Here is a 55,583-nt window from a genome sequence, read left to right on the forward strand (position 1 = left end):
GGCGGTTCAGGGAGAATCCGGCGTGGGGACCCAAGCTACTTCTCGGTCGCAAGACCTGGATCCACACGGTCGCCCACGCCGGGCTCTCGGCACCCAAGGTGCCAGATTGGCAAGAGATAAGATCCACGCCATGCGTGGATGACCTCCCTTCAACGCGCCTGCTCGAAGAACATCAGGTAGACCAGCCGCCCATTCTCCGGCCGGTCGCCGAAGGCCGGGCCGGCGGTATGCCAGAACCACGGGCGCAGCAGCACCAGGCGGTTGAAGCGCATCGGGATGCGCATGGTCATTTCCCACTGGCTGTCGTCGACGCTGTCGCGCTCGATGATGTCCCGATGCATGTCGCCGCCGTTGGCGTAGCCCAGCGCAGCCAGATCGTGGGCGTTCAACGCCATGCGCTCGGTGTTGGTGCGGCGATGGCGGAAGAACTCGGTACCCCCTTCGCAGTGCTCCGGGGCGCTGAGGTAGAGGATGCCGGACCAGTGCGAATGGTCGGTGTGCACCTTGGCGCGACCCACATCGCTGGCCAGGGTCAGCCGGAACTTGCCGTGCGACTGCAACGGATTGACCGGCCGCAGCGGCTCGTTGACCAACCGCGACGCGGCCTCGGACAGGCCGTCCAGCTCCAGCCGTTCGAGCGAATTACGCCCGGGGAATGCTCCCTCCTGCGCCGGGTAGGTCAGGCCCAACCCGGCCTGGCGCAGGCCGTGTGCATCGGCTGGAGAGAGGAAGTCGTCGACGACGATGAACGAGGTAGGCATGGTCTGCGAGCGTAGCGACGCGGCGCCATGGCGGCAACCGGACAACAAAAAAACCCCGCCTCGCGGCGGGGTTTTTCCGTGCATCGGGGAGACGCGCCGGCCAGGGCCGGCAACGTCCGACGCGGGCGTGCACCTTAGAAGTCCATGCCGCCCATGCCACCCATGCCGCCCATGCCACCGGCGCCGCCCATGGCCGGCTCGTCCTTCTTCGGAGCTTCGGCAACCATGGCTTCGGTGGTGATCATCAGGCCAGCGATCGAGGCCGCGTTCTGCAGCGCCGAACGGGTCACCTTGGTCGGGTCCAGGATGCCGAACTGCAGCATGTCGCCGAACTCGCCGGTAGCGGCGTTGTAGCCGAAGCTGCCGGTGCCTTCCTTGACCTTGTTGATGATGACCGACGGCTCGTCACCGGCGTTGGCAACGATCTCGCGCAGCGGGGCTTCCATCGCACGCAGGGCGATCTGGATGCCGTGGTTCTGGTCTTCGTTGGCGCCCTTCAGGCCGGCCAGCGCGGTGATCGCGCGGACCAGGGCGACGCCGCCGCCCGGAACCACGCCTTCTTCAACGGCCGCACGGGTGGCGTGCAGGGCGTCGTCGACGCGATCCTTCTTTTCCTTCATTTCGATTTCGGTCGAGGCGCCGACCTTGATCACGGCAACACCGCCGGCCAGCTTGGCCACGCGTTCCTGCAGCTTCTCGCGGTCGTAATCCGAGGAGGTGTCCTGGATCTGGGTCTTGATCTGCGCCACGCGTGCATCAACGTTGGCCTTGTCGCCGACGCCGTCGATGATGGTGGTGTTCTCCTTGGAGACCTGCACCTTCTTGGCGCGACCCAGGTCCTTGATGGTGGCCTTCTCCAGCGACAGGCCGACTTCTTCGGAGATCACGGTGCCGCCGGTCAGCACGGCCATGTCTTCCAGCATCGCCTTGCGACGGTCGCCGAAGCCCGGGGCCTTGACGGCCACGACCTTGACGATGCCACGGATGGTGTTGACGACCAGGGTGGCCAGCGCTTCGCCTTCAACTTCCTCGGCCACGATCAGCAGCGGCTTGCCGGCCTTGGCGACGCCTTCCAGCACCGGCAGCAGGTCACGGACGTTGGAGATCTTCTTGTCGTGCAGCAGGATGAACGGGTCATCCAGGTCAGCGGTCTGCGACTGCTGGTTGTTGATGAAGTACGGCGACAGGTAGCCGCGGTCGAACTGCATGCCCTTGACCACGTCCAGCTCGTTGTCCAGGCCCGAGCCTTCTTCAACGGTGATGACGCCTTCCTTGCCGACTTCCTTCATCGCGTCAGCGATGATCTGGCCGATCGACTCGTCCGAGTTGGCCGAGATGGTACCGACCTGGGCGATCGCCTTGTCGTCGGCGGTCGGCTTGGAGATGTTCTTCAGCTCGGCGACGGCGGCCGAAACGGCCTTGTCGATACCGCGCTTGAGGTCCATCGGGTTCATGCCGGCGGCAACGGCCTTGGCGCCTTCGCGGATCAGGGCCTGGGCCAGCACGGTGGCGGTGGTGGTGCCGTCGCCGGCATCGTCGTTGGTGCGCGAAGCAACTTCCTTCACCATCTGCGCGCCCATGTTCTCGAACTTGTCAGCCAGTTCGATTTCCTTGGCGACGGAGACGCCGTCCTTGGTGATGGTCGGGGCGCCGAAGCTCTTTTCCAGCACGACGTTGCGGCCCTTCGGGCCCAGGGTGGCCTTGACGGCATTGGCGAGAACGTTGACGCCGCGCACCATGCGCGAACGGGCGTCTTCACCGAAACGAATATCCTTGGCAGCCATTGCATTTACCTCATTGGTAGCGCCGGACGATGCCCGGCGGCTGGGAGTTTGGGATCAGGTTGAAACAGGTCGCGCCGAGGCTCAGCCGATGACGGCGAGCACGTCGTCTTCGCGCAGGACCTTGTATTCGACGCCTTCGCTCTTGTACGAGCTGCCGGCGTACTGGCCATAGATGACCTTGTCGCCGACCTTCAGCGACGGCGCGCGCACGTTGCCGTTGTCCAGCGGCTTGCCCGGGCCGACGGCCACGACCTCACCCTTGGTGGACTTTTCCTTGGCCGAGTCGGGGATGACGATGCCACCGGCGGAGATTTCGTCGGCTTCGATCGGCTTGACCACAACGCGGTCGTGCAGCGGCTTGATGCTCATAGGAGACCTCTTAAGTGATTGATTGGTCTAAAAAAGTCCGGCGATGTTAGCACTCACCCCAGGCGAGTGCCAGAACCGCACGTGAAGAAACCCGACAACGTCGGGAGCAGGGCAGAGATGGAGCCCCGCCGCCCCCTTTCAAGGGCGGAATGAAAAAATTTTTTCCACCCGCGCGCCTCGGCCAAGGCGTCGGTCCTGGACAATTTCGGTGACAAGCGTCGCACTGTCAGATATCTGACGTTCATTTACGACAAAGTGTCACTGGATCGGCCTTAGGCTCGGTCACGCATTCCCAATCACAAGGAGTAGTCGATGCGATTGCTGTCCCCGCTTGCCGCCGCCTGCCTGCTGGCACTGGCCGCGGCGCCGGCCCAGGCCGAGGTCTTCATCAACGAACTGCACTACGACGACAGCACCGCCGCCGGTGACGTCGGCGAAGCCATCGAAGTGGTCGCTACCGCAGGTGAAGACCTGTCCGGCTACCGCCTCTACCTCTACAACGGCAGCAATCCTTCGGCCGCCACGGTCTACGCCAACAACCCGGTCCCGGCCGGCACCGCCGCCGGTTGCGGCAGCGCCAGCATCGCCGTGGTCAACTACCCGACCAACGGCATCCAGAACGGCCCGAACGACGGCATCGCCCTGGTCGACGCCAGCGGCAAGGTGGTCCAGTTCCTCAGCTACGAGGGCGCCATCACCGCCTCCGGTGGCCCTGCCGCCGGCATGACCAGCCAGAACATTCCGGTGGCCGAGACCAACAGCACGGCCCCCGGCACCTCGTTGCAGCTGACCGGCAGCGGCAGCCAGTACGCCCACTTCACCTGGGCCGAGTCGGCCAGGCAGACCTTCGGCAGCTGCAACAACGGCCAGACCTTCAGTGGCGGCGGCACCCCGGGCCCGAACACGCCGCCGTCGGTGTCCACCACCACCCCGGCGCAGGGCAGCAGCACCTTCCCGGCCGCCGCCGATCTGGAAGTGGTGTTCAGCGAAACCGTGAACCTCGCCAGCGGCGCCTTCGCGCTGAGCTGCGGTACCTCCGGCAGCGTGCCGCTGACCTTCCCGGCCAGCGGGCGCAGCGTGAAGCTGTCCACCAACACCGCGCTGGTGGCCGGTGAAGCCTGCCGCTTCGACATCCGCGCCGCGCGCATCACCGACCTGCAGGGCGCACACCCGGCGGCCGACAGCCGCATCGCCTTCACCGTGGCCAGCACCGGCGGCAATCCGGACCCGGGCAACCCGGGTGTGCCGGCCGGCTACTACTCCAAGGTCAACACCTCCAGCCCGAGCCAGCTGCGCTGCTCGCTGCACGCGACAATCAAGGGCCACACCGCCTACCCGTACAGCGGCTCGGGCACCAGTACCTGGACCATCCTGGAGATCGCGGACGAGGACCCGAACAACCCGAACCGCATCCTCGACGCGTATCGCAACCGCAGCTACGCCAAGGTGACCGATCGCGCCGGCAGCGGCAGTGGCCTGAAGTACAACCGCGAGCACACCTGGCCGAACTCGCTGGGTTTTGCCACCACCACGGGTGACAAGGGCCTGCCGTACGCGCCGTATACCGACACCCACATGCTGTACCTGACCGATGCACAGTGGAACGCCGACCGTGGCAACAAGCCGTTCGGCAAGTGCGACGCCAGCTGCGGCGAGCGCGCCACCGAGGCCAACAACGGCCAGGGTGGCGGCAGTGGTGGCTATCCGGGCAACTCCAACTGGGTGCGCACGCCGGACGGCAACACCGGCACGTTCGAGGTGTGGGGCAAGCGCAAGGGCGACATGGCGCGTGCGGTGATGTACATGGCGATCCGCTACGAGGGCGGCAAGGATGCAGCCACTGGCCAGTCCGAGCCGGACCTGGAGCTGACCGACGACCGCAGCAGGATCGTCAAGACCAGCAGCTCACCGGCCTACATGGGCCTACTGTCGACGCTGATCGACTGGCACCTGTCCGATCCGCCGGATGATGCCGAGCGTGCGCGCAATGACGTGATCTACAGCTTCCAGGGCAACCGCAACCCGTTCATCGACCACCCCGAGTGGGCGACCCCTGGCCTGTTCACCTCGGCCAAGCCGGCCACCTGCCAGCTGGCCAACTGACCGCGCAACGCAGCGGTCCACGGCCGCCGCCGGGTCCTGACCCGGCGGCGGCCCTATACTCGACGGTCATGTCGACCGTCGATCCCGTCCTGCTGCTGTTGACCACCTGCCCGGACCGGGCCAGCGCCGAGCGCATCGCGCACACGCTGGTTGGCGAGCGCCTGGCCGCGTGCGTGACCCGCCTCGATGGCGCGCAGTCGACCTACCGCTGGCAGGGCGAGGTGACCACCGACGCCGAGCTGCAGCTGCTGGTGAAGACCACCGCGAGTCGCGTCGATGACGCAATCGCCCGGATCGTCGAACTGCATCCGTATGAACTCCCGGAGTGCATCGCGGTCGAAACCCGGGCCGGCCTGCCGGCGTATCTGGACTGGATCCGGGCACAGACCCGGGAGGACACTGATTGAAGACTCTGTTTGCGCGTGGCGCCGCCCTGTGCGCCCTGTTGTGGCTCTCGCTGCCGGCGTTCGCCCTGGATGAGAAAGACCTGCTGCCGGTGGACCAGGCGTTCGCGCTGACCGCCACCGCCCCCGAACGTGGCCAGGTGCAACTGCAGTTCAAGATCGCGCCCGGCTATTACCTGTATCGCCACCGCACCAGCGTCAAGGCCGACCCGGCCTTCAATGCCGGCGCGCTGCAGATGCCCAAGGGCGACAAGCACCACGACGATTTCTTCGGCGAGGTCGAAACCTATCGCGAGCGCCTGCAGGCCACCCTGCCCGGCACGCCGACCGAGGCCGCCGGCACCATCAGTCTGGAAGTGCGTTACCAGGGCTGCGCAGATGCCGGTGTCTGCTACCCGCCGCAGAAGCGCGTGGTGCAGGTCACCCTGCCTGGCAGCGGTGCACAGGCGGCGGCCCCGGCCGGCCGCGCCGGTGCGGCCAGTCCGTTCAACAACCCACTGGCCGGTGCCGGCAACAGCGGCGGCCTGCGCCTGCCGGGTGCCGCCAGCAACAGCCAGGCGCTGCCGCTGCCGTCGGAACAGGCGTTCGGCTTCGATGCCATCGCCAGCGACGGCAACACCCTGCTGCTGCGCTTCAGCCCGGCACCGGGCTACTACCTGTATCGCGACCGCACCTCGCTGAAGCTGGAAGGCAGCACCGGCGTGCAGGCCGGCACGCCGCGTTGGCCAGCCGCGCAGTCGCATCGCGACGAGCACTTCGGCGATGTCTCGGTGTACTTCAACCAGGTGGAAGTGCCGCTGCCGTTGCGGCGCACGGTTGCCGACGCGGTTGACGGCACCCTCGTGGTGACCTTCCAGGGCTGCCAGACCGATGGCATCTGCTACCCGCCAATGACCCGCCGGGTGAAGCTGTCGATCCCGGCCGGCAAGGTCAGCGCCAGCGCCGACCAGGCACCGCCGCGCAACGAGGTAATCAGCCCGTTGGCTGTGGCGCCACGCGAAGGCGCCAACGGCGCCCCCCTGCGCCTGCTGCCGACGGTGCCCAATACGGACGCCGCCCCCCCGGCCGTCGCAGGCACCGTGGACGGCAATGAATTCGCCGCCGATGCGCGCGGTGACAACGCGCTGCGTACGCGCCCGCCGGCGACCACACCGAACCCGGACCGTTCGTTCGTCTGGGTGCTGCTGCTGGCGCTGGCCGGCGGCCTGGTGCTGAACCTGATGCCCTGCGTGCTGCCGATCCTGTCGCTGAAGGTCCTGAGCCTGGCGCAGAGTGGCGAAAGCCCGCAGCGCGCACGCAGCCACGCGCTCTGGTATACCTTGGGCGTGCTGGTCGCATTCGCGGTGATCGGTGCGTTGATGGTGGGCCTGCGCGCAATCGGCAACGCCGTCGGCATCGGCTTCCAGCTGCAGCACCCGGGCGTGGTGGCGGCGCTGGCCTACATCATGTTCGCGGTAGGCCTGAGCCTGTCCGGCGTGTTCACCCTGGGCGGCGGCATCGGCAACCTGGGCCAGTCGCTGGCCAGCCGCAGCGGCCCGGCCGGTGACTTCTTCACCGGTGCGCTGGCCTGCGTGGTCGGCAGTGCCTGCGTCGGCCCGTTCATGGGTGGCGCGATTGCCTACGCGTTCATTGCCCCGCCGCTGAAGGCGATGACCGTGTTCCTGTTCCTCGGCCTGGGCCTGGCGCTGCCGTTCCTGCTGATCGGCTTCGTGCCGGCGCTGGCGCGCCGCCTGCCCAAGCCCGGCCCGTGGATGGAAACGCTCAAGCACGTGCTGGCCTTCCCGATGTACGCCACCGCGCTGTGGCTGCTGTGGGTGCTGGGCAAGCAACGCGGCGTGGACGGCATGGCGCTGGTGCTGGGTGGCCTGTTGCTGTTCGCCTTCGGCCTGTGGCTGTTCGAGCGCAACCGCTGGACCGGCTCGCGTGCGGTGACCCTGCTCGGCGTGCTGCTGGCGATCGGCGCATTGGTACCGGCCTGGGGCGTGACCCAGCTGGCAGCGCCGGCACGCGCCGCACAGGCCGCCAGCGACAACGTGGTGGAGTATTCGCCGCAGTTGCTGGACCGCCTGCGCGCCGACAACCGCGTGGTGTTCGTCAACATGACCGCCGACTGGTGCGTGAGCTGCAAGGCCAACGAGCGCGCCGTGCTGTCGCGGCCGGAGTTCAAGGACCTGCTCAAGCGCACCAACGCGGTGTACATGCGCGGTGACTACACCAACGTCGATCCGCAGATCACCACGTTCCTGGAAGAGCACAAGGCCGTCGGCGTGCCGCTGTACGTGGTGTACGGCCCCGGCGCACCGCCGACCGTGCTGCCGACCCTGCTGACCCAGGCGGTAGTCGAAGAAGCGCTGCTGCGCACCGCGCGATGAAGTGGCAACGGCCAGCGCTGCTGTGGACAGCGGTGCTGGCCGCCGGCCTCGGCCTGTGGGCCGGGCATCGATTGGCTCCTGCGCCGGTTGCGCCTGAGGCCATGCCAGCGGCGCCTGCTGTGGCGGCTGCGGCACCTGCCCTGCAGGTCGGCGACAGCCTGCCCGCGCTGTCGCTGCCCGATCTTGAAGGCCGGCCGCTGGACCTGCGCCAGCACGCTGGCGGTCGCCCGCTGTTGATCAATGTCTGGGCCAGCTGGTGCGCGCCCTGCGTTGAAGAAATGCCCGAACTGGCGCGTTTCGCACATATCCAGGGCGAGCACGGTGTGCAGGTGCTGGGACTGGCGCTGGATACGCCGGAGGACGTGCGCGGTTTCCTGCAGCGGGTACCGGTGGATTATCCGATCGTGATCGAGACCCCGGGGCCGCGCGATGCCAGCGTGCAGCTGGGCAATACACAGGGCCTGCTGCCCTACAGCGTGCTGTTCGATGCGCAGGGGCGGCTGGTGAAGGCCAAGCTGGGACCGTTCGCCCACGGCGAGATCGACAGCTGGGTGAAGTGAGGGTGTTTTTTGCAGGGCTTGCAGCCCTGCACCCTGCTCAATGCAACGGCAACAGCCAAAGCCAAAGCGGGCATTCCGTGGGATGGCGGGGCGGTGTCGGAGTGCGGGGACGCTGCAAGTACGTCCCTGTAAGCTTGGCAGCAGCATCCATGCGGCTGACACCCCGCACTCCGACACCGCCCCGCCTCTGACAGATCTTCGCGGCTGTTGGTAGGTGTCGACCTTGGTCGACACATCTGTCAGATATCGATATTCAGAACGGAATCAGACCCCGTGCCGACCAAAGCAGAACGCCGTTCCGACAGATCGCAGGAAACTGTCGAAGGCGGGGTGGGTCCGGTTGCGGGGGTGTCCGCGGCATGGATGCCGCGGCCAAGGCTACAGGGACGTACTTGCGCCGTCCCCCGCAACCGGACCCGCCCCGCCTCCTCACAGGAAACCTGCTGTTGCTTCGGCTGTTGCTTCTGAGGTTGCCGGCCAGCGGCCGGCACTACCGCGGGTGCCGGGCGCCGCCCGGCCGATACCCCCAGCTTGACCGCAGCCGGGGCGCCACGGAGAATTCCGCGACTAATTCTCATTTGCTGTTGCGCAGGATGCGGGCGGCAGCCTTCCAGGCCCTCCTCCTTCCATGTTCAAGAACGTCCTGTTCCAACTGCACTGGCTGCTGGGCATCACCGCCGGTGCCGTATTGGCCGTGATGGGCCTCAGCGGCGCCGTGCTGTCCTTCGAGGACGAACTGCTGCGCGCGGCCAACCCCGGCTTCGCCGAAATCGCCGAGCACCATGCCGACGGCCAGCTTCCGCTTCAACTCAGCGAACTGGTGCCGCTGCTGCAGGCCGGCAGTGATCGCCCCCTGCAGCGCCTGCGCGTGGACGCCACCGGGCAGCGGCCTTCGGTGGCACGCTTCGCTGGTGGCAAGGAACACTGGGTCTACTTCGACCCGTACAGCGGCGAGCGCTTCAGTGCCTTGCGTGGGCAGGCGTTCTTCGACTTCGTCGAGGACCTGCACCGCCACCTCGCCGCGGGCGAGCGCGGCAAGTGGATCACCGGCAGCTGTGCGATCGCGCTGCTGTTCTTCACCCTGTCCGGTCTTTACCTGCGCTGGCCGCGGCGCTGGTGGCGCTGGCGCAGCTGGCTGGCGGTGGAATGGAAACGCAGCGGCCGCGGCTTCCTGTGGAGCCTGCACTCGGTGGTCGGCACCTGGATGCTGCTGATCTACCTGATGAGTGCGCTGACCGGCCTGTGGTGGTCCTTCGACTGGTATCGCAGTGCCGCCAATACGCTGCTGGGCGTCGCACCGGCCGCCAAGCACAAGGTCGCCACCGGCGCCGCCCTGAACCTGGAGCACATCGAAGCCACGCTGTATGCCCTGCCCGGCGTGCACACCGGCTACATCGACCTGCGCCTGCCGGAAAAGCCTGGCCAGGCGCTCAACGTGCGGGTGATGGCTGGCGATCCGTCACAGCGCGGTGGCCACCATGACCGTGCACATGATCTGCTGCAGCTGGATCCGGCCAGCGGGGCAATCCTCGATTCGCGCCCCTACGCGCGCCAGCGCGCCGGCGCGCAGCTGGCCACCAGCGTGTTCGCATTGCACTCGGGCAGCTACTTCGGCATGCCCGGGCGTGTCGTGGTAATGCTCAGCAGTCTGGCCATGAGCCTGTTCTTCATCACCGGCTGGATGCTGTACCTGGACCGCCGCCGCAGCCAGCGTGCCGCGCGCGGGCTGCGCCGGTCGCTGCCGGTTGCCAGCGATGATGGCCGCGCACCTTGGCTGGTCGTGCATGCCAGCCAGAGCGGGCTGGGCGAGCAGCTGGCCTGGCGTGCCGCCGCGCAGCTGCAGGCCGCTGGCCATGGCGTGCAGGTACTGCCATTGGCCCGGGTCGATGCCACGCAGCTCGCGCGCACTGCACAGGCATTGTTCGTGCTGAGCACCTTCGGCGATGGCGAGCCGCCGGATGCGGCACGGGGCGCTGCGCGGCGGCTGCTGGCACAAGCGCCCGATCTGTCGGGCCTGCAGTTCGGCCTGCTCGCCCTGGGTGACCGCCAGTACCCGCATTACTGCGGCTTTGGCCGCCAATTCGATGGCTGGCTGCTGGGCAACGGCGCACGTGCGCTGTTCGAGCGCATCGATGTCGATGCCGCCGCGATACCGGCGCTGCGCCAGTGGCAGCAACATCTCGGCGCGCTGACCGGCATCGCCACCGATGACAGCGTGTTGCCGGCCGCGACGCAGATGCACGAGTGGCGCCTGCTCGGCCGTGACCGCCTCAATCCAGGCAGCGTGGGCGGCGCCATCTGGCGCATCCGTCTTGCGCCACCGGCCGATGTGCAGTGGCAGGCGGGCGACATCCTGCACATCGCGCCCCGCCACAACGCGCGGCACGCCGCTGCGGTGCTGAAGGCACATGGGCTGGATCCCCAGCAGCCGCTGCTGATTGACGGCCAGCCGCGCACGCTGTTGGCGCTGGCCAGCGAGCGCGAGCTGCCCGATGCCGATGCTGCGCTGGCGGTGCAGGATGCGTGCCTCTGGCTGGCAGGGCTGCCACTGCTGCCGGGGCGCGAGTACTCCATCGCATCCTGTACGGATGACGGTGCGGTCGAACTGGTGGTGCGGCTGGTCCATGACGAAACCGGACGCACCGGCCTGGGTTCGGGCTGGCTGTCGCTGCATGCGCCGGTCGGTGCCAGCATCGTGGCCCGCGTGCACCGCAACCCCGGTTTCCATCGCGTTGGCGGTGCGCCGATGGTGCTGATCGGCAATGGCACCGGCATCGCGGGCCTGCGCAGCCTGCTGCGCGAAGCCGCGCATGCAGGTGAGCACGGGCACTGGCTGCTGTTCGGCGAACGCCAGCGCGCGCACGACTTCCTGTTCGCCGATGAGATCGAAGCGTGGCAGGCCGATGGCCATCTCGCGCGGGTGGACCTGGCGTTCTCGCGCGATGGTGAGGGCGGCTATGTGCAGGATCGCCTGCGTGCAGCAGCCGATGCCCTGCGCGACTGGATGCAGCGTGGTGCGGTCATCCACGTCTGCGGTTCGCTGCTGGGCATGGCCGGAGGCGTGGACCAGGTGCTGCGCGAAGCGCTGGGTGATGAAGAAGTGGAAACGCTGCTGGAGACCGGGCGCTACCGTCGCGACGTGTATTGAGCCACAAGGGTAGTACCGGCCGCCGGCCGGCATGATCAGGGGCGTGCCGGCCAGCGGCCGGCACTACCGGAGCACGATCAGGCCGCAGCGCGCGCCTGTGGCATCGACTGCAACTGGAACGCGCCCACCGCTTCGGTCAGCGCGTGTACCTGCGCCTGCATCTGCGCGGTGGAGGCACCAGCCTCTTCCACCAGGCTGGCGTTGCGCTGGGTGCTGGCTTCCATCTGCACGATGGTCTGCTTCACCTGCGCGATGCCGGCATGCTGGTCCTGCGACGCACTGCGGATACCGGCCAGCAGCTCGGCCAGCTGCTGCACGCTGCCAACGATCTCGCCCATCGTGATGCCCGCCTGCTCGGCCTGCTGGTTGCCCTGGCCAACACGCGCCACCGAATCCTCGATCAGTCCTTTGATCTGCTTGGCCGCTTCGGCACTGCGCTGGGCCAGCAGGCGCACTTCCGCAGCCACCACGGCGAAGCTGCGGCCCTGCTCACCTGCACGCGCGGCTTCCACCGCGGCATTCAGCGCGAGGATGTTGGTCTGGAAAGCGATGCCATCGATCAGCTGGGTGATGTCGCCGATCCGCCGCGAGGCCTCGCTGATGCCATGCATGGTCGCGACCACCTGGCCGACGGCCTCGCCACCGCGCTGGGCCACCGCGGCCGCCCCCTGCACCAGGGCATCGGCGCGGCCCGCGGCATCGGCATTGCGGCCAACGGTGTCGGTCAACTCGTGCATCGACGCTGCCGTCTCTTCCAGGTTGGCCGCCTGCTGTTCGGTACGCTGCGACAGATCATGGTGCCCGGCAACGATCTCACCAACGCCGGTGTCGAGGCTGGACGTCGCCTGCTGGATGCGGGTGACGATGCGGCCCAGTTGCGCGACCGTGGCGTTGGCATCGTCGCGCATGCGTGCGAACACGCCCTGCAGCTCACCTTCCATGCGCACGCTGAGGTCACCACGGGCCAGCGCCGCCAGAAGCGCCTGCAGATCGCCGAGGTTGGTCTCGAAGGTCGCAAGCAGGCGGTTGATGCTGGTCGACAACGTGCGCACGAAGCCCTGTTTTCCCTCCAGCGCGATGCGGCCGTGCAGGTCGCCATGTGCGGCGGCATCGACCAGTGCTGCCACTTCGGTTTCCAGCAGCGTTTCCAGCGCGCGGCTGCGCCACTCCACTGCCACGCCGAGGAAATGCCCTTCGTCGGTGATGGCATTGGCGATCAACTGGTAGCGGACGCCGGCATGACCGATCTCGCGCTCCTCGCGCTGGCGCACGCCAGCCAGGCTGGCCAGTGCCGGATGCAGGCGTACCGCATCGCTCCCCACCAGATCTTCAAGCCGGAGTGCAAGCTGCTCCAGCAGCGCCGGATTGGCGTACGCCACCAGGCCTTCGGCATCGATCACCATCAAGCCGGCCTGTGCGCTGTCCAATGCCTGGCGCACGCGGGTGTTGCCGCGGGCCACCGCACGCTCGGTCTCGATGCGCGCGCGCAGGCGCTGCTGCATGTCGACCAGGCGCTGGGCCAGCTGGCCGATTTCATCGTTGGCGTTGTAGACGCGCAGGGTGGTGTCGAGGCGGTCGTCGGCGATGTCGCTGGCGAAACGCAGGGTGTCCTGGATCGGCTGCCGCACCGCACGCAGCACCAGCACCAGGCTGGTGATCAGCACGCCGGCCACCAGCAGCAGGGTCAGTGCGAACAGCACGCTCATGGTGCGCGCGCCGGCCTGCTGGCGTGCCTGCGCCCCGGCCAGCGCCGCCACCTGTGCCTGCTGGAATGCGGCCAACGCCGGCGCTACGCCCGTGGCGGTATCCAGCAGCGACTGCGCTTCCACATCCAGGCCGACGCGGGCAGCGGTATACCCCAGCAGTGCGGCCTGATACGCCTCCATCCCGGTGCGCAGGGTGTCCTGCACATCCGCAGGCAGGCCCGCCAGCGCGAGGTCGAACGGCAGCTTCTCCTCGCTGGCGCGGTCGGCGTGGGTGGAATCACCGTCGAGCAGCAGCAGTGCCTCCTGCCTTCGCATCGTCTGCAGGGACAGCGCCAGCGCGGGCCGCTGCTGCACATCCACCTGCGCCTGCAGGGTGTCGGCGGCCTGCTGCAGCTGCGCAGCGAGGCCGGCATCACCACGGCCCATCTCGTCGACCCGTTCGAACAGGGCGGCCACACCCTGCGAGAACGCGTCGGCGGCTTCGGTCAGCGCCTGCAGGGCCTTGCGCCGGCCAGCATCCATCGGCATCGCGCGCAGCGCCTGCAGATCGGTCTGCAACGCCTTCTGCGTGGCCAACAGCTGCGCGCGGTCGGCATCATCGAAACTGCGTGCATACTGGGTCTGCAGGCGACGCGCTTCGGCCACCCGCGTGGACAGGCTGGCAGCCAGATCGCTGCCGCGCTGGTAGCTGGCCTGGCTGCGCGCAGCCAGTGCGTTGGCACGGCCAGTCCAGGCGTAGACAGCAGCGATCGCCACCAGGCCCAGGCCGCAGATCCACAGTGTGGCCTTGAGCTTGTTGGCCACGCTGAGCCGATGTGGCTGCAGCCAGCGCAGCAGCCCGGGGGACGCCGAGTGCAACGCAGCAAGGCGCGTGCGCAGGGACCGGAGGTGGGGGACAACGGCCGACATGACAGACTCCAGGCGAAAAGACGCACCTGTATCGGCCTGACTCAGGACAACTTTAGCGCCTTCTTCGTCTGCGTCCCCCCATCGCTGGTGGACGCGGCCTTTGTACCGGGTGCAGGCGACGGAGGCATGACACGGCCGCCGCGCTTGACCTCAACCCCGGTTGGGGGAGCACAGTGGACATCCCTCCCCCGCCCGGTGCCTCCATGACGACGCTCGATGTCCCCCGCTACCTGCAGCGCCTGCAGCTGGATGCGCCGCCACCGCGGACTCTGGCCGGCCTGACCCTGCTGCAGCAGCGCCACAACGCACTGCTGCCCTTCGAGACCCTCAGCTGCCTGCTGCGCGATGCGGTGCCGATCGACCTGGACAGCGTGCAGCGCAAGCTGCTCGACGAGCGCCGCGGTGGTTACTGCTTCGAACTCAATGGCGGGTTGCTGGCGCTGCTGCAGGCATTGGGCTTCGATGCGCAGCCATTGAGCGCGCGGGTACTGCTGGCCGCCCAGGACGGCGAACTGACCGCGCGTACCCACCTGCTGCTGCGCGTGAACGTAGACAGCGGCGACTGGCTGGTGGATGCCGGTTTCGGCAGCCTGACCCCGACCGTGCCGCTGCGCCTGCATGATCCGCAGCCGCAGGCCACGCCGCACGAACGCTATCTGCTGCAGCGCCTGCCCGACGACGGTGATTTCGTGCTGTCGGCCGAGTCCAACGATGGTTGGCGGGCGATGTATCGGTTCGACCTGCAGGCGCCGGCACCGATCGACAACGTGGTGGGCAACTGGTACGTATGCACCCATCCCGATTCCAGTTTCCCCGGGCAGCTGCGCGCGTCGCTGACCGGGCCGGACTGGCGCCGCACCATCGGCAGCGGCAACTACACCGAGTATCGTCCCGGGCAGGCACCGGACAAGCGCCCGCTGCATGATGTGGGTGATGTGCGTGCCGTGCTGCAACAGCGCTTCGGCATGCAGCTACCGGACGACCCGCGACTGGACCCGGCCATCAATGACTGGCTGCAGCGCTCGCGCGCCGCGACCTTGTAGGGCCGAGCCCATGCTCGGCTGAGCTGGAGCGGCTGGGCCAACAGCAGCCGAGCGTGGTCCCGGCTCTACAGAGCTGCGCGCGCCTGCAGCGCAATGCGGTTGCCTTCGCTGTCGCGGATCTCGGCCACGCGCCAGTCGCCCGCATCGGCGGGTCCGAAGCACAGCTCGGCGCCCGCTTGCAGTGCTCGCTCCAGGCTCGCATCCAGGTCATCGACGCCGATGTAGACGCGCGCCCCCTGTTCGGAAGGCCGGTAGTCCGCGCCGAGCACCAGCGCAATGCTGGCACCGGCGGCCTCATCGGAGAACGGCAGGTAGGCCATCCGGCAGTCGTGCAGCACCACAGGTTCGTCCACCGCGACCTGCAGCCACCGCTGGTAGAACGTGATGGCACGGTCCAGGTCACTGGCCGGGATTTCCACATGCAGGATCGGGTTCACTGGCACTCCTTGCTCGGTCCACTCAGATGATGCGCAGGGTAATCGCCTTCAGCACCGCACGGGTGCGATCGCGGGTGCCCAGCTTGTCGAGTATGGCGGACACGTAGTTCTTCACCGTGCCCTCGGCCAGGAACAGGCTGCGCGCGATCTCCTTGTTGCTGTAGCCACCGGCCAGCAAGCGCAGGATCGCCACCTCGCGTTCCCCGAAGGTATCGGTGGGCGGTGCTTCATCGTGGAAGCGGTAGCGGGCGCGTACCGGCTCGGTGCTGACCGGCAGCAGCAGGGTTTCACCTGCGGCGACGCGCTCGATCGCCTCGCGCAGGTCTGCGGGTGCGGCGTCCTTGAGCAGGAAGCCCTGTGCGCCGGCCTCGCTGGCACGCAGCAGCAGATCACTTTCATCAAAGGTCGTCAGCAGCAGCCACGGCGTGGCATCGCCGCGCGCGCGCAGCTGGCGCACTGCTTCGATGCCGTCCATCCCGGGCATGCGGATGTCACTGAGCACAACATCCACGCGCTGGGTGGACAGCGCGTCCAGCAACGCCTGGCCCTCCTCGGCCTCCAGCGCCACGTCCACGCCCAACCCCTGCAACAACGCACGCAGCCCGGCGCGGACCAGCGCCTGGTCGTCGGCCAGGGCAACACGGATCGCGCTGCCGTTCATGCCGGCACCCAGGCGGTCAGGTGCATGCCGCCCTGTGCGGTGCGGGCCAGTTCCAACTGGCCACGCACTGCGGCCAGGCGCTCACGCATGCCGGCGATGCCGTTGCCCTCGCGGATACGCTCGGCGCGCTGGCCGTCGTCACGGATGTCGATACGCAACCGGGAATCCTCCTCGTTGATCGTCAGCCATACGGTGTCTGCGTTGCCATGCCGGGCGGCATTGGTCAGCGCTTCCTGTACCAGGCGCAGCACGGTCTCGGCCATCAGCGGGTCAACCACGCGCACGCACTCGCCGATCTGCAGCTGCAGCTTCGGGCGCGGGAACGGCGCGGCCAGCGCGTGCAATGCGGTGGCCAGATCGAGGCCGCGATCATCGCGCATCGATTGCACCACCTGGCGGATGTCGGCCAGCAACTCGCCGGACAGCTGCTCGGCCAGCACCAATCCTTCGCGCTTGGCCAGCACAGGGTCGGCCGCAAGGGCACGCAGGTTCAAGCGCATCGCGGTGAGCTTGTGCCCGGCCACATCGTGCAGTTCGCGGGCCAGGCGCAGGCGCTCGGCGTCGCGTGCACTGTCGGCCAGCAGCGCGCGGGTAGCCAGCAGGTCGGCATTGACGCGGGCCAGGTCATCGCGGGCCAGCGCCGTGCTGCGGGCATAGTGTGCGGTCAGTGCGGCGAAGGCCTGGAAGCCGCCATAGAGCAGCACCACCAGCAGCGGCTGGCTGAAGCCGCTGTGGCGCAGCACGAGATACATGGCGAGGTTGGCCAGCAGTGCAACAGCCAGCACGAAGCGCGGTGGCCAATGCTCGGCCAGCTGCGCCACCAGCACCACCAGCAGTACCGGTGCGGTGCCGGTACGCGGCTGCAGCGCAACCAGCACGAGCGCCAGCAACGCCTGCAACACCGCCGCGACAGCGCGCACGCGGGATGGCACCGACGCCCAGCCGTGCACCACGAACAGCAGCAAGAACACGGCAAGCAGCAGCAGGCTCAGCCCGGCACCGTTGCGCTGCACCGCGAATGACAGGCCCACCACCAGCACGGTGGCCAGGCCGGCGAGGCTGAGGGGACGCAACAGATGGCGGAACAGGCTGGGCATGGCCAGATGCTGACCGCCGCACACGCCGGCGGCAATGGGTCTGGCGCCGAAAGTGACTTCTGGCACGTCGAATCGATGACCACTGGCCCTGAACCCGGTGCAGCGCCGCACGCAGACTGGCGCCACACCGCCACACACTTCCGGAGCCACTGCCATGATCCGCACCGCCCTGCTCAGCACCGCCCTGACTGCCCTGGCCCTGGCCGGCAGTGCCCACGCCGCCGACCTGGCCGTGACCGTGCACGACGTCCGTGTGCAGACCGGCACCCTGCGCGTTGCGCTGGTCGACAGCGCCGCCGCCTGGGACGGCAAGGCCAGGCCCGTGCAGGCCCAGCAGGCGGCGCCCAGCGGCGACAGCGCCCACTTCACGTTCAAGGGCGTTCCGGCCGGCAGCTATGCCGTGCTGCTCACCCACGACGAGAACGACAACGGCAAGCTCGACACCAACCTGGTCGGGATGCCGGTGGAGGGCTACGGCTTCAGCAACAATCCGCAGGTGATGCGCAAGCCGACCTTCGACGAGGCGCGCGTCGACCTGCCGGCCGCCGGCATCGCCATCGACATCACCCTGCGCTGATTCCTGCATCCAGACCCGAGGCCACCATGGACCGTCGCCGCTTCCTTCGTACCCTGCTCAGCAGCAGTGCCTGTCTGGCCCTGGGCACCACCGCGCTGCGCAGCGCTCCCGCCTTCGCCGGCGACCCGGCGCGGTTCGCGCAGGGCATGCAGGAACACCCGTGGCTGCTCGGCTGGCGCAGCGTCGGCAGCGAAAGCCTCGGCCCGGCCACCGTGCAGTTGCAGGGAAAGCTGCCGTCAGGCCTGGCTGGCACGCTGTACCGCAACGGTCCGGCGTGGACCGAGCGCGATGGCTTCCGCTACGACCACTGGTTCGACGGCGACGGCATGGTGCATGGCTGGCGCTTCAATGGTGATGGCAGCCTGACCCATCACGGGCGCATGGTCGCCACGCCGAAATTCACCCGTGAACAGAAGGCCGGCCGCTTCCAGTATCCGGCCGCCGGCACCAGCGTTCCCGGTGCGCTGGCGGTACGCAACAACGATGATGCCAACGTGGCCAACACCTCGGTGACGATGATCAATGGCCGCCTGTTCGCCCTGTGCGAATCCGGTTCGGCGTTCGAAGTGGACCCGGATTCGCTGCAGACGCTTGGCCCTGTCACCTGGCGTCCGGACCTGGCGGCGCTGCCGTTCTCGGCGCACCCGCTGGCCGACCGCGACGGCAGCCTCTGGAACTTCGGCTCGATCAGCCTGATGGGGGGCCATGGCCTGCTGGTCTGGCACATCGGTGCGGACGGCCAGCTGCGCAGCGCCAATGTGATCGAAACACCCGAGCATGGCTACCTGCATGCCTTCGCGATGACCGACCAGCACCTGGTGTTCGTGATGATGCCGTTCGATTTCACCGGCGCAGGTGGCAGCTTCTTCGAGCGCATGCAGTTCGCACCGCAGCGTCCGGTGCGCATCGCGGTGGTCGCCAAGTATGCCCCGGACAAGGCGCAATGGTTCGAGGCCCCGTTCGCGGCGATCTACCACTTCGGCGACGCGTTCACCCGCGATGGCGGCATCGTGCTGCGCGCAGTGCGCCACGACGACATCAACGAGGCGCGCTCGCCGATGAAGGAAGCGATGGCCGGTGATGGCGCACACGCGGCCAACAGTGGCGCCAGCCTGGTCGAGCTGCATCTGGACCTGCGTCGTGGACAGGCCCGCTGGCAGACGTTGGGCATCAGCGCCGTGGAGTTCCCGTTGTTCGACCCGCGCTCGGCGAACACACGTGGCGCACGGCTGTATGCGCCGACCATCGACGGCACGGCCACTGCGCCGTACTTCAACGCGGTGGCCGCGTTCGAGATCGAGCACGGACGCCGCCAGCTCTGGAACTACGGGGCGGACATCATGGCCGAAGAGCATGTGTTCGTACCGCGCCCGGGCAGCCGCAACGCCGATGACGGCTGGCTGATCGGCACCCTGCTCGATCCGGTGAACCAGCGCAGCGGTCTGGCCGTGCTGGATGCGCGCCATGTGGATGACGGTCCGCTGGCCCAGGCGTGGCTGCCGTATGCGGTGCCACTGGGCTTCCACGGCACCTTCGCCGCGCGCGGCTGAGTCCACGCCACGCGGACAGCGTTGTTGGCATGCTGGGTCTCCCCTGCCCCGTGGAGTCCTGCATGTCCCTGGCCGACCACCGACGTACGCTGGCACCGCACGGTTTCCTGCGCGTGGCGATCAACCTGGGCAACCCGGTGCTGGCACAGGGCGATGCGCGCTCACCGCGCGGCCCCTCGCTGGAACTGGCTACCGCGTTGGCGCAACGGATGGGGGTGCAGGCACGCTTCACCTGCCACGGTGCCGCAGCCTCGGTGGTCGCCGCAGCGGGCGAAGACGGCTGGGATCTGGCCTTCCTGGCGATCGATCCGGCGCGTGCCGACCGCATCGCCTTCAGCGCTCCGTATGTGGAGATCGAAGGCACTTACCTGGTGCGCGAAGACAGCCCGGCGCAGCAAGTGGCCGACCTCGACCGCGACGGACTGCGCATCGCGGTGGGGCGTGGCGCGGCCTATGACCTGTTCCTGAGCCGGGAACTGCGCCATGCCACGATCGAGCGGGCGGACACCTCGGCAGCGGCCATCGCCCTGTTCGACCAGCACGGCCTGGATGCCGCCGCCGGTGTACGCCAGCCGCTGGCGGCCTGGGCGAAGGCACATCCCGGCCATCGGGTGCTGGCCGATCGCTTCACCGCGATCCAGCAGGCAGTGGCGGCACCGGCCTCACGCCCCGCCGATGCGCTGCGGGCGCTGTTTGAGGAAGTGGAAGCGATCAAGGCGGGCCCGTTGCTGGAGGAAGCGTTCGCGCGTGCCGGGCAGGCGGTCACCCTGGTGCAGTGACTGTAGAGTCGAGATCGAGCACCGCGCGGCGTTACAGATGCGCGTCCGCCATGTGCTGCACATGCTCGGCGGCCTGCGCATGCAGCCAGTCGCGGAACGCGAGGAAGCCGCGATGGCTGGCCGAGCGCTGCGGGTACACCAGCCAATGCGGCCACGCCGTCTTCAGGCGCTGGCTGGACAGCGCGACCAGCTGGCCGGATTCCAGCAGCAGACGTGCCCGGGTAACCCGGCCAAGGGCCACGCCTACGCCATCCAGTGCGGCGCGATGGTGCGCCTCCGAATCATCCAGCACCGCCACGAAGCGCGATGGCGGGCTCTGCCCGCTCAACGCGAACCAGGCGCCCCACGCGCCGTCGGGATCACCGAGCAGCGGCCACTGGGTCAGCGGTACACGGTCGATGCCCCCAATGCGCTCGATCAGCGCGGGGCTCGCCATCGGCACCAGCCACTCGTCGAACAGCGGTTCCACCACCAGGCCCGGCCATTGCCCGCTGCCCAGCCGCAGCGCGGCGTCGAACTGGCGCTGCCGCTCGAAATCAATCAGGCGCTCACTCGACTGCAGGTTGATCTCGATCTGCGGGTGCTCAGCCACGAAGTGACCCAGGCGCGGCACCAGCCAGGCCGATGCCATCGATGGCACCGCACTGATCGTCAGCACGTGCTCGGCACGCGCGGCATAGGGCTGGAAGGCTTCGTTTATCGCATCCAGATGCGGCCCCACCTGCTCGAGCAGGCGCTGCCCCTCAAGGGTAAGGGTGATACCACGCGGCTGGCGGATCAGCAGCGGCTGCCCGAGCCGTTCTTCCAGCTGCCTCATCTGGTGGCTGAGCGCGCTGACGGTCAGGTTCATCGACGCCGCCGCGCGCGACAGGTTGCCAAGCCGGGCGGCAGCCACGAAGCCTTGGAGGGCATGGAGCGGAGGGCGGGACATAAGGCTTGAAATTCTCTCAAGTCATGCTTGCGGAAATGTCGCTTTTTGCCCGTCCATGCTGCTCGTATCGTGCAATCCACTCAAGTGGAGGCACGCTCATGAACATCTTCGGCGGCTTGTTGTTCCTGCAGGGCCACGTGGCCAGCGCCGAGCTGGCACGCCAGCTGGCCAGCCCGTCCACACCTGCCCCGCAGTGCGCGCGGCAACCGGCCGTGCCGGTTCAGCCGCCGCGAACCCGTTGAACGCTCCTCAACCTGCATACCAGCGTTGGACGTGCTCAGGCAGCCATGGGATCGGATCGATGTCCAATGCCCGACAACCGTCGAGGGTGTCACGCAGCGCGCCCTCGCCGGGGCCACCGGGAATCCGCAGGCCTTCCTCTTCGGGAAGCTGCACCGCAGCCCAGTCGTGCAGCCGGTCCATGCGCAGGCGAAGGGCGGCTCGCAGCCACCCCTTCAGTGGATAGCAGCGATAGCCCTGTTCGCCCAGGCCGGCAACCGCAAGCGACAAAGCGTGGTTGGCACCACGTACCCATTCGGTGCGGCCTCCAGCCTTGTCCTGGACCGTCATCGGCGCCGGCGCGCGGTGCGCCTTGAACGGCGAACGCAGCTGCAGCTCCAGATCCCGCGCATCGCGCTCGCTTTCCGCTTCCACCAGCGCACCGGCGTCGAGATCGAAGAACTCGAACCAACGCCGGTGCAATGCGCTGATGCGCCCAAGCGGATCACGTGAGAAACCAATCTTCGCGTAGTCTTCCCACGCACAGGGGAAGACGCAGGCGAAGACACGACCGTCGATGCGGATATCCGACTGCATGTGCGCAGGCTGCCTCGACAACAGCCCGCGTGCAAACGGGCGTTACCGTGGACGCTGCAGCGCTTCCTGCACTGCGGCAGCCACGTCGGTATTGTCGATGTAGCTGCCGTCGTTCCAGCGCACGTGCTGACGGTAGCCGGCATCGACGCCCCGCACGCGCTTGCCCAGCAGCTCCGCGCCGGCGCCCCTGGCCCACAGCGGCACCAGCGCGTTGGAGTGGTTGCCGGTGGGGCGGAAGCTGATTCCGGGCATGCGGCCGCGACCGTTGTTGCGTACCGGCGCGAAAGCCACGTTCTGTGCATCCGGGCCCATCGGCATGCTGTTGTCGTGGTCGGTGGTGACGATCAACAGGTTGCGCTCCCAGCCACCGTTGCGCTCGATCCAGTCGACCACCGCCGCCACCGCGTCATTGAACTCCACGGTTTCTTCGATCAGCCGGCCATGCTGCGGCTGATCGCTGCACTGGCCGTAATGCCATTCGGTGCCGCACGCGCTGGTATGTGCGGCCCAGTCGGTGGCGCCGCCTTCCACCATCAGGAACAGCCCCTTGGACGAGCGCTGCTGCAGGAACTGCAGTGCGCCACGCGTCATGGTCGCCAGATCAGGCACGCTGTCGATCTTCCTCACTCCCGAGGGCGTGCCTGCATCCTTGCCCAGCACCTGCAGCTGGCGCGCCTGCTGCAGTGTGTTGGCCACGCGCGGTACACCGATCAGCGGCCGGTCGGCCGGCAACCGTCCCTGCGCCAGTGCGGCGAACGCTTCCTTGCTGCGGATCAGGCGCCACGGTCCCGCCGGATTGCCGCCGATGGTGCTGCCCGCTTCCAGCTGCTGCCAATCCTGCTGCGACACCCACTCCCATGGATTCACACAGCCCTCCGCCTTCGCCGCGTCCGTACCTTCATGGCAGGCGCGGCCGTCGACGCTGTAGCCCGGGCCACCCGTGCCCATCACCAGGTCCATGTGGCCCTGCGCCAGCATCTGGTGTGCGATGGCGTGATAGTTGCTGCGCGATTCGTTCTGCGCCGCGAACGCGGCCGGCGTGGCATGCGCGAACGGCACCGAGGTGACCACGCCGGTGGCCATGCCCAGGCGCTTGGCGCGCAGCGTATTGAACTCGACCGGCTGGCCATCGTTGTTGAAGTTGATGGCGTTGTTGTAGGTCTTGATCCCCGAGGACAGCGCAGTGCCCGCCGCCGCACTGTCGGTAGCCACCGCGGCCAGGTACTGGTAGCCCGCAAAGGGCAGGTCCTGCGCAGGAACCGGCGCGTCATCCCAGGCCTTGCCCGGGTCGTAGCCAAGCGTCTGCGCGTTGTCACCGGTCGGCTGGCTGCTCGCGTTCAACGGAAAGGTGGTCACCGCCAGGCGCAGTGGGAAATCCGCATAGGGTGCGCCTTCACGGCTGCCGTACTGCCAGTAGGCGGCGGCGTCCCAGGTACCCCAGCCGGCACCGTCGTTGATCATCACGATCACATTGAGCGGACCGGCTTCGGCGGTGGAAACAGCCTCGGCGCGCAGGTTGGGCCGGCAGCCGCCAAGTGCGGCCAGCGCGAGCAGCAACGAAGAATGAAGCCAGCGGCGTGGAATGCGTGCAGTCATCGGATGTCCCGTCGGGCCATCGGCGGCCCACAATGGCGATACGTTATATCGTTTCAATATTTCAGCTTCGTGCAGCCGCCGCACACTATCCTCCAGGGTCCCCGCTACCATCGTCGCTTCCATGCCGTCTCCTGCTCCTGCGCGTGCACCGCTGTCGTCCATCACCCTCGATGCGGCAACTTTCGCGGTGATTCACCAGCACAACGCGGATATCGCCAGGCAGCCGGCCTCGCTGACCAAGCTGATGACCGCCTACGCGGCTTACGAATGTGTCGAGGAGCGCGGGCGCTCGTGGGGCGACGAAGTCACCATCGCCGCCGACGACGTGCATGCGGTCGCCGACGATGAAACGCGCATGGGCCTGGTACCCGGCGAAACGGTCACGCTCGCGCGCCTGCTGGAAGGGTTGATGATCGTCTCCGGCAATGACGCGGCGCTGGCCATCGCGCGCCACCTGGACGGATCGCAGCCTGCGTTCCTGGAGCGCATGAACCGGCACGCACGCCAGCTCGGCCTGCGCAGCAGCTGGTTCGCCAGCGTCTCCGGCATCACCACGCCGCACCATGCATCCAGCGCGCGCGACATGGCGGTGCTGGCCGCCTGCCTGCTGAATGACCATCCGCAGATACTGGCAATCACCGAGCAGCGCGCGTTCGTGCATGGCAGCTTCAGCCGCAACAACCAGAATGCGCTGCTTGGCGATGACGGCGTGGATGGATTGAAGACCGGCTACACCCAGGCAGCAGGCTTCTGCCTGGCCGCCACGGCATGCCGGGCAGTGCCCGGGCGGGATCAGCCGGTACGCCTGATCACCGTGGTATTGGGTTCTGAAAGCCGCGACGCGCGCGACGCACTGGTACGCGATCAGCTGGCGGCAGGATTCGCCACGCTGGCCAGCAGCACCGCCGGGGCCTGACTCCCGAAGCCGCTCAGCGCCGCTTGACCGTCGCCACGATCAGCCGCTGCAGCTCGGCCTCGGCGTTGGTCTTGTCCAGCGCGCCTGCCGCCACGGCTTCGGACAGGGCTTCTGCCGCACCGAGAATCGCCCAGCGCCCAGCAAGGGGCACCGTGCCATCGGCGGCAAACGGACCCAGCCATACGTCGCAGTTGTCGATGAAGTCCTGCTGGTAACGCCGCCGCACCTCGTGCAGTTCCGGCGCTCCTACCAGCGCGGCGAGGATGCCCTGCACTTCACTGCCCTGGCTGAGGATGCAGTCGATGTAGCCGGAGGCGATGGCCGCCGCACGGTCGGCCAGCTGCGCGCGGGCGCGGCCGATGCGCTCGTGGAATACCACCGTCTGGCGCCCGTCATAGTCATCGTAGAGCGCGGCCAGCAGGCCGTTGCGGGTCACGAAGTGATCGTAGGCCACCGGCTTGGTCACGCCCGCCGCCTCGGCCAGCCGACCCAGCGTCAACGCGTCGGTGCCTTCTTCGCCAACCAGCGCCCAGGCCACGTCCAGCAACTGGCGGGCGCGTTGCTCGCGGGTCAATCGGCGGCGCGTGGGAGCGGCGTTGGCAGGCATCGGCGGAACACGGCGATCAGCGCATCGGGGTGCCTATTTTACGGCCGATCGCCAGCGCGGTCTGCAGATGCGTTCCGGCCGCACCGGTATCGGCATCCAGCAGCAGGTCGGACGTCAGCACGCGCGCGCCGCAGTAGTCGAAGATGCCCATGTCGATCTGCGTCTTCATCGCCGCATCGTAGCCACGACGTTCAACCATCGCTGCATCGGCGCCGCCCAGCCCCACCAGATGCACGTTCAGGCGCTGCAGCTTCTTCACCAGCTTGCCCTGCGCATCCTGTGCGTAGGCCCATTCGTTGGTGAAGACCCGGTCGATCCAGCCCTTCAGCAGTGCCGGGAACGACCACCAGTACAACGGGAACACCAGCACCAGTGCATCGGTCGCCTCCAGCCGTGCGTGCTCGGCGGCGATGTCGGCCGGTACCGCGCCAGTGCTGCGGAACAAGGCCTGGTCCTGGGCGTTGAAGCGTGGATCGAAGCCTTCGGCCATCAGATCGGCGTAGGCCACGGTGTTGCCGGCGTCGGCAGCAGTGATGGCGTCGCCGATGCGATGCGCCATCGCATGGGTCAGCGAACCGGGTTCAGGGTGGGCGATGACAATGAGGCTGTGCATGGGGGGTCTCCAGAAATCACTACCTACCGATAGTAAGTAGTGATTTTCGGGATACCAGCGCCATCGATGGGACGCTGTTTTCGCATCCACCGTATAGTGCGGCGGTGCCCTGTGAGACACCCGCCGATGCGCCGATACCTGCTTGTTCCCCTGTTGCTCCTGCTGCTGGCCGCGATGGCCCCGGCGGCGCGGGCCGGCGTACTCAGCGCCGACGAGTCGGCGGCCCTGCGCCAGGACGTGCAGGCGATGATGGGCGCATTCGCCCGCGGCGATGCCGAGCTGATCATCGCCCGCACCCATCCCAGCCTGAAGCGCCTGGCCGGGGGCGATGAGGCCTATGCGCGGATGACCCGCGACACCCTGAAAGAGCTGCGCAAGGCCGGGGTCACCATCATCAGCGACGAGGCCGGTGTGCCGGGCCGCACCTATGCAGCCGGTGATGAAGAAGTCTGCTTCGTGCCACGCCAATCGCTGCTGCGCGTGCGCGAGGCGCCGATGCGCAGCACCTCGTTCATGCTCGCCGTGCGCCGCGTCGGCACAACCCGATGGAGTTTCATTGACGGCGCTGCACTGCTGGACAACCCCGCGCTGCTGCGGCAACTGCTGCCGGCGCTGGAGCCTGGCGTGACGCTGCCCAAGGGCGGGATGCAGGCGCTGTAATCGCAGGCGCATCCATCCACGCATGGCGTGGATCTACTGCCGTCTGCTGGCCTGGGCCAGTGCCGGGGTTTCCGTCAGCGGAACAGGGCGTTCAAGGCCGTGCCCGACGCCGCCTGCTGCAGCCCATCGAAGCGTCCGTCCTGCACGATCGGCTGGGTCGCCTGCATCAGCCCGCCCCACGCGGCACGGGCGAGTGCGCCGCCCAGACTCACCCGGCGAATGCCGAGCGCGGCAATGTCCTGCAGGCGCAGCGGTGTCGGTCCACCGACCAGCAGGTTCACCGGCTTCGACCCGGCAGCGGCGACCACCGCGCTGATCTGCTCGCGCGTGCTGATGCCAGGTGCATACAGCACGTCGGCACCGGCCTCTGCGTAGGCACGCAGGCGCTGCAGGGTGTCCTGCAGATCCGGCACGCCAACGAAGAAGTTCTCGGCGCGGCCGACCAGCAGCACGTCGCCACCCGCGCGGTCGATGGCTGCACGGGCAGCGCGCAGGCGCTCGACCGCCTGGTCGATCGGACGCAGCGGTGCATCGGCCACGCCGCTGGCATCCTCGATCGACAATGCCGCAATGCCGGTGTCGATCGCCGCGGCCACCGCCTCCTGCACCGCCTGCGGCGTGGCGCCGAAGCCATCACCGAAGTCGGCATTCAACGGCAATGGGGTCGCTGCCGCCATCACGCGCAGATGCGCCAGCGTGGCCTGCAGCGAAACCGCTCCGTCCGGACGTCCTTCGCTCCAGGCGCAGCCGGCACTGGTGGTGGCCAGTGCCTGGAAGCCCTGCCGCTGCAGGTAGCGGGCACTACCCACATCCCACGGGTTGGGCAGCACGAAGCAACCCTGCGCGTGCAGCTGGCGGAAGAACGCGCGCTTTTGCTGTGTGTCGGCATCGGGCGAGATCATGGAAGGGCTCCGGGCGGCAGACCTGCACCCTAGCCCGCCCAGCGGCCACGCTCAACGACAACGGGGCGCACCTGCATGAGGTGATGCCCCCTGCTTATTGGACGCTGTGGATGCGGGTGCCCGAGCGTGCTTGCCTGCCCACACGATGCCGCCACGGAGCCCTTCATGCACCCGGACCCGCAGACCCTCACCGACGCCGGCGATGATGACGCCCACTGGGCCGACCTGCTGTCGCCGGCGCGGCGCCGCCTGATCGCTTCGGCGGGTCTGGCCGCTGGCGGCCTGGCCAGTGCATCGACGGCCGCCGCAGCACCGCGCGGCAACGACGCGGTGAACACCACCGAGCCTGGCCGCCCCGGCTTCCGTGCCATCGTGCCGCCAGCACCAGAAGGGCGCAGCCCCTGGGGCCAGGCCACGGCCAGCGAACCGACCCCGCGCCCGGCCAGCGTGCGTCCCGGCGAGGCCACCCTGCCCGTGACCCCACGCGCCTACACCGACATCAAGAGCTATCACGCGCACATCTACTTCGACGAGGACAGCTTCGAGAAGGCTGCGCTGCTGCGGCGCTGGGCGGCCGAGCGCTTCCCGGTGGAGCTGGGCAACTGGAACCTGGAACCACGCGGGCCGCACGTCACCCCGTCGTTCTACTTCGGCTTCACCAACGACCTGCTGCCGGTGCTGGTGCCCTGGCTGCAGCTCAACAGCCTGGGCCTGACCATCCTGATCCACCCCAATACCGGTGATGGCCGCGCCGACCACCTGTATTACGCGTTGTGGGTAAACCGCGCGCAGCCGGTGAATGCCTACAACTGGCCGGCACCGAAGCCTGGAGAACGGGAACCGCTGGAAGAGGTGTTTCCGAATGTGGTGCCGACGGTGCCGCTGGAGACGTGAGCGGGGGCGTGGCGGGGGGCAGTAGGTGTGCGGCGCACCTTGGGCTGCCCCTCGGTGGGTGCGTAGCGTGCTACGTACCGAACGTCCTTCATCCACCCATGGCGTGGATCTACCGACCGGAGGCCCATCATCCACCCGTGGCGTGGATCTACTGACCGGTAGCCTCATCCGCGCGTGGCGTGGATCTACCGCAGCACCGCCCATGGCAGCATCAGCCTGCCCATGCCTGCCGCCATCGTCGGCCTACGTGCAAGCATCCCCGCCCTGCGAGCCATTCAGCGCGCCTTGATCCAGGGCCCGCCATACGGCCACAAGCGCTCCGGCAGATTTCAAACGTTCGATTGAAACGCTGCAAACTTCGCCGAACTGGACAGCATCCGCCGGTTCCGCCAGACTGCCGCCCTTTCCCGTCTTCCGGATCCCATGGCGAAGCTGCTGGTCCTGCACGGCCCCAACCTCAACCTGCTCGGCACACGCGAGCCGGAGGTCTACGGCCACACCACGCTGGCCGACATCGACCAGGCCCTGGCCAGCCAGGCATCGGCCGCCGGACATGCGGTGGAGAGCCTGCAGTCCAATGCCGAGCACGTGCTGGTGGACCGCGTGCAGGCCGCACGCGACGACGGAACCGCTTTCATCCTGATCAACCCCGCCGCCTTCACCCACACCTCGGTTGCCCTGCGCGATGCGCTGGCCGCGGTGGCGGTGCCGTTCATCGAGATCCACCTGTCCAACCCGCATACCCGCGAACCGTTCCGCCAGCACAGCTACTTCAGTGACAAGGCGGTGGGCGTGGTGTGCGGCTTCGGTGCCGACAGCTACCGCTACGCGATGGACGCGGCGCTGCTGCGGGTATCCGCCACCTGATTGTCGACCCGGGCGCCCACGGCGCTCTCCTCACCTAGATAGAAACCAAAGAGGCCCTCATGGATCTGCGCAAAATCAAGAAGCTGATCGACCTGCTGGAAGAGTCGAACCTGGCTGAAATCGAAATCAAGGAAGGCGAAGAGTCGGTGCGCCTGTCGCGTGCCCCGGTGGCCGGCTATGCCGCCCCGGTCGCCGCCCCGGTGTACGCCGCTCCGGCCGCCCCGGCACCGCAGGCAATGCCGATGCAGTCGCCGACCGAAGCCTCCACCGGCGGTACCGCCAAGCCGGGCCCGGCACTGCCGGAAGGCCACGTGCTGCGCTCGCCGATGGTCGGCACCTTCTACGCGTCGTCCGCCCCGGACAAGCCGGCCTTCGTCACCGTTGGGCAGCAGGTCAAGGAAGGCGAGACCCTGGCCATCATCGAAGCAATGAAGATGTTCAACCCGATCGAAGCCGACAAGTCCGGCACCATCGTCGCCATCCTCGGCGAGAACGGCCAGCCGGTGGAATTCGACCAGCCGCTGTTCGTGATCGGCTGAGGGGCACGCCATGCTCGACAAAGTCGTCATCGCCAACCGAGGGGAGATCGCGCTGCGCATCCTGCGCGCGTGCCACACCCTTGGCATCCGCACGGTGGCCGTGCATTCCACGGTCGACCGCAACCTCAAGCATGTGGCCATGGCCGACGAGTCGGTCTGCATCGGCCCGGCGCCGTCGCCGCAGAGCTACCTCAACATTCCGGCGCTGATTGCCGCCGCTGAAGTCACCGACGCGCAGGCGATCCATCCCGGTTACGGCTTCCTGTCGGAGAACGCCGACTTCGCCGAGCGCGTGGAAGAATCCGGCTTCATCTTCATCGGCCCCAAGGCTGACACCATCCGCATGATGGGCGACAAGGTCGAAGCCATCCGCGCGATGAAGTCGGCCGGCGTGCCGTGTGTGCCCGGTTCGGGCGGCCCGCTGGGCGATGACATCGTCGCCAACACCAAGATCGCCCGTGAGATCGGCTACCCGGTCATCATCAAGGCGGCCGGTGGCGGTGGCGGTCGCGGCATGCGCGTGGTGCATGCCGAGGCCTCGTTGAAGACCTCGATCGAAACCACCAAGAGCGAGGCCAAGGCCGCGTTCGGCAATGGCGAGGTCTACATGGAGAAGTTCCTGGAGAACCCGCGCCACGTGGAAATCCAGGTGCTGGCCGACGGCCAGGGCAACGCCATCCACCTGGGTGAGCGCGACTGCTCGATGCAGCGCCGCCACCAGAAGGTGGTGGAAGAAGCGCCGGCACCGGGCATCACCGCCGAACAGCGCGAGCAGATCGGCAAGGTCTGCACCGAAGCCTGCATCCGCATCGGCTACCGTGGCGCGGGCACGTTCGAGTTCCTGTACGAGGACGGCCGCTTCTACTTCATCGAAATGAACACCCGCATCCAGGTGGAACATCCGGTCACCGAAATGGTCACCGGCATCGACCTGGTGGCCGAGCAGCTGAAGATCGCCGCTGGCCAGAAGCTGTCGATCAAGCAGAGCGACGTGGTACTGACCGGCCACGCGATCGAGTGCCGCATCAACGCCGAAGATGCTGAGACCTTCGTGCCGAGCCCGGGCACCATCACCGGCTTCCATCCGCCGGGCGGCCCCGGCGTGCGCGTGGATACCCACATCTACAGTGGTTACCGCGTGCCGTCGAATTACGACTCGATGATCGGCAAGCTGATCGTGCACGGCCCGGACCGCGAAACTGCCATCGCCCGCATGCGGGTGGCGCTGAGCGAGATGGTGGTCGACGGCATCAAGACCAACATCGCCCTGCAGCAGCGGATCATGCGCGACAAGGGCTTCCAGGCCGGTGGCCAGAACATTCACTACCTGGAAAAGCGTCTTGCCGAGCGCAAGAACAAGCCGATCGCACTGACCTGATCGGCAGCAGGTACTGGACATGAAAAGGGCGGGGATATCCCCGCCCTTTTTCTATTGCCGTAGAGCCGAGCGTGGGCTCGGCTCTGTAGCAGGTGCATCAGCGCTTGTCGGCAGCTTCGGCCGGGATCTGCGAATTCGCCAGCGGGCGAACACCATTGGGCGAGCTCGGGTCGACGATCACCATCGTCTCGGTGGACCCATCGGGCCACACCACCTGAAAGGTACTGCCTGCCGGCAACGAAGCAAACGGCATGCCGCTCTGCGCGCGATAGACCGCAGCGACCTGGCTGGCACCCACGCGGCGCACATCTTCCTGCGCCTTCACCGTGGTCAGTTCCACTTTCGACAGATGCCGGTAACGATCTTCATAGGTGTCGATCATCAACAGCCCGACCGCGCCGGCCGAATAGGCCACGAACAGTGCCACCCAGAACCAGAACTTGGCCCCATGCAGGAATCGACGGTAGTTCATTGCCCGCCCCTCTTTCCAACCAATCGCTTGATCCACTGCTTCATTTTCCCCGCACCTTGCCGCGAAACCGCAGCGTCATACACGAAATCCCGGAAATCCTGCGTCCCATCCTGCGAACAGATCCCTCCATTCGCGCAAAAACTGTTGACCAGCACGCTGTCGGCACCACACGGTAGACCGAGCTCGCAGGCCGCAACCCGCCACGCCAGTTCACTGAGCTGTTCACCCGCCACCAGGCCAGTGAGCGCCTGGTCGCCCGCCGCGCGCACGCCCATGCCCGGTGCAATGGCCATGAAGGCCTCCGGATCGCGCGATGTGCGCACCCGCTCGACCAGGTTACGGCGGTACTCGGGGCTGTCATTCAGCGGCTCGCCTTCGGCAAACAGCGATGCTTCCGCTGCGAGGTTGCCCTGCGTGGCCGCCTTGCGGCGCTCGGCCAGCACCAGCGCGGACCCCAGCTTGTCGCCCGGCACGAAGCCGCCACAGCGCTGCGCCACGCGCTCGCGTGCCTGCACCATCGCCGGTGCAGCGGTCAGGCCCAGCCCGGCCAGCACATTGTTGTCCAACCGATAACCGCCCGGATCGATGGCGTACTGCGCGCAGTAGTCGTAGACCCGGCTGAGCATCCAGCGCGCCTCGTGATTGCCGTCGTCGGCCTGCACGCGCAGGCGCTGCGCGTAGGCGTACAGATCGGTGGCATCCTCGATGTCCGCGCGCAGGTCCAGCGGCAGGCCCGAAGGCAGCGCGTTGCCGCGCTCGAACGCCGCCAGGCGACGCGCCAACGCTTCCGGCACGACCGGCAGGGGCGCCGCATCGTCCGCCGCAACCTGCGCCGTCGGCAGTTCGCCTGCGGTCACCGGTACCGACCCGGCATGGCCGCTGGCCCGATACCCGGCCACGCCCAGCACGGCCACCGCCGGCAGCACGAGCAACCAGGTTTTCAGGGTCGGAGCAAAGGCCATTGGCGGCAGTGAGCGTTCATGGCGCACAGGAAAGCACCAAGTTTAGCAAGGCCCGCCAGGCCTGTCTGAATCGGTTCCGTTCATCTCCGAGCGGCATCTCAGGCAATACGGAGACGCTCCGATGGTCTAGCATGGCCCCCTTTCCCGCGATTGCCCCCACCGCCATGCCGTTCCTGGAACTGACCCTGCGTTGCACCGAAGCTACCCAGCCCCGCTATGAGAATGCGCTGGAGGATGTCGGCGCACTGGCCGTCACGCTGCTTGATGCCGAGGCCGATACCAGCAACGAACAGGCCATTCTCGAGCCGGGCGTGGGCGAGACCCCGCTATGGGACACCCTGGTGCTGAGCGCGCTGTTTCCCGCCGACAGCAACGCATTGCTGCTGCTGGCCGCGCTGGAGGCGTTCGACCCGGAACTTGACTGGAGCAGCGGCAGTTTCCGCGCGGTCGAGGACGAGGACTGGGAACGCGCCTGGCTGGACCAGTTCCAGCCGATGGCTTTCGGCAGCCGCACCTGGATCGTGCCGTGGAACCATGAACTGCCGGAGGCCGCACAGGCGGCCGACGCCGCCGTGGTGCGGCTGGACCCGGGCCTGGCGTTCGGCTCGGGCACCCACCCGACCACCGCGCTCTGCCTGCGCTGGCTGGACCAGCTGGCCGTGGATGGCCTGCTGCAGGGCCAGCGCGTGCTCGACTTCGGCTGCGGCTCCGGCATCCTTGCGCTTGCCGCGCTGAAGCTGGGCGCCGCTGAGGCCATCGGCGTGGACAACGATCCGCAGGCCCTGGTCGCCACCGCCGACAATGCCGAGCGCAACGGCGAACTGGCGCGCATGCACGTGTACCTGCCGCCGGACGAACCGGTCGCCACCTACCCGATCGTGGTCGCCAACATCCTCGCCTCGGCACTGGACGCGTTGGCCGAGCTGCTGGCCGCGCGCGTGGCTGCCGGCGGCCGCATCGCCCTGTCCGGCATCCTGCACGGCCAGGAAGGTGAACTGCTGCAGCGCTATGCCGAATGGTTCGACGACCTGCAGGCGACGCAGGATGGCGACTGGATGCGCATCACCGGCGTGCGCCGCGCCTGATCGTGGTTGAATGACTGCTGGACCCGAGCCCGCACCCTGAGCATGTCCGAGCCGAACCCACCGCGACGCCCTCTGGCAACCTTCCTGCGCACCGCCCCGGAAGGTTCGCCCGTGCCTGCGACCGATGCGCGCACGCAGGAACCGGAAGAACACGCGTCGCCTGCCATGCAGGTGCCAGCCGGGCCCGCCGAAGCGGCGCATGTGGCGGCGGAGATGCAGCACGACGATGCGCCTGTCATCGTTGATGACATTGCGGCCATCGCGTCGGCACCGGTTGCAGTGCCGGCGACGACGGCCGCCGTTGACGCGCCGAGTTTCCTTGGCAGTGCGCGCCCCCGCAGCCTGCCGGCACCGCGCTGGCACTGGCTGCTGGTTGCAGGGCTGGCGCTGCTGCTGGTGCTGCAGAGCGTGCTGGCCGACCGTGCGCGGCTGGCCGCCGACGCCGGCAACCGTGCTTGGCTGGGCACGCTCTGCGGCCTCCTGCGCTGCAGCCTGCCGGCCTGGCATGAACCGACCGCCTTCACCATGACCAGCCGCGAGATCCGGCCGCTGCCCGGGCAGGCCGGCGTGCTGCAAGTGCAGGCCAGCATCCGCAACGACGCACGCTGGGCACAGGCCTGGCCGGACCTGCGTCTGTCACTGTCCGACGCTGATGGCCGGGTGATCGGCAGCGGCGTGTTCACGCCTGCGCAGTACCTGGGCGAGAACCCCGGCGCCGCCCTGCTGGAACCGGGCCAGAGCGCGCGCGTCGCCTTCCGTGTGCAGGAGCCCGCCGCATCCACCGTCGCATTCACCTTCGACTTCCTCTGAACGTGAAAAGGCGACCGGCCGTGGCAGGCCGGGCACGCTCGCGCTAGACTGGCCGCCACCACCTCGTCCGGCCGCGCGCACCGCGCGCACGGGCCCACCGAATCGGGAACCCCCTTGAACGCTGTCCTCTCTCGTCCTGACAACAGTCGTGGCGCTCCCCGGCCACCGCTGCGTGAACATGTCGCCCAATCCGTGCGCCGTTACCTGCGTGACCTCGATGGCTGCGACGCGGACGATGTCTACGAGATCGTGCTGCGCGAGATGGAGATCCCGCTGTTCGTGGAAGTGCTCAACCACTGCGAAGGCAACCAGAGCCGCGCCGCCGCGATGCTGGGCATCCACCGTGCCACCCTGCGCAAGAAGCTGAAGGAATACGGCATCAGCGCGTAAGCGCGCGCGGGTAGTGCCGGGCGCTGGCCGGCAACCCCATGAACGATGGCAGGATGTTGCAGTTGCCGGCCAGCGGCCGCCACTACCAGTAGAACCGCGCCATGCGTGGATGGAAGCCGGCAGAATCAACCGCCGCCGCCCGCCTTCCAGTAATACCGCACCACGTGGAAGAACACCGGCGCGGCGAAGCACACCGAATCCAGCCGGTCGAGCATGCCGCCATGGCCCTCAATCATGTGGCCCCAGTCCTTGATGCCCCGGTCACGCTTGATCGCCGACATCACCAGGCCGCCCCAGAACCCCATCAGGTTGATCAGCAGCGACAGGCCGAACGCCTGCAGCGGCGTGAACGGGGTGATCCACCACAGCGCCGCGCCCAGTGCGCTGGCACTCAGCACGCCGCCGACGAAGCCCTCCACCGTCTTCGACGGCGACAGCTTCGGCGCGATCAGGTGCTTGCCCAACAACTTGCCCCAGATGTACTGCAGCACGTCCGAGGACTGCACCACGATCACCAGGAAAGCAAACAGCAGCACGTTGCGCGAGGGGTCATGGCCCGGCACGTGCAGGTTCAGCAGCAGCGGCACGTGCGAGATGCAGAACACGCAGATCATCAGCCCCCACTGCACCTTCGCCGTGCGCTCCAGGTAGTGCGTGGTATCGCCGCCGATGGTCGACAGGATCGGCAGGAACAGGAACGCGTAGACCGGAATCAGCAGCGTGTACATGCCGTACCAGTCGATCCACACCAGGTAGTACTGCCACGGCAGCACGATGTAGAACGCGGCCAGCAGCGCGTAGTAATCGCCTGAGCGGGTCGGCGCCAGGGTGATGAACTCGCGCAGTGCGAACAGCGAGATGATCGCGAACAGCACGATCACCCCGGCGCGGCCGAAGAACAGCGCCAGCCCGACCACGATCGCCATTACCCACCACGCGCGGATGCGCGACACCAGGTTGGCGATGACCGCGCTGGGCCGGCCGCGCTGGCGCCATCGCAGCGTTTCGGCCACCAGCGTGGCCAGTACCAGCACCGCACCGACGCCAGCGAACAGCAGGCCGGTCTGCTGGCCCACGCTCTGCGCTGCCAGGTCGCCGGACACATCGATCAGGAAACTCATGCGCGCCCCCCGTTCGGCGCCAGGTCCAGCAGCGCCTGCCGGCTGCGGGCCAGGAAGGCCGCCTTGTCCTCGTCGGCCTGCAGCCGCAGCGGCGTACCGAAGGTGGCCGTGCACAGCAGCGGCAGCGGCAGGAACCGGCCCTTGGGCATCACCCGCTTCAGGTTGTCGATCCACACCGGCACGAATTCCAGCTCCGGCCGTTGCCGTGCCAGGTGATAGATGCCGCTCTTGAACGGCAGCAGCGGCTCATCGCCCACGTTGCGGGTACCTTCCGGAAACAGGATCAGCGAGCAGTCTTCGTCCACCGCGTCACGCAGGGCCTGCAGCGGATCCTGCTGGCGATGGCCGGCCTCGCGCTCGACCAGCACGCCGTTGAACACCGCATCGATCAGGTAGCGACGCAGGCCGTCGCGCTGCCAGTATTCGGCCGCGGCAACTGGCCGCACCTGGCGCCGCAACGCAGGCGGCATCGACGACCAGATCAGCACGAAGTCGCCATGGCTGGCGTGGTTGCCGTAGTACACACGGCGCTCGCTGGACGGCGCGCAACCGATCCACAGCGCGCGGGCACCGGTCACTACATGGATCGCACCACTGCAGGCGCGGGCAATCAGTTCGGCGAACATTGGTCCCTCCCGTTCACGTCTGCGGCCACAACACGGCCAGCACCAGCAGTGCGAACTGCACCGCTGTCAGCAGGTACTGGCGCAGCAGCAGGCGACGCATGCCGGCCCAGCGCGCGTCCCAGCCCCGCAGGGGCGCATCGGGCGACGCGCGGCGCAGGCCACTGTCGTGCAGCAGCTGATCAGTGCGGCGCGCGGCGGCATCGCCGTCCAGGCGCTCATCGCGCAGCAGCTGCAGCAGGCTGGCGTCCAGCGCAACCCGCCACGCGTGGTACGTCTGGGCCACCCCTGCAGACATGCTGGCCAGCAGCAACCCAGCAGCGATCATCGCCAGGCCCGGCTCGGTGCCGAGCAGCAGCAATGCCACCAGCAGCAGCCCCAGCGACAGGCATGCCGGCCAACGCCCCTGCCGCAGCAGCAGCTGCATGGTCGCCAGATCGGGAACCGTGCTCATGCGCGCACTCCTGCCGCGTCGGTGATGGCACGCAGATGGGCCGTACCCAGCACGATGCCAGGGCGCGCAGCACGCACGATCGCCACCGCCGCGTCCGCATCGGCCGCACGACCACTGCGCAGCAGCCAGGTGGCCACGCTGGCGGCGCTGCGCGAATAGCCCAGCGCACAGCACACCAGCAACGGTCCGTGCGCATGCAGGCGCTCGATGGCCTCGGCCGCTTCGCGCAGCTGTTCCGGTGCAGGGACCACCAGGTCCAGCATCGGCACGCTGGCATACGCGGCGCCCTGCGCGCGACAGGACAGCTCGGCGCAGGCATCCACCACGCCCCCCAGTGGCGACGGCAACGCGCTGTTGGGAATGCGGCCCAGCCACACGCCGTCCAGCACCGGCACCGGCTGCGGCGCACGCCGCGTCCACAGCCGCGAGTTGATCCAGGCAGCGCCCAGGTACGGTGCCAGCAGCCATCGCGCGGCCATCGTCAGGCGGCCATCGGCGCGCTTCTGGAACACCGCTGTACCCAGCCCGGCATAGGCCAGCGCCACCAGCAGCAACGACGCCACCGGCCACAGCAGCCACAATGCGGCGCCACGCAGAAGCACCACCGGCACCAGCAATACAGCGGCCCCCAGCAGGTACAACGCTGCCAATCGCCAACGCCTCGCATCACGCGCGGTGTGCCAGGCCCGCAACGGTGGCGTGCCCTGCTCCGGCCACAGCCAGACGCACAGCCAACCGGCCAGCAGGCCGGTCGGGATATCGATGAAATGGTGCTGGAACGTGGTCAGCACCGAGACGCCGATCAGCAGTGCCCACACATGCAGTAGCCCGCGCCACGCGCCATGCAGGTACTGCGCGAACTTCACCCACAGCACGATCAACAGCACGATGTGCAGCGACGGCGCCTGGTTGAACGGCTTGTCGAAGCCCAGCAGCACATCGAACAGCCAGCCGAACACGCCGCCGATCTCCGGCCGTTCGAAGCTGAAGCGCAGCGGCCACAGCAGAAAACAGGTGACCGCGATGACCTGCGCACTGAACAGTCGCAGCGCATGCCGGTCCAGTTCCAAGCGATGCCGGCACAGGAAGAACGAGATTGCGTAGAACAGATCGATCGACCAGTACGGCACGATCGTCCACGGCACGAACGGGATGCGTGTCTCCCACGCGAACGCCATCACCGGCAGGGTGGCGTGGCGGCCGGCCATCCAGTTGGCGAAGCCGTAGCTTGCGAAGAAGAACGGACCCAGCAGGGCCAGCCACAGCAGGGCGCACCGCCAGGGGCGCCCTTCCGCGGCCAGCGGGGTTGCGGCGAGCGTCGCCATCACGCGGTCCGGCGCGCCAGCGACACGGTGAAGATGCCGAAGTCGTCGATGCGCTGCGCCACCTTCTCGAAACCGGCCAGGCGCACCAGCTCATCCATCTCCTGCTGGGTACGGCGACGCATCACCCACGCCGCGCCACCGCGATGGCTGGTCAAGGCGCGCGCGATGAATTCCAGCTGCGGGTGCCAGGGTTGGCCGGTGTAGGCCAGGTAGCCGCCCACCGGCACCGTTGCGGCAATGCCCTGCAGCGAGCGCAGCACGGCGTCGTTGTCGGGGAACAGTTCGTACAGGCCCGAGACCACCGCCAGTGTCGGTACTGGATCGACCTTGGCCAGTTGCGCCGGATCGAACGCATCGCCCTGCTCGAAGCGGGCGATGTCGGCCGCACCCAGGCGCTCGATCAACGCTTGGCCCTGGGTCACGTTCAGAGCGCTGAAATCACGCAGCACGATACGGTCGGCGCACTGTTCGCCCTGGCCCAGCGCTTCCAGCACATACCGGCCATGGCCGGCGGCCACGTCCAGCACACGCACCGGCGTGCCCTGCCCGCGCAGGCGCTGGGCAGCGTCGCGCAGCAGTTCCTGCAGGTGCTGGCCGCGCACGCGGATGCCACGCCAGCCGATCGCGTCCAGATAATTGCGGTCGACCATGCGGCCGAGCGGGCCCTTGCCGCGCGCTTGGTCGCGATAGATGTAGTCGAGCGTGCTGCCGGAATCGAAACCGGTCCGCAGGCCCAGCGCGATGCCTTCGGACAGCGTGCCGCCGAAGCGCAGGCCGCCACGCACCACGCGCCAGCGCAGGTCGGCCAGGCTGTTGCGCTCCGGTGGCCAGGCCAGGATCTCGGATTCTTCGAAGGTTGGCCCGTGACGGTGCGCGTCGCGCCGTGACAGCTCGCGCAGCGGCTCGGCAAAACGCGCCTGGATGAAGCTGCGGATGCGCGCCAGTGCTGGTGCACGATCGCGCTCACCCAGCGTGTCGTGGAAGAAGCCCGGCAGATGCACACGCTCCTTGATCGGGCTGGACAGGCGCTCGTAGAAGCGGTCCTGCGGGCCACGGTGCACGACGAAATCCGAGCCGGACACCAGCAGCTGCACCGGTACGCTGATCGCCTGCGCATCGGCCACGATGCGGTCGGCCGCCTCGTACAGGCCCAGCAGCACGCGCACCGAAATCGGCCGGGTGATCAGCGGGTCGGTGCGATAGCTTTCCACCCGCGCCGGGTCATGGGTCAGCCACTGCGGCTTGACGTAGCTGTTGACGAAGAAATTGCCGCGCAGCTTCTGCATCAGCGCCAGGCCCGGGCGTGCGAACGGCACGTACAGCTTCACCTTGAACGCCGGCGAAGCCATCACCAGCGCGCGCAGGCGTGGTGCGTAGTCGTGCACCCAGGTCGCGGCGACCACCGCCCCTACGCTCTGCGCGATCACCACGATGTCTTCCACCGCAATGCCGTGCTCGGCGCCGATGTGGGCGATGAAACTGTCCAGATCACGCACCAGCGCCGGGAAGCCCGGCGCATCGCCCCGTGCGCCCGGCGAACGGCCATTGCCGCGCGCGTCCCAGGCGAAGAAGGCGGTGTCGGGCAGGTCCAGCTCATCGACCAGGTGGGTGACCCGGCCGGAGTGCTCATGGCCGCGGTGCAGCAGCACGATGGCCTTGGTGGCCGGCGTTGCGGTGGTGCCCGCCCAGTACCGGTAGAACAGCGGTACCTGGTCGAAGCTGTGGAATTCCCGTTCCTGCGCCTGACGCATGCAATCTCCTGATTGTCTTCTTGTATCTGCTTGATTAATTCGACGAAACCGCTGCTTCCCGCAGTCCCCGACGGACGCGGTTGACCATCGTCAGCACGCACAGCACCGCCATGACCGCGGCCACGCCAGTGACCGTCATCGCGCCAACCCACTCGAACGCCAGCAGCAGGCCCAGCGCACCGATCACGAACGCGCGGTCGCTCTTGCCCATCGGGCCGTCATAGCGGCGGCTGGCCCCGACCATCAGCCCCAGCACCCCGGCGTACTCGCTCAGGGCCGCGGTCCAGGCCAGCAGCCACAGCGCTTCCGGGCGCACGCCCGGCACGCTGAGCAGGCTCAGGTACAGCGCCGCATCGGCAACCACATCGCACAGCTCGTTCAGATAGGCGCCCAGCCGCGACTGCTGGCCGAACTCGCGGGCCAGCATGCCGTCCACGGCGTTGAGCGCCATGCGCAGCAGCATCCACAGTGGCAGCAGCAGGTACAGCAGGGGCTGCGCCGGCGCGCAGCACCACACGGCCGCAGCCACCAGCAGCGAGACCACGGCAGCGGCCATGGTCACCGTGTTGGCGGTGATCCCCCTGCGGTACAGGCCGCGTACGGCCGGACGCAACAGGTCCTGGAAACGTCCCTTCAATGCATAGATCGACATGATCCGTACCCGCTGATCCTTGGCAGTGCGGGCACAGCCTACCCCATCGTTGGCAGATTCCGGCAACCCTGCTCTGGTCCGCAGGCCAGCCCCCGGATCGGGCCGGATCGGTGTGCCCGACCCGGCCTTGCGTCGATCGCCACGGCAAATTACCCCTTCCAGCGCCCGCCACCGGCCCCCACCGCCTACAATATCGGCCCCGCTCCGCTGCCGATTCTGTCCCATGACTGCTGATCTGTTGCCCGTCCGCCGGGCCCTCCTCTCCGTTTCCGACAAGACCGGTCTGGTCGAGCTGGCCACTGCGCTGGCGGCACGCGGCGTGGAGCTGCTGTCCACCGGCGGCACCGCCAAGGCGATCCGCGATGCGGGCCTGGCCGTGAAGGACGTGGCCGACGTCACCGGCTTCCCCGAAATGATGGACGGCCGGGTCAAGACCCTGCACCCGATGGTGCACGGCGGCCTGCTGGGCCGTTCGGGCCTGGATGATGCGGTGATGGCTGAGCACGGCATCGGTGCCATCGACCTGCTGGTGCTGAACCTGTACCCGTTCGAATCGGTCACCGCCAAGGCCGACTGCACGCTGGCCGACGCGGTCGAGAACATCGACATCGGCGGCCCGGCCATGCTGCGTTCGGCGGCCAAGAACTTCGCCCGCGTGGCAGTGGCCACCGACCCGTCGCAGTACGCCGAACTGCTGGCCTCGCTGGCGGCCAACAACGGCCAGCTGACGGCCGCCACCCGCTTCGCGTTCTCGGTGGCCGCGTTCAACCGCGTCGCCCAATACGACGCGGCGATCAGCAACTACCTGTCGGCGGTCACCGCCACCGACGCCGCCGTGCCGGTGCGTGCCGAGTACCCGGCACAGATGAACTCCACCTTCGTGAAGATGATGGACCTGCGCTACGGCGAGAACCCGCACCAGAGCGGCGCCTTCTACCGCGACCTGCACCCGGTGCCGGGCACGCTGGCCACGTTCCAGCAGCTGCAGGGCAAGGAACTGAGCTACAACAACCTGGCCGATGCCGACGCGGCGTGGGAATGCGTGCGCCAGTTCGATGCACCGGCCTGCGTGATCGTCAAGCACGCCAATCCGTGCGGCGTGGCGGTGGGTGCCGGCAACGGCGATGCCTACGAGCTGGCCTACGCCACCGACCCGACCAGCGCCTTCGGCGGCATCATCGCCTTCAACAAGCCGCTCGACGCTGCCACTGCCAAGGTGATCCTGGACCGCCAGTTCGTGGAAGTGCTGATTGCCCCGGACTACGAGCCGGCCGCGCTGGAATACGCGCAGAAGAAGGCCAACGTGCGCGTGCTGCGCATCCCGCATGGTGATGGCCTGAACAACTTCGACAGCAAGCGCGTCGGCTCGGGCCTGCTGCTGCAGTCCTCGGACAACCGCGGCATGACCCGCGACGAGCTGAAGGTGGTCAGCAAGCTGGCGCCGACCGACAAGCAGTTCACCGACCTGCTGTTCGCCTGGAAGGTGGCCAAGTTCGTGAAGTCCAACGCGATTGTGTACGCCAAGGACAACCGTACGATTGGCGTGGGCGCCGGCCAGATGAGCCGCGTGTACTCGGCCCGCATCGCCGGCATCAAGGCCGCCGATGCGAACCTGGTGGTCGAGGGTTCGGTGATGGCTTCCGATGCGTTCTTCCCGTTCCGCGACGGCATCGACGCCGCTGCTGCCGCCGGCATCAAGGCGGTCATCCAGCCGGGCGGTTCGATGCGCGATGCCGAAGTGATCGCCGCCGCCGACGAACATGGCCTGGCGATGGTGTTCACCGGCGTGCGCCACTTCCGCCACTGATCCGCATCACGAAGCCGGGCCCTGCCCGGCTTTTCTCTTCCGTACCCGAGAACCCTGTCCCATGAAGATCCTCGTCATCGGCTCTGGCGGCCGCGAACACGCCCTGGCATGGAAGCTGGCCCAGTCCTCCCGTGTCACCGAAGTGATCGTGGCACCCGGCAACGCCGGCACCGCCAGCGAAGACAAGTGCCGCAACGTGGCGGTGAAAGTCACCGATATCGACGGTCTGCTGGCGCTGGCCCAGGCTGAAGGCGTGGCACTGACCGTGGTCGGCCCTGAAGTACCGCTGGTGGCTGGCGTGGTCGACCGCTTCCGCGCCGCCGGCCTGCGCATCTTCGGGCCGACCGCCGCCGCCGCGCAGCTGGAAGGCAGCAAGGCCTACGCCAAGGACTTCCTGGCCCGCCACAACATCCCCACCGCGTTCTACGCCGTGCACACCGACGTGGACGCCGCCCTGGCCTACATCCGCGAGAAAGGCGCGCCGATCGTGGTCAAGGCCGATGGCCTGGCCGCCGGCAAGGGCGTGATCGTGGCGATGACCCTGGCCGAAGCCGAGGACGCGGTACGTGACATGCTCTCGGGCAACGCGTTCGGCGATGCCGGTGCGCGCGTGGTCATCGAGGAGTTCCTCGACGGCGAGGAAGCCAGCTTCATTTCGATGGTGGACGGCGTGCATGCGCTGCCGATGGCCACCTCGCAGGACCACAAGCGCGTCGGCGACGGCGATACCGGCCCGAACACCGGCGGCATGGGCGCCTATTCGCCAGCCCCGGTGGTGACGCCGGAGGTGCATGCGCGGGTGATGCGCGAGGTGGTGAACCCCACCGTGCAGGGCATGATCGCCGACGGCATCCCGTTCACCGGCTTCCTCTACGCGGGCCTGATGATCGACGCCAGCGGCGCGCCGAAGGTGATCGAATTCAACGTGCGCTTTGGCGACCCGGAAACGCAGCCGGTGATGCTGCGCCTGCAGTCGGACCTGGTCGAGCTGGTGGAAGCCGCCATCGATGGCCGCCTGGACCAGGTCGAAGCGCAGTGGGATGCGCGCCCGTCGCTGGGCGTGGTGCTGGCGGCCAGGCCGTACCCGGAAGCGCCGATCACCGGTGACGTGATTTCCGGCCTGGACGACGTGCCGGCCAGTGCCAAGGTGTTCCATGCCGGTACGGCATTGGATGCGCAGGGCCACGTGGTCAGTGCCGGCGGTCGCGTGCTGTGCGTGGCCGCACTGGGCGACAGCGTGCGCGACGCGCAGGCCAATGCCTATGCCGGCGTGGCAAAGGTGACCTGGGCCAACGAGTTCCACCGCAACGACATCGGCTGGCGCGCGATCGCACGCGAGGGGTGAGGCCCCCCCCCGCTTCCATGCATGGCGCGGATTGAATACCACGGTAAAGCAAAGGCCCGGCATTGCCGGGCCTTTGCTTTACAGGACTGCTTCGAGACCCTTCCGATCAATCAGGTTCAAAAGCTTCAGCGACGGCCCGCTCGGCTTCTTCTCGCCCTGTTCCCAGCTACGGACCGTCGAAACGCTGGTGTTGAGCACACCTGCGAACACCGGCTGGCTAAGTTCCAGCGACGTGCGAAGTGCACGGATCTGGGCGCTGCTGTATTCGGGCACAGGCTCCAGACAAAGCGCCTCATACATGCTCATGCGCCGCTTGTCGATGAAGCCGCTGGCGTAAAGGCCCGCCGCGCCTTCATGCACCGCATCGAGGATCGCACTCTTTGCACGTCTATGTTCAACCGTCTTTGTCATGGCAAATCTCCTGCAGTTCTCCGCAGATAACTGCCCTGTCCAACTGTGCAGGGCTCATTCCCAAGAACTCAGACGCATACAGCTGAAGGGCATCCCGTTCCGCACTATTGATGGTCGCGCGCGCGCTCTTCTCGTAGCAGAAGAGAAAGAACCAGTAGCGCCCCACCTTGGTTGCGACAATAACGCGGGCGCTACCGCGCTTTCCGTGGCCCGGCAGCGCAACTCGCTTTTTGAGAAGGCCGCCCCCTATGTCTGCATCAATCAGTCCTTGACGCATTTCCACCACCGCGCGGCACAAGGCTCTATCGGTCAGTGAAGAACGTCGTGTACTGCGGTTGAAGCTTCGAGTGCGGAAGACACGTGACATGATCATACCGTGCCACCGAGTGGTACGGCGTGAAAATCAGCGTCCAGCGCATGCTCCGGTCGGCGCAGCTGCCGCCCTGGCGTCAGGATTGATCCACGCCATGCGTGGATGCGCTCCAAAAACAAAAAGGCCCGGCATCACCGCCGGGCCTTTCTTCATTCCAACGCCTTCCCGCTTACGCGGTGAACAGCGCCTTCATCTTCTTCAGCGCGTTCGCCTCAACCTGGCGGATGCGCTCGGCCGACACGCCGTACTCGTCGGCCAGCTCCTGCAGCGTCACCTTGCTGTCGGCGTCCAGCCAGCGACGGCGGATGATGTCGCGCGAGCGGGCATCCAGTTCGGCCAGGCCTTCGCGCAGCAGCTGCATCTGGTTGTCTTCGCTGTCCTCGCGCTCGTAGGCCATCGACGGGTCTTCGTCATCGGCAACCAGGAACGCAGCCGGCGACGGCGGTGCGTGTTCGTTGTCCTCGTCGGTCGGCGCGTCGAAACCGATATCGCGGCCGGACAGGCGCGACTCCATTTCCATGACTTCGCGCTCGGACACGTTCAGGTCCTTGGCCACCGCGCTCACTTCCGCCGCGTTCATCCAGCCCAGACGCGTCTTCGACTTGCGCAGGTTGAAGAACAGCTTGCGCTGCGCCTTGGTGGTGGCGACCTTGACGATGCGCCAGTTCTTCAGGATGAACTCGTGCATCTCTGCACGGATCCAGTGCACGGCGAAGGAGACCAGGCGCACGCCCATGTCCGGGTCGAAACGCTTGACCGCCTTCATCAGGCCGATGTTGCCTTCCTGGATCAGATCGCCCAGGGCAAGGCCGTAGCCGTTGTAACCGCGGGCCACGTGCACCACGAAGCGCAGGTGCGAATGCACCAGCTCGCGGGCGGCGTCCAGATCGTTGCCGTCGCGGAAGCGACGGGCCAGGTCCTGTTCGTCATCGACCGACAGCACCGGGATCTGGTGCACGGCACCGATGTAGGCGTCCAGCGAACCGAGCGCACTGGGAATCGGGAGATTGTTTGCCACAAGGGCAGTAGAGGTGTTCTGGCTCATAGGCACCCATCTTAGCAGTCCGGGATTTGGACTGCTAAAGGAGGAAAAAGTTCCAGCATCCTATTGATGCAACACTGGTCCCAAACAGAGCCCTACCGTAGCGCGATTTGATGACAGTGGCGAGCGCGCTTTTCGGGATTCACAATCCCTTGGAATTCAAGCAATTACCTGCCGGAAGCCGGCCGATTCCGGTCAAGCGGAGCTGAACGGGCCGTTCTGGAGGCCCATTCAGGCCAGGGAACGTTGTCCGGCGTTCAGGCCCGGCCGCCAGCCGGCGCTCAGAGCACCGAGCGCGGCGGCAGCGACCAGTCGATCGGGGCCTGGCCGCGACGCTGCAGGTACTCGTTGGCCATCGAGAAATGGCGGCAGCCGAGGAAGCCACGATGGGCCGACAGCGGCGACGGATGCGGGGCCTTCAGAACGCGATGGCGACGGGTATCAATGACCTTGCCCTTCTGCTGCGCGTAGGCACCCCAGAGCATGAACACCAAGCCTTCGCGTTCGCGGTTGAGCACGTCCACCACGTGATCGGTGAAACCTTCCCAGCCACGGCCCTGGTGTGCGCCGGCCTTGCCCTCCTCCACCGTCAGCACGGCATTGAGCAGCAGCACGCCGCGTTGCGCCCACGGGATCAGGCAGCCGTGTTCCGGGCGCGGGATACCGAGATCGCTTTCGATCTCCTTGTAGATGTTCAGCAGCGACGGCGGCACCGGCACGCCCGGCGGCACCGAGAAACTCAGGCCATGCGCCTGGCCACGGCCGTGGTACGGGTCCTGGCCGAGGATCACCACCTTCACCTGCTCAAATGGCGTGGCGTCGAATGCGGCGAAGATCTGCGGGCCGGGCGGGAATACCGCTGCGCCACTGGCCTTGCGCTGGCGCAGGAAGCTGGACAGCTCGCGCATCTGCGGCTGCAGGAGGTAATCGCCGACATGCTGCTTCCAGCTCGGTTCCAGCTGGATCGTCGGGGTGTCCGCTACTTCATCAATCATTGCACCACTTCATCGAATCAGGGGTCCATCGTTCAACCGGGCCAGGCGCAGCTGGAACAGCACCTTGGTGACCAGCAGCCGTTCTTCGATCGGCTTGAGTACCAGGTCGTTGGCGCCGGACTGCAGCAGCCCGGTCTGGTTGTGCGGGTTGCCGTCGCCGGTCATCACCAGCACCGGCATGCGGCGCTTGCCGTAACCGAAGTCCACGCGCACGCGCTGCACCACGTCGCGGCCGCTCAGTTCCCCCTTCAGGGTGACGTCGGTCAGCACCAGGTCGATGCGATGGCGGCTGCGGCCCAGCGACTCGGCGGTGAGCAGGGTGAACGCCTCTTCGGCGCTGACCACGTGCAGCACGTTCAACTGCTGGCGCTCGAGCATGCGCTTGGTGGCCTCGGCCACCACGCGGCTGTCCTCGATGTAGAGGATGGTCGCGCCGGGAATGGTCTGCGGCTGCACATAGCCGCGGATGAAGGTCGCCAGCGCCTCGTGGCCCAGCGCCTTGTCGAAATAGTCGGTGACGTACTCGGTGAAGCGACGCTGCTCCAGATGCTGCTGGGCATCGCCGGACACCACGATCACCGGCACGTAGGCCTGGCCGGCCGCTTCGCGGACCATCCGCGCCAGCGCCAGGCCGTCGCCATCACGCAGGGTCAGCGAGGTGGTCACCAGGTCCACCGGGCCCTGCGCCAGCGCCTGCTGCGCATCCTCGATGCTGTCGCAGCCGATCACCTCCACGCCTGGCAGGTCGCGCTGCAGGACGTCGGCGATCAGCTTGCGGACCAGCTTCGAGCCATCGACCACCATCACCCGCGTCGCGGGCCCTTCAAGGTGCTTCAGCGCTTGCGGTTGCATGCCGGTCTCAGGTGTCGGTCGGTCGGGTCTGGCGCAGGAAGTGGCCGGTGACCAGCCACGCACCCAGCCAGCCCAGCAGCAGCGTGCCGAGCAGGACCAGGCCCCCGTGCAGCAGGTCCAGGCCGTGCAGCACGAACGGGCTGCCGTAACTGCGCGAGAGTTCGGCCAGCGGTACGCGCAGCGCGGCACCGGCGGCGCCGATCAGCGCCAGCGCAACCGCGCCGGCGCCCAGGCCATACCACGCACCCAGGTACAGGAACGGGCGGCGGATGAAGCCATCACTGGCGCCGAGCAGCTGCAGCACGCCGATCTCTTCGCGGCGGGCCTGGATGTCCAGGCGCACGGTGTTGCCGACCACCAGCGCGGCACCGACGCCGAGCAGGACCGACAGCACCTGCACCAGCCGCGCGCCGAACGCCAGCCAGGCATCCAGGCGCTGGCGCCACAGTGCATCGTGCTGCACCAGGTCGGCCTCGGGCAGGCTCTCCAGCGCGCGTGCCAGGCGCGCGTCGTCCTTGCCCTGGCCGGGGGTGATCACCAGCAGCGAGGGCAGCGGGTTGTCATTGAGTGCGTCGATCGCCTCGCCGAGGCCGGCGTCGCGCAGTTCCTGCAGGCCCTGCTCGGGCGTGCGCACGTTCACTTCGGCCACGTCGTCGCGGTCGCGCAGCTGGCCGGCCAGGCGCAGCGCGCCGGGGCCATCGACGTTGCCCTTCAGGAACACATTGATGTCGCGCGACTGCTGCACGCTGCCGGCGAACTGCTTGAGGTTGTCCAGCGCGATCGACAGGCCCAGCGGCAGGGCCAGCGCCAGCGCCATGACCATCACCGTCAGCAGGGTCGCCCACGGTTTGCGGCAGGCACGGCCGAGGCTGAACACCACGCTGTGCGCGTGGTGCTGGAACCAGACGCCCACGCGCGAGGGGGCGGCGGCTTCGCTGTTTTCGTTCTTCGCCATGGGTTACTCCGCCAGATCCTGCGGCGAGATGTCATCCACCAGCCGGCCGTGGTCGAGGATCAGCACGCGCTTGCGCATGCGGCGCAGCAGCGGCAGGTCGTGGCTGACCACCAGCACGCTGGTGCCGCGCGCGGGCAGCTCGGCGAACAGAGCCATGATCTCCGCCGCCAGGGTCGGGTCGAGGTTGCCGGTCGGTTCATCGGCCACCAGCAGCTTGGGCTCACCGACGATGGCGCGGGCGATGCCGACGCGCTGCTGCTCACCGGCCGACAGCTGCGAGGGCAGCGCCTTCTCGCGGTGGCCCAGGCCCATCCGTTCCAGCACCGAGCGCACGCGCTTGCTGATGTCGCCACGGCGGGTGCCGCGCAGGATCAGCGGCAGCGCCACGTTCTCGGCGATCGAGCGGTCCATCAGCAGGCGGTGGTCCTGGTAGACCGCACCCACCGCGCGACGGTGGCGGGGCACATCGCCGCCACGCACCTTCAGCAGGTTGCGCTCGTCGAACACCACCGCGCCACGGCTGGGCCGCTCGTCCAGGTGGATCAACTTGAGCAGGGTGCTTTTGCCCGCACCGGAATGGCCGGTGACGAACAGCATCTCGCCCGGCGCGACCTCGAAGCTGACATCGGTCAGTGCCTCGTGGCCACCGGCGTACTGTTTGCTGACATTGTCGAAGCGCAGGACACTCATGCCCCGATTATGCAGGACCGGCGCGACGTCGTGGAGACGGTCACACGATCGGTAGTGCCGGCCGCTGGCCGGCAACCCACACAGCTGCCGGCCAGGGTGGGTGCCGACCGTTGGCCGGCACGCCCTTGAAGCCACCCGACCAACGGTCGGGTGCTACCCGCTGATCGGCAGCGCCGATCAGCTGCCCGACAGCATCCGGCGGATCTTGCGGCCGATGCGGGTCAGGAACGAATCGCCGGTATCAGCAGCCGTGCGCACCGGCTTGGCCACCACCTGCACCGGCGTGACCGGGCTGGCGCCATTGCCGGCGGCGTTCTGCACGCCCTCGGCACCTTCGACCGGACGACCGTGGCGACGGCGGCGGCGCTTGCGCGGCTTGTGCTCGCCGTCCGCAGCACCTTCCGGTGCGCCTTCGGCGCGCGGCGGGCGCGGCGGACGCGGGGCCTGGGCAGCGGCGCCTTCGGCACCGGCGGCCGGCGCGGCAGCGCCCTGCTCGCCTTCCGCGCGTGGCTTGCGCGGGCCACGCGAACGGCGTTCGCCGCTGCGCTCACCGTCACGGCCACCACGGCCACCACCACCACCGGAACGGCCGCCACTGCGGCCACCGCCCCGACGCTCTTCCTCGGCGGCACGGGCTTCGCGTGCTTCGCGGAAGATCTGGCCGACGCTTTCGTTGTCCTCGCCTTCCTCGCCTGCAGCCGGAGCCGGGCGTTCGGGGCGCGGCAGCGGGGTCAGCAGTTCCTTGGTGACCGGCTCGGACGGAATCTTCTGCTCGATATAGGCCTCGATGTCCGGCAGGCCCATGGCGTAGCGCTCGCAGGCGAAGCTGATGGCGTCGCCCTCTTCACCCAGGCGCGCGGTGCGGCCGATGCGATGCACGTAGTCTTCGGCGTCGAACGGCAGGTCGTAGTTGTAGACGTACTTGATGCCGTCGATGTGCAGGCCGCGCGCAGCCACGTCGGTGGCCACCAGGATTTCCAGCTGGCCCTTCTGGAAGCGGTTGAGCAGGCTCTCGCGCTTCTTCTGCGGCACATCACCGGACAGCACGCCGACACGGTAGCCGGCCTTTTCCAGCGAACGCGCCACGCGCTCGACGAACACCTTGGTGTTGACGAAGACCATGGTGCGCGCGCCTTCGCTGCGCGACAGCAGGCCCAGCAGCAGCGGGATCTTCTCGTCGTCGGCCGGGAAGTAGATGCGCTGGCGCACGCGCGCGGCGGTGATGGTCTCGGCTTCGACCACCAGCTTCTGCGGCTCGTTCATGTGCTCGTAGGCCAGCTCCAGCACGCGGTGGCTGAGGGTGGCACTGAACAGCAGGGTCTGGCGGGTGGTGCGCTCCGGCATGCGGCGCAGCAGGAAGCGGATGTCCTTGATGAAGCCCAGGTCGAACATACGGTCGGCTTCGTCCAGCACGCAGATCTCGCAGGCGTGCAGCGACACCACCTTGTGCTGCTTGACGTAGTCGATCAGGCGGCCCGGGGTGGCGATGATCACGTCCACGCCCTGCTGCAGCAGCTCGCGCTGCTTGTCGTAATCCACGCCGCCGTAGACCAGGGCGAAGCGCAGGCCCAGGTCGGAACCGAACTTCACCGCATCCTTGTGGATCTGGATGGCCAGCTCGCGGGTCGGGGCGAGGATCAGCGCACGCGGATCTTCCGGCTTGCGATCGGCCAGCGCCGGACGCGTCAGCAGGCGGTTCACGACAGCGACCAGGAAGGCCAGGGTCTTGCCGGTGCCGGTCTGGGCCTGGCCGGCGACATCACCGCCGGGCAGCGCGACCGGCAGGGTCAGCGCCTGGATCGGGGTGCAGCGGGTGAATCCGGCTCCTTCAAGGCCGGCCTGCAGGGCCGGGTGCAGCTCGAAGGAGGAAAAGGTCAAATCGGTCAGCGGTTTGTCGCTCATGAGTCCGTCTTGGTATGGCCGCCGGCCCGTGGGGCGGCTGGCACTTCATCGTCTAGGGGCACCGTCGCAAACTGCGGCCCCTGCGGCGGGTTGGCAGGCTGGGACCACCCGGTCCGCGCGCCGCACAATGGCCCAGTTTAACGCACTCGGGCCGGCAAACCGGAATGCCCTGTCTCACCAGCTGGAGAGACGGCGCGCCTTCATCCAGCCACACGGGACTTGAACGACCCCGCCGGTCCCGCTGGTGTCGCCCGCTGCCATCCCCATCTTCGGGAAGACAGTGAAATCCGACACATACCGGGCTTCGAAGCGATCACGATACGCTGGGTTCCAGCCGGCGCCTGTCCCCGCCCTGCGATAGGGGTACACTGCCGGCCGTGAGCGTCCAGGCATCCCGCCGAACGCACCGCGGCAGTGCGCCGCGAGGCAACGACGAGGGTCGCGCCACCGGGCATGGCCCAGTTCACCCACCTCCGGCATGGCCGGGTGCAATCCAAGACGAGAAACCAAGATGAGCGACAAGGTTGTACATGTCGGCGACGCCGACTTTGATAGCGCAGTGCTGAATTCCAAGGAACCGGTGCTGGTCGATTTCTGGGCCGAATGGTGTGGCCCGTGCAAGATGATCGCCCCGGCGCTGGACGAACTGGCCGATGCCTACCAGGGCCGCGCCAAGATCGCCAAGGTCAACGTCGACCACAATCGTGCGCTGGCCGCCAAGTACCACGTGCGTTCGATCCCGTACCTGGTCGTGTTCAAGGACGGCGAGAAGGTCGGCGAGCAGATCGGTGCGGTGGGCAAGGCCCAGCTGGCCGGCCTGCTGGACAAGGCCCTGGCCTGATCCTGCTGTTTTCCGGCAGCCGCCACCCGCGGCTGCCGGCGGACGCCCTGCGTCCATGATGAATGCTGTTCCCGGCAGCCCTTGCACGGCGCCGCAGGCCGATGATAGTGTCGGCACATCCGGCCGCGTTCGCGTGCCGCACCCTCTGGACGCAGTTTCTTCCAGACCCATTCCCAACGTTCGCCGCCCCAGCCGGGCGCTCGCACCTTCAAGCGAGGAATAACGCTCTTGTCCGATAACACTTCCGAAACCGGCAGCGCCGATGCGCCCGCCGAAAAGCGCGTGCGCAAGCCCCGCGTGAGCAAGGCCGCCGCCCCGGCAGCCGCCGAAACCAGCGCCGCTCCGGCGCAGCCGACCCTGCCGCTGGCCGCCGCGCCCGAGGCACCGGCCCCCGCCCCCGCACCGAGCGCGCCCGCCGCCGAGGCCCCTGCCAGCAGTGGCGGTGGCGAAGGTGGTGAGGGTCGCGAATCCGGCCAGCCGCGGCAGCAGAACCACCAGGGCGGTGGCCAGAACCAGGGCCAGAACCCGTACAACCAGAACGGCCAGCAGGGCCAGGGGCAAGGCCAGGGCAACCGCCGTGACCGCTTCCGCAACCGCCGCGACCGTGACCGCAACAACAACCGCTTCCGCGACGACGGCATGCCCAACGACGGCGGCGAGCAGCAGCCCTTCGTGCCGCGTCCGCACGCCAACGTGCCGGAAGGTTTCCCGGTCTATTCGCTGAGCGACCTCAAGCGCATGCCGGCACAGAAGCTGCTGGAAATCGCCGAGCAGCTGCAGATCTCCGAAGGCGTGGCACGCGCCCGCAAGCAGGATGTGATCTTCGCCCTGCTGAAGGTGCTGACCCGCCATGGTGACGGCGTCGCCGCCGACGGCGTGCTGGAAATCCTGCCGGACGGCTTCGGCTTCCTGCGCGCGGCCGAAGCCAGCTACCTGGCCGGCCCGGACGACACCTACATCTCGCCCAGCCAGATCCGCCGCTTCAACCTGCGCACCGGCGACCATATCTCCGGCCGCATCCGCTTCCCGAAGGACGGCGAGCGCTACTTCGCGCTGAACATCGTCGACACCATCAACGGCGAGCCGATCGAAGCGTCGAAGAACAAGGTGCTGTTCGAGAACCTGACCGCCCTGTTCCCGCGCCGCCGCTTCACCCTGGAGCGCGGCAACGGTTCGTCGGAAGACATCACCGGCCGCATCCTCGACCTGATGGCGCCGCAGGGCAAGGGCCAGCGCTCGCTCATCGTGTCGCAGCCGAAGGCCGGCAAGACCATGATGATGCAGCAGGTCGCCACCGCCATCACCACCAACCACCCGGACGTGCACCTGATCGTGCTGCTGATCGACGAGCGCCCGGAAGAAGTGACCGAAATGCAGCGCACCGTGCGCGGCGAGGTCATCAGCTCGACCTTCGACGAACCGGCCGCGCGCCACGTGCAGGTGGCCGAAATGGTCATCGAGCGCGCCAAGCGCCTGGTCGAGCACAAGAAGGACGTGGTGATCCTGCTCGACTCGATCACCCGCCTGGCCCGCGCCTACAACAACGTGGTGCCGAGCTCGGGCAAGGTGCTGACCGGTGGCGTGGACGCCAACGCCCTGCACCGCCCGAAGCGCTTCTTCGGTGCCGCGCGCAACGTGGAAGAAGGCGGCAGCCTGACCATCATCGCCACCGCGCTGGTCGACACCGGCTCAAAGATGGACGAGGTGATCTACGAAGAGTTCAAGGGCACCGGCAACAGCGAAGTGCACCTGAGCCGTCGCATCGCTGAAAAGCGCGTGTTCCCGGCCATCGACATCAACCGTTCCGGCACCCGCCGCGAAGACCTGCTGATCGAGCCGGAACTGCTGCAGAAGATCTGGATCCTGCGCAAGCTGCTGCATCCGATGGATGAAATGGCCGCGATGGAGTTCCTGCTGGACAAGATGAAGAACACCAAGTCCAACGACGAGTTCTTCGGTTCGATGAAGCGCTGATCCACGGCATTGCATCGAAAAGAACCTGCCGCTCGCTGCGGCAGGTTTTTTTTTACCTGCAGGGCGACCCACTTCACTTCACCGCCGCCCGGTTTTGGCGATAATCCGCCCGATGCCCTGCCCGGCCTCGAGGGCCTGGCCACCGATTCCCGCTGTCGCCCCTTCCGGAGAACCGGTCGGGTCCAGCCTCCTGCCGGATCCGTCGACGCATGCGAACGCTGTCTCCCCGCCTCAACCTGGGCAAGCTGATCCTCGCCCTGGCCCTGCTCAGCGCCATCATCGCGCTGGCCAACACCCTGCTGGCCAGCTACCGGGTGCAGCGCGACCAGCTGGTCGGCAACACCCTGGAGGCCAACCGCGTCTACGCCACCAAACTGGCCGAAACGACCCAGAACTTCCTGCTGGCTGCCCAGCAGGAACTGGCCTACGCCGCCACGCGGCTCGGCCAGGGCAACCTCGACCCGGCACAGGCCCAGGACGAAGCCAGCCGCCTGCAGCTGCAGACCAACAGCTTCAACTCTTCGCTGGTGGTGGATGCCGACGGCCTGGTGATCGCCACCTCGCCGCAGACCCTGCAGCTGCAGGGCGAAGTGCTGCACAGCGTCGGCAACAATGCCGCGCTGGCCGCGCGCCAGCCGATGATCAGCGACCCGTACCAGTCGGCCACCGGCAAGCTGCTGGTCTCGCTGTCGCACCCGATCTTCGATCGCCAGGGCCACTACCGTGGTTACGTCAGCGGCACCCTGTACCTGCGCCAGCGCAGCGCACTGCACACGCTGCTGGGCAAGCACTACTACCGTGATGGTTCCTACCTGTACGTGGTCGATCGCCATGGCCGCCTGCTGTACCACGCCGATGGCAAGCGGGTGGGCGACTACGTGGTCGGCAACCCCGCAGTAAAGGCCGTGGTGCGCGGCGAGCGTGGCGCGCAGCAGGTGCGCAACAACCTGGGCGTGTCGATGCTGGCCGGCTATGCGCCGGTGGCGGCCACCGGCTGGGGCATCATCGCCCAGCGCCCGACCGAGGCCACGCTGCAGCCGCTGTCGCGGTTGATGACTGCGGTAATCTGGAACGCAATCCCGCTGGGCCTGCTGTCGCTGCTGATCACCTGGTGGTTCGCCCGTCGCATCTCGATGCCGCTGTGGCAGCTCGCACGCAACGTGCAGGGCGGCGAAGACACCGGCAATGCGATCAGCCACGTCAGCGGCATCCGCGCGTGGTACTTCGAGGTCGCCCAGCTCAAGCAGGCGGTACTGCACAGCTTCAATGCGCTGCAGGACCGCATCGGCACGCTCAACCGCGCCAGCCGCACCGATCCGCTGACCAGTCTTCTCAACCGCCGCGGCCTGCAGCAGGCGCTGGATGCCCTGCAGATACAGGGCATCCCGTTCGCGATCCTGGCGCTGGACATCGATCGCTTCAAATCGATCAATGACAACCACGGCCATGACGTCGGCGACGCTGCCATCGTCCACATCGCCAACCAGATGCGCCGCTACTCGCGCGACAGCGACATCCTCTGCCGCGCCGGCGGCGAGGAGTTCCTGCTGCTGTTGCCGGGCATCAGCGCCGAGTCAGCGCGACAGGCTGGCGAGCGTCTGCGCCAGCACATTGCCGACCATCCGTTTGAACCGGTCGGCACCATCACCGTCTCGCTGGGCGTGGCCCACTTCCCCAGCTTCCATGTCGATGCCGAGCAGGCGCTGCGGCTGGCCGACAAGGCGCTGTACCTGGCCAAGGAGCAGGGCCGCAACCGGGTGGTGGTCTACCCC

The 55,583-nt window shown here is 67.7% G+C and carries 53 protein-coding genes (1 of these 53 running past the window's edge); 24 read left to right on the forward strand and 29 right to left on the reverse strand.

All coding sequences use genetic code 11. The annotated features are described in order from the left end of the window. Window positions 1-149 precede the first annotated feature (149 nt). The 3 genes from AC5P68_RS16920 to AC5P68_RS16930 all read right to left on the reverse strand — a co-directional run bounded on the left by AC5P68_RS16920 (window position 150) and on the right by AC5P68_RS16930 (window position 2,914). Window positions 150-761 (reverse strand): DUF6445 family protein, encoded by a 612-nt coding sequence (locus tag AC5P68_RS16920; protein ID WP_164076438.1) that lies wholly within the window; start codon window positions 759-761, stop codon window positions 150-152. A 134-nt stretch (window positions 762-895) separates the two neighbouring features. Continuing rightward, on the reverse strand, window positions 896-2,545 hold the full coding sequence (gene groL, locus AC5P68_RS16925; RefSeq protein ID WP_005411226.1) for a chaperonin GroEL: 1,650 nt from the start codon (window positions 2,543-2,545) through the stop codon (window positions 896-898). Window positions 2,546-2,626: 81 nt separating this feature from the next. After that, on the reverse strand, window positions 2,627-2,914 hold the full coding sequence (locus AC5P68_RS16930) for a co-chaperone GroES (RefSeq protein WP_005411227.1): 288 nt from the start codon (window positions 2,912-2,914) through the stop codon (window positions 2,627-2,629). A gap of 312 nt (window positions 2,915-3,226) precedes the next feature. Here AC5P68_RS16930 and AC5P68_RS16935 point away from each other — a divergent pair, with 312 nt between their 5' ends. The 5 genes from AC5P68_RS16935 to AC5P68_RS16955 all read left to right on the forward strand — a co-directional run bounded on the left by AC5P68_RS16935 (window position 3,227) and on the right by AC5P68_RS16955 (window position 11,501). Beyond that, on the forward strand, window positions 3,227-5,017 hold the full coding sequence (locus tag AC5P68_RS16935; RefSeq protein ID WP_005414629.1) for an endonuclease: 1,791 nt from the start codon (window positions 3,227-3,229) through the stop codon (window positions 5,015-5,017). A 68-nt stretch (window positions 5,018-5,085) separates the two neighbouring features. Continuing rightward, the gene (cutA, locus tag AC5P68_RS16940; RefSeq protein WP_033834043.1) at window positions 5,086-5,424 is read left to right on the forward strand and encodes a divalent-cation tolerance protein CutA; all 339 of its coding nucleotides are present in this window, start codon (window positions 5,086-5,088) and stop codon (window positions 5,422-5,424) included. Then, window positions 5,421-7,793 carry a protein-disulfide reductase DsbD family protein gene (locus AC5P68_RS16945; RefSeq protein ID WP_033834044.1) on the forward strand — a complete coding sequence of 791 codons (2,373 nt, stop codon included), beginning with the start codon at window positions 5,421-5,423 and terminating at the stop codon, window positions 7,791-7,793. The genes cutA and AC5P68_RS16945 overlap by 4 nt, the downstream gene beginning before the upstream one ends. Next, window positions 7,790-8,353 carry a TlpA family protein disulfide reductase gene (locus tag AC5P68_RS16950; protein WP_005411231.1) on the forward strand — a complete coding sequence of 188 codons (564 nt, stop codon included), beginning with the start codon at window positions 7,790-7,792 and terminating at the stop codon, window positions 8,351-8,353. Before AC5P68_RS16945 ends, AC5P68_RS16950 begins: the two co-directional genes overlap by 4 nt. Window positions 8,354-8,981: 628 nt before the next feature. Further along, window positions 8,982-11,501, forward strand: a complete 2,520-nt coding sequence (locus AC5P68_RS16955) for a PepSY domain-containing protein (RefSeq protein ID WP_288419009.1) — start codon at window positions 8,982-8,984, stop codon at window positions 11,499-11,501. Between the two features lie 77 nt (window positions 11,502-11,578). Here AC5P68_RS16955 and AC5P68_RS16960 read toward each other — a convergent pair whose 3' ends face one another. Beyond that, window positions 11,579-14,116, reverse strand: coding sequence for a methyl-accepting chemotaxis protein (locus AC5P68_RS16960; RefSeq protein ID WP_033834046.1), 2,538 nt, complete (start codon window positions 14,114-14,116; stop codon window positions 11,579-11,581). 203 nt (window positions 14,117-14,319) lie between these two features. Between AC5P68_RS16960 and AC5P68_RS16965 the strand changes: the two genes are divergently transcribed. Further along, window positions 14,320-15,159: an arylamine N-acetyltransferase family protein gene (locus AC5P68_RS16965; protein ID WP_231522911.1), complete on the forward strand. Its 840-nt coding sequence runs from the start codon at window positions 14,320-14,322 to the stop codon at window positions 15,157-15,159. A 65-nt stretch (window positions 15,160-15,224) separates the two neighbouring features. On the opposite strand, the gene AC5P68_RS16970 is transcribed toward AC5P68_RS16965, so the two are convergent. The 3 genes from AC5P68_RS16970 to AC5P68_RS16980 are packed head-to-tail and all read right to left on the reverse strand — an operon-like array spanning window position 15,225 to window position 17,354. Then, on the reverse strand, window positions 15,225-15,596 hold the full coding sequence (locus AC5P68_RS16970) for a VOC family protein (protein WP_005411235.1): 372 nt from the start codon (window positions 15,594-15,596) through the stop codon (window positions 15,225-15,227). 22 nt (window positions 15,597-15,618) lie between these two features. Then, window positions 15,619-16,257: a response regulator transcription factor gene (locus tag AC5P68_RS16975; protein ID WP_005411236.1), complete on the reverse strand. Its 639-nt coding sequence runs from the start codon at window positions 16,255-16,257 to the stop codon at window positions 15,619-15,621. After that, on the reverse strand, window positions 16,254-17,354 hold the full coding sequence (locus AC5P68_RS16980; RefSeq protein WP_288419005.1) for a sensor histidine kinase: 1,101 nt from the start codon (window positions 17,352-17,354) through the stop codon (window positions 16,254-16,256). The genes AC5P68_RS16975 and AC5P68_RS16980 overlap by 4 nt, the downstream gene beginning before the upstream one ends. A 154-nt stretch (window positions 17,355-17,508) precedes the next feature. Between AC5P68_RS16980 and AC5P68_RS16985 the strand changes: the two genes are divergently transcribed. The 3 genes from AC5P68_RS16985 to AC5P68_RS16995 all read left to right on the forward strand — a co-directional run bounded on the left by AC5P68_RS16985 (window position 17,509) and on the right by AC5P68_RS16995 (window position 20,260). After that, window positions 17,509-17,931 carry a DUF2141 domain-containing protein gene (locus AC5P68_RS16985; RefSeq protein WP_099530442.1) on the forward strand — a complete coding sequence of 141 codons (423 nt, stop codon included), beginning with the start codon at window positions 17,509-17,511 and terminating at the stop codon, window positions 17,929-17,931. 26 nt (window positions 17,932-17,957) lie between these two features. Beyond that, the gene (locus AC5P68_RS16990; protein WP_288419002.1) at window positions 17,958-19,481 is read left to right on the forward strand and encodes a carotenoid oxygenase family protein; all 1,524 of its coding nucleotides are present in this window, start codon (window positions 17,958-17,960) and stop codon (window positions 19,479-19,481) included. A 62-nt stretch (window positions 19,482-19,543) separates the two neighbouring features. Then, the gene (locus AC5P68_RS16995; RefSeq protein WP_049433113.1) at window positions 19,544-20,260 is read left to right on the forward strand and encodes an ABC transporter substrate-binding protein; all 717 of its coding nucleotides are present in this window, start codon (window positions 19,544-19,546) and stop codon (window positions 20,258-20,260) included. A 31-nt stretch (window positions 20,261-20,291) separates the two neighbouring features. Here the strand turns inward: AC5P68_RS16995 and AC5P68_RS17000 are convergent, their stop codons facing one another. After that, window positions 20,292-21,191: a LysR substrate-binding domain-containing protein gene (locus tag AC5P68_RS17000; protein ID WP_288419000.1), complete on the reverse strand. Its 900-nt coding sequence runs from the start codon at window positions 21,189-21,191 to the stop codon at window positions 20,292-20,294. 98 nt (window positions 21,192-21,289) lie between these two features. Between AC5P68_RS17000 and AC5P68_RS17005 the strand changes: the two genes are divergently transcribed. Continuing rightward, entirely contained in the window at window positions 21,290-21,433 is a 144-nt protein-coding gene (locus AC5P68_RS17005; protein WP_174842251.1) for a hypothetical protein, read from the forward strand. Window positions 21,434-21,440: 7 nt separating this feature from the next. On the opposite strand, the gene AC5P68_RS17010 is transcribed toward AC5P68_RS17005, so the two are convergent. After that, window positions 21,441-22,007 (reverse strand): GIY-YIG nuclease family protein, encoded by a 567-nt coding sequence (locus AC5P68_RS17010; RefSeq protein ID WP_288418996.1) that lies wholly within the window; start codon window positions 22,005-22,007, stop codon window positions 21,441-21,443. 42 nt (window positions 22,008-22,049) lie between these two features. Further along, complete coding sequence (locus tag AC5P68_RS17015; RefSeq protein ID WP_288418994.1) at window positions 22,050-23,603, reverse strand: alkaline phosphatase; 1,554 nt, start codon at window positions 23,601-23,603, stop codon at window positions 22,050-22,052. Between the two features lie 121 nt (window positions 23,604-23,724). Here AC5P68_RS17015 and AC5P68_RS17020 point away from each other — a divergent pair, with 121 nt between their 5' ends. Next, window positions 23,725-24,519 carry a D-alanyl-D-alanine carboxypeptidase family protein gene (locus AC5P68_RS17020; protein WP_288418992.1) on the forward strand — a complete coding sequence of 265 codons (795 nt, stop codon included), beginning with the start codon at window positions 23,725-23,727 and terminating at the stop codon, window positions 24,517-24,519. A gap of 13 nt (window positions 24,520-24,532) precedes the next feature. Here AC5P68_RS17020 and AC5P68_RS17025 read toward each other — a convergent pair whose 3' ends face one another. Both AC5P68_RS17025 and AC5P68_RS17030 read right to left on the reverse strand, forming a co-directional pair. Next, window positions 24,533-25,126 carry a TetR/AcrR family transcriptional regulator gene (locus tag AC5P68_RS17025; RefSeq protein WP_005414647.1) on the reverse strand — a complete coding sequence of 198 codons (594 nt, stop codon included), beginning with the start codon at window positions 25,124-25,126 and terminating at the stop codon, window positions 24,533-24,535. Window positions 25,127-25,142: 16 nt separating this feature from the next. Continuing rightward, entirely contained in the window at window positions 25,143-25,739 is a 597-nt protein-coding gene (locus tag AC5P68_RS17030; protein WP_049403528.1) for an NAD(P)H-dependent oxidoreductase, read from the reverse strand. A gap of 126 nt (window positions 25,740-25,865) precedes the next feature. Between AC5P68_RS17030 and AC5P68_RS17035 the strand changes: the two genes are divergently transcribed. Continuing rightward, entirely contained in the window at window positions 25,866-26,399 is a 534-nt protein-coding gene (locus tag AC5P68_RS17035; protein WP_033834054.1) for a hypothetical protein, read from the forward strand. A 74-nt stretch (window positions 26,400-26,473) separates the two neighbouring features. On the opposite strand, the gene AC5P68_RS17040 is transcribed toward AC5P68_RS17035, so the two are convergent. Continuing rightward, window positions 26,474-27,301: an isocitrate lyase/PEP mutase family protein gene (locus AC5P68_RS17040; protein WP_049403527.1), complete on the reverse strand. Its 828-nt coding sequence runs from the start codon at window positions 27,299-27,301 to the stop codon at window positions 26,474-26,476. A 165-nt stretch (window positions 27,302-27,466) separates the two neighbouring features. On the opposite strand from AC5P68_RS17040, the gene AC5P68_RS17045 reads away from it, so the two are divergent. The 4 genes from AC5P68_RS17045 (at window position 27,467) to accC (ending at window position 30,979) form a co-directional block, all read left to right on the forward strand. Continuing rightward, window positions 27,467-28,195 (forward strand): DOPA 4,5-dioxygenase family protein, encoded by a 729-nt coding sequence (locus AC5P68_RS17045; RefSeq protein WP_033834056.1) that lies wholly within the window; start codon window positions 27,467-27,469, stop codon window positions 28,193-28,195. Between the two features lie 423 nt (window positions 28,196-28,618). Further along, window positions 28,619-29,062, forward strand: a complete 444-nt coding sequence (aroQ, locus tag AC5P68_RS17050) for a type II 3-dehydroquinate dehydratase (protein ID WP_005411251.1) — start codon at window positions 28,619-28,621, stop codon at window positions 29,060-29,062. 59 nt (window positions 29,063-29,121) lie between these two features. Next, window positions 29,122-29,601 (forward strand): acetyl-CoA carboxylase biotin carboxyl carrier protein, encoded by a 480-nt coding sequence (accB, locus tag AC5P68_RS17055; RefSeq protein WP_010481080.1) that lies wholly within the window; start codon window positions 29,122-29,124, stop codon window positions 29,599-29,601. 10 nt (window positions 29,602-29,611) lie between these two features. Continuing rightward, the gene (gene accC / locus AC5P68_RS17060) at window positions 29,612-30,979 is read left to right on the forward strand and encodes an acetyl-CoA carboxylase biotin carboxylase subunit (protein WP_049403525.1); all 1,368 of its coding nucleotides are present in this window, start codon (window positions 29,612-29,614) and stop codon (window positions 30,977-30,979) included. 97 nt (window positions 30,980-31,076) lie between these two features. Here the strand turns inward: accC and AC5P68_RS17065 are convergent, their stop codons facing one another. Both AC5P68_RS17065 and AC5P68_RS17070 read right to left on the reverse strand, forming a co-directional pair. Continuing rightward, complete coding sequence (locus tag AC5P68_RS17065; RefSeq protein ID WP_005411254.1) at window positions 31,077-31,451, reverse strand: hypothetical protein; 375 nt, start codon at window positions 31,449-31,451, stop codon at window positions 31,077-31,079. Next, window positions 31,448-32,413: a hypothetical protein gene (locus AC5P68_RS17070; protein WP_049403524.1), complete on the reverse strand. Its 966-nt coding sequence runs from the start codon at window positions 32,411-32,413 to the stop codon at window positions 31,448-31,450. The genes AC5P68_RS17065 and AC5P68_RS17070 overlap by 4 nt, the downstream gene beginning before the upstream one ends. A 164-nt stretch (window positions 32,414-32,577) precedes the next feature. Between AC5P68_RS17070 and prmA the strand changes: the two genes are divergently transcribed. From prmA to fis, 3 genes are all read left to right on the forward strand, one after another. Next, window positions 32,578-33,498: a 50S ribosomal protein L11 methyltransferase gene (gene prmA / locus AC5P68_RS17075; protein WP_033834057.1), complete on the forward strand. Its 921-nt coding sequence runs from the start codon at window positions 32,578-32,580 to the stop codon at window positions 33,496-33,498. Window positions 33,499-33,540: 42 nt separating this feature from the next. Beyond that, complete coding sequence (locus tag AC5P68_RS17080; protein WP_033834058.1) at window positions 33,541-34,308, forward strand: DUF3426 domain-containing protein; 768 nt, start codon at window positions 33,541-33,543, stop codon at window positions 34,306-34,308. A gap of 114 nt (window positions 34,309-34,422) precedes the next feature. After that, window positions 34,423-34,698: a DNA-binding transcriptional regulator Fis gene (gene fis, locus AC5P68_RS17085; RefSeq protein ID WP_005419706.1), complete on the forward strand. Its 276-nt coding sequence runs from the start codon at window positions 34,423-34,425 to the stop codon at window positions 34,696-34,698. 125 nt (window positions 34,699-34,823) lie between these two features. On the opposite strand, the gene AC5P68_RS17090 is transcribed toward fis, so the two are convergent. The 6 genes from AC5P68_RS17090 to AC5P68_RS17115 are packed head-to-tail and all read right to left on the reverse strand — an operon-like array spanning window position 34,824 to window position 40,624. After that, window positions 34,824-35,819, reverse strand: a complete 996-nt coding sequence (locus AC5P68_RS17090) for a phosphatidate cytidylyltransferase (protein ID WP_005414654.1) — start codon at window positions 35,817-35,819, stop codon at window positions 34,824-34,826. Beyond that, window positions 35,816-36,445 carry a lysophospholipid acyltransferase family protein gene (locus tag AC5P68_RS17095; protein WP_005411260.1) on the reverse strand — a complete coding sequence of 210 codons (630 nt, stop codon included), beginning with the start codon at window positions 36,443-36,445 and terminating at the stop codon, window positions 35,816-35,818. Before AC5P68_RS17095 ends, AC5P68_RS17090 begins: the two co-directional genes overlap by 4 nt. A gap of 13 nt (window positions 36,446-36,458) precedes the next feature. Further along, on the reverse strand, window positions 36,459-36,896 hold the full coding sequence (locus AC5P68_RS17100) for a hypothetical protein (RefSeq protein WP_033834060.1): 438 nt from the start codon (window positions 36,894-36,896) through the stop codon (window positions 36,459-36,461). Further along, window positions 36,893-38,221, reverse strand: coding sequence for a phosphatase PAP2/dual specificity phosphatase family protein (locus AC5P68_RS17105; protein ID WP_288418980.1), 1,329 nt, complete (start codon window positions 38,219-38,221; stop codon window positions 36,893-36,895). Before AC5P68_RS17105 ends, AC5P68_RS17100 begins: the two co-directional genes overlap by 4 nt. Then, window positions 38,221-39,972, reverse strand: coding sequence for a bifunctional alpha/beta hydrolase/class I SAM-dependent methyltransferase (locus tag AC5P68_RS17110; RefSeq protein WP_288418979.1), 1,752 nt, complete (start codon window positions 39,970-39,972; stop codon window positions 38,221-38,223). Before AC5P68_RS17110 ends, AC5P68_RS17105 begins: the two co-directional genes overlap by 1 nt. Window positions 39,973-40,006: 34 nt before the next feature. Then, complete coding sequence (locus tag AC5P68_RS17115) at window positions 40,007-40,624, reverse strand: CDP-alcohol phosphatidyltransferase family protein (protein ID WP_288418977.1); 618 nt, start codon at window positions 40,622-40,624, stop codon at window positions 40,007-40,009. A 223-nt stretch (window positions 40,625-40,847) separates the two neighbouring features. Here AC5P68_RS17115 and purH point away from each other — a divergent pair, with 223 nt between their 5' ends. Beyond that, window positions 40,848-42,431, forward strand: coding sequence for a bifunctional phosphoribosylaminoimidazolecarboxamide formyltransferase/IMP cyclohydrolase (gene purH / locus AC5P68_RS17120; protein ID WP_288418975.1), 1,584 nt, complete (start codon window positions 40,848-40,850; stop codon window positions 42,429-42,431). 61 nt (window positions 42,432-42,492) lie between these two features. Then, entirely contained in the window at window positions 42,493-43,776 is a 1,284-nt protein-coding gene (gene purD / locus AC5P68_RS17125) for a phosphoribosylamine--glycine ligase (protein WP_033834067.1), read from the forward strand. 78 nt (window positions 43,777-43,854) lie between these two features. On the opposite strand, the gene AC5P68_RS17130 is transcribed toward purD, so the two are convergent. The 8 genes from AC5P68_RS17130 to rhlB all read right to left on the reverse strand — a co-directional run bounded on the left by AC5P68_RS17130 (window position 43,855) and on the right by rhlB (window position 50,996). Beyond that, window positions 43,855-44,187, reverse strand: coding sequence for a helix-turn-helix domain-containing protein (locus tag AC5P68_RS17130; RefSeq protein WP_005414661.1), 333 nt, complete (start codon window positions 44,185-44,187; stop codon window positions 43,855-43,857). Further along, window positions 44,171-44,554, reverse strand: a complete 384-nt coding sequence (locus AC5P68_RS17135; protein WP_049403536.1) for a type II toxin-antitoxin system RelE/ParE family toxin — start codon at window positions 44,552-44,554, stop codon at window positions 44,171-44,173. The genes AC5P68_RS17130 and AC5P68_RS17135 overlap by 17 nt, the downstream gene beginning before the upstream one ends. 175 nt (window positions 44,555-44,729) lie before the next feature. Continuing rightward, window positions 44,730-45,605, reverse strand: coding sequence for an RNA polymerase sigma factor RpoH (gene rpoH, locus AC5P68_RS17140; RefSeq protein WP_005411269.1), 876 nt, complete (start codon window positions 45,603-45,605; stop codon window positions 44,730-44,732). Between the two features lie 278 nt (window positions 45,606-45,883). Then, window positions 45,884-46,597 carry a uracil-DNA glycosylase gene (gene ung / locus AC5P68_RS17145; RefSeq protein WP_033834068.1) on the reverse strand — a complete coding sequence of 238 codons (714 nt, stop codon included), beginning with the start codon at window positions 46,595-46,597 and terminating at the stop codon, window positions 45,884-45,886. A gap of 9 nt (window positions 46,598-46,606) precedes the next feature. Further along, window positions 46,607-47,449, reverse strand: coding sequence for a response regulator (locus tag AC5P68_RS17150; protein ID WP_033834069.1), 843 nt, complete (start codon window positions 47,447-47,449; stop codon window positions 46,607-46,609). A 7-nt stretch (window positions 47,450-47,456) separates the two neighbouring features. After that, window positions 47,457-48,404: a permease-like cell division protein FtsX gene (gene ftsX / locus AC5P68_RS17155; protein WP_005414664.1), complete on the reverse strand. Its 948-nt coding sequence runs from the start codon at window positions 48,402-48,404 to the stop codon at window positions 47,457-47,459. Between the two features lie 3 nt (window positions 48,405-48,407). Next, window positions 48,408-49,094: a cell division ATP-binding protein FtsE gene (ftsE, locus tag AC5P68_RS17160; protein ID WP_005411273.1), complete on the reverse strand. Its 687-nt coding sequence runs from the start codon at window positions 49,092-49,094 to the stop codon at window positions 48,408-48,410. A 177-nt stretch (window positions 49,095-49,271) separates the two neighbouring features. Continuing rightward, the gene (gene rhlB / locus AC5P68_RS17165; RefSeq protein WP_049403517.1) at window positions 49,272-50,996 is read right to left on the reverse strand and encodes an ATP-dependent RNA helicase RhlB; all 1,725 of its coding nucleotides are present in this window, start codon (window positions 50,994-50,996) and stop codon (window positions 49,272-49,274) included. A 511-nt stretch (window positions 50,997-51,507) separates the two neighbouring features. On the opposite strand from rhlB, the gene trxA reads away from it, so the two are divergent. The 3 genes from trxA to AC5P68_RS17180 form a co-directional block, all read left to right on the forward strand. Beyond that, the gene (trxA, locus tag AC5P68_RS17170; protein WP_005411275.1) at window positions 51,508-51,837 is read left to right on the forward strand and encodes a thioredoxin; all 330 of its coding nucleotides are present in this window, start codon (window positions 51,508-51,510) and stop codon (window positions 51,835-51,837) included. 228 nt (window positions 51,838-52,065) lie between these two features. Continuing rightward, the gene (gene rho / locus AC5P68_RS17175) at window positions 52,066-53,811 is read left to right on the forward strand and encodes a transcription termination factor Rho (protein ID WP_005414668.1); all 1,746 of its coding nucleotides are present in this window, start codon (window positions 52,066-52,068) and stop codon (window positions 53,809-53,811) included. Window positions 53,812-54,020: 209 nt separating this feature from the next. Further along, on the forward strand, window positions 54,021-55,583 hold the 5' portion of the coding sequence (locus tag AC5P68_RS17180) for a sensor domain-containing diguanylate cyclase (protein WP_049433104.1). 12 nt of this gene lie beyond the right edge of the window; the window shows 1,563 of its 1,575 coding nt (coding positions 1-1,563); it begins with the start codon at window positions 54,021-54,023; its stop codon lies off the right edge, out of view.

The sequence above is a fragment of the Stenotrophomonas sp. YJH_SMC_58 genome (genome assembly GCF_059369635.1).

Bases quoted from the DNA above. Each gene is read 5' to 3' on its own strand.
- AC5P68_RS16920 (WP_164076438.1), bottom strand. From the start codon at position 761: ATGCCTACCTCGTTCATCGTCGTCGACGACTTCCTCTCTCCAGCCGAT.
- groL (WP_005411226.1), bottom strand. From the start codon at position 2,545: ATGGCTGCCAAGGATATTCGTTTCGGTGAAGACGCCCGTTCGCGCATG.
- AC5P68_RS16930 (WP_005411227.1), bottom strand. From the start codon at position 2,914: ATGAGCATCAAGCCGCTGCACGACCGCGTTGTGGTCAAGCCGATCGAA.
- AC5P68_RS16935 (WP_005414629.1), top strand. From the start codon at position 3,227: ATGCGATTGCTGTCCCCGCTTGCCGCCGCCTGCCTGCTGGCACTGGCC.
- cutA (WP_033834043.1), top strand. From the start codon at position 5,086: ATGTCGACCGTCGATCCCGTCCTGCTGCTGTTGACCACCTGCCCGGAC.
- AC5P68_RS16950 (WP_005411231.1), top strand. From the start codon at position 7,790: ATGAAGTGGCAACGGCCAGCGCTGCTGTGGACAGCGGTGCTGGCCGCC.
- AC5P68_RS16955 (WP_288419009.1), top strand. From the start codon at position 8,982: ATGTTCAAGAACGTCCTGTTCCAACTGCACTGGCTGCTGGGCATCACC.
- AC5P68_RS16960 (WP_033834046.1), bottom strand. From the start codon at position 14,116: ATGTCGGCCGTTGTCCCCCACCTCCGGTCCCTGCGCACGCGCCTTGCT.
- AC5P68_RS16965 (WP_231522911.1), top strand. From the start codon at position 14,320: ATGACGACGCTCGATGTCCCCCGCTACCTGCAGCGCCTGCAGCTGGAT.
- AC5P68_RS16975 (WP_005411236.1), bottom strand. From the start codon at position 16,257: ATGAACGGCAGCGCGATCCGTGTTGCCCTGGCCGACGACCAGGCGCTG.
- AC5P68_RS16980 (WP_288419005.1), bottom strand. From the start codon at position 17,354: ATGCCCAGCCTGTTCCGCCATCTGTTGCGTCCCCTCAGCCTCGCCGGC.
- AC5P68_RS16985 (WP_099530442.1), top strand. From the start codon at position 17,509: ATGATCCGCACCGCCCTGCTCAGCACCGCCCTGACTGCCCTGGCCCTG.
- AC5P68_RS16990 (WP_288419002.1), top strand. From the start codon at position 17,958: ATGGACCGTCGCCGCTTCCTTCGTACCCTGCTCAGCAGCAGTGCCTGT.
- AC5P68_RS16995 (WP_049433113.1), top strand. From the start codon at position 19,544: ATGTCCCTGGCCGACCACCGACGTACGCTGGCACCGCACGGTTTCCTG.
- AC5P68_RS17000 (WP_288419000.1), bottom strand. From the start codon at position 21,191: ATGTCCCGCCCTCCGCTCCATGCCCTCCAAGGCTTCGTGGCTGCCGCC.
- AC5P68_RS17005 (WP_174842251.1), top strand. From the start codon at position 21,290: ATGAACATCTTCGGCGGCTTGTTGTTCCTGCAGGGCCACGTGGCCAGC.
- AC5P68_RS17010 (WP_288418996.1), bottom strand. From the start codon at position 22,007: ATGCAGTCGGATATCCGCATCGACGGTCGTGTCTTCGCCTGCGTCTTC.
- AC5P68_RS17015 (WP_288418994.1), bottom strand. From the start codon at position 23,603: ATGACTGCACGCATTCCACGCCGCTGGCTTCATTCTTCGTTGCTGCTC.
- AC5P68_RS17020 (WP_288418992.1), top strand. From the start codon at position 23,725: ATGCCGTCTCCTGCTCCTGCGCGTGCACCGCTGTCGTCCATCACCCTC.
- AC5P68_RS17025 (WP_005414647.1), bottom strand. From the start codon at position 25,126: ATGCCTGCCAACGCCGCTCCCACGCGCCGCCGATTGACCCGCGAGCAA.
- AC5P68_RS17030 (WP_049403528.1), bottom strand. From the start codon at position 25,739: ATGCACAGCCTCATTGTCATCGCCCACCCTGAACCCGGTTCGCTGACC.
- AC5P68_RS17035 (WP_033834054.1), top strand. From the start codon at position 25,866: ATGCGCCGATACCTGCTTGTTCCCCTGTTGCTCCTGCTGCTGGCCGCG.
- AC5P68_RS17040 (WP_049403527.1), bottom strand. From the start codon at position 27,301: ATGATCTCGCCCGATGCCGACACACAGCAAAAGCGCGCGTTCTTCCGC.
- AC5P68_RS17045 (WP_033834056.1), top strand. From the start codon at position 27,467: ATGCACCCGGACCCGCAGACCCTCACCGACGCCGGCGATGATGACGCC.
- aroQ (WP_005411251.1), top strand. From the start codon at position 28,619: ATGGCGAAGCTGCTGGTCCTGCACGGCCCCAACCTCAACCTGCTCGGC.
- accB (WP_010481080.1), top strand. From the start codon at position 29,122: ATGGATCTGCGCAAAATCAAGAAGCTGATCGACCTGCTGGAAGAGTCG.
- accC (WP_049403525.1), top strand. From the start codon at position 29,612: ATGCTCGACAAAGTCGTCATCGCCAACCGAGGGGAGATCGCGCTGCGC.
- AC5P68_RS17065 (WP_005411254.1), bottom strand. From the start codon at position 31,451: ATGAACTACCGTCGATTCCTGCATGGGGCCAAGTTCTGGTTCTGGGTG.
- AC5P68_RS17070 (WP_049403524.1), bottom strand. From the start codon at position 32,413: ATGGCCTTTGCTCCGACCCTGAAAACCTGGTTGCTCGTGCTGCCGGCG.
- prmA (WP_033834057.1), top strand. From the start codon at position 32,578: ATGCCGTTCCTGGAACTGACCCTGCGTTGCACCGAAGCTACCCAGCCC.
- AC5P68_RS17080 (WP_033834058.1), top strand. From the start codon at position 33,541: ATGTCCGAGCCGAACCCACCGCGACGCCCTCTGGCAACCTTCCTGCGC.
- AC5P68_RS17090 (WP_005414654.1), bottom strand. From the start codon at position 35,819: ATGAGTTTCCTGATCGATGTGTCCGGCGACCTGGCAGCGCAGAGCGTG.
- AC5P68_RS17095 (WP_005411260.1), bottom strand. From the start codon at position 36,445: ATGTTCGCCGAACTGATTGCCCGCGCCTGCAGTGGTGCGATCCATGTA.
- AC5P68_RS17100 (WP_033834060.1), bottom strand. From the start codon at position 36,896: ATGAGCACGGTTCCCGATCTGGCGACCATGCAGCTGCTGCTGCGGCAG.
- AC5P68_RS17105 (WP_288418980.1), bottom strand. From the start codon at position 38,221: ATGGCGACGCTCGCCGCAACCCCGCTGGCCGCGGAAGGGCGCCCCTGG.
- AC5P68_RS17110 (WP_288418979.1), bottom strand. From the start codon at position 39,972: ATGCGTCAGGCGCAGGAACGGGAATTCCACAGCTTCGACCAGGTACCG.
- AC5P68_RS17115 (WP_288418977.1), bottom strand. From the start codon at position 40,624: ATGTCGATCTATGCATTGAAGGGACGTTTCCAGGACCTGTTGCGTCCG.
- purH (WP_288418975.1), top strand. From the start codon at position 40,848: ATGACTGCTGATCTGTTGCCCGTCCGCCGGGCCCTCCTCTCCGTTTCC.
- purD (WP_033834067.1), top strand. From the start codon at position 42,493: ATGAAGATCCTCGTCATCGGCTCTGGCGGCCGCGAACACGCCCTGGCA.
- AC5P68_RS17130 (WP_005414661.1), bottom strand. From the start codon at position 44,187: ATGACAAAGACGGTTGAACATAGACGTGCAAAGAGTGCGATCCTCGAT.
- AC5P68_RS17135 (WP_049403536.1), bottom strand. From the start codon at position 44,554: ATGTCACGTGTCTTCCGCACTCGAAGCTTCAACCGCAGTACACGACGT.
- rpoH (WP_005411269.1), bottom strand. From the start codon at position 45,605: ATGAGCCAGAACACCTCTACTGCCCTTGTGGCAAACAATCTCCCGATT.
- ung (WP_033834068.1), bottom strand. From the start codon at position 46,597: ATGATTGATGAAGTAGCGGACACCCCGACGATCCAGCTGGAACCGAGC.
- AC5P68_RS17150 (WP_033834069.1), bottom strand. From the start codon at position 47,449: ATGCAACCGCAAGCGCTGAAGCACCTTGAAGGGCCCGCGACGCGGGTG.
- ftsX (WP_005414664.1), bottom strand. From the start codon at position 48,404: ATGGCGAAGAACGAAAACAGCGAAGCCGCCGCCCCCTCGCGCGTGGGC.
- ftsE (WP_005411273.1), bottom strand. From the start codon at position 49,094: ATGAGTGTCCTGCGCTTCGACAATGTCAGCAAACAGTACGCCGGTGGC.
- rhlB (WP_049403517.1), bottom strand. From the start codon at position 50,996: ATGAGCGACAAACCGCTGACCGATTTGACCTTTTCCTCCTTCGAGCTG.
- trxA (WP_005411275.1), top strand. From the start codon at position 51,508: ATGAGCGACAAGGTTGTACATGTCGGCGACGCCGACTTTGATAGCGCA.